This is a genomic window from Pedobacter deserti (genome assembly GCF_024436415.1).
Classification (GTDB): domain Bacteria; phylum Bacteroidota; class Bacteroidia; order Sphingobacteriales; family Sphingobacteriaceae; genus Pedobacter; species Pedobacter faecalis.
On the sequence record NZ_JAFMZQ010000002.1, the window covers coordinates 229,988 to 287,658 of the forward strand.

51 protein-coding genes (1 of these 51 cut by a window edge) are annotated in these 57,671 nt (G+C 46.5%); 33 read left to right on the forward strand and 18 right to left on the reverse strand.

Features of this window, described 5'->3' with window-relative positions; genetic code table 11:
- From J3P40_RS16080 to J3P40_RS16165, 18 genes are all read left to right on the forward strand, one after another.
- Positions 1-235, forward strand: the end of a protein-coding gene (locus J3P40_RS16080; RefSeq protein WP_256007282.1) for a glycosyltransferase family 2 protein. The gene continues 518 nt to the left of window position 1, outside the view; the window shows 235 of its 753 coding nt (coding positions 519-753); its start codon lies beyond the left edge, outside the window; the stop codon is at positions 233-235.
- A gap of 51 nt (positions 236-286) precedes the next feature.
- Positions 287-1,276, forward strand: coding sequence for a type I glyceraldehyde-3-phosphate dehydrogenase (gap, locus tag J3P40_RS16085; RefSeq protein WP_256007283.1), 990 nt, complete (start codon positions 287-289; stop codon positions 1,274-1,276).
- A gap of 74 nt (positions 1,277-1,350) precedes the next feature.
- Positions 1,351-2,538, forward strand: coding sequence for a phosphoglycerate kinase (locus J3P40_RS16090; protein ID WP_256007284.1), 1,188 nt, complete (start codon positions 1,351-1,353; stop codon positions 2,536-2,538).
- A gap of 208 nt (positions 2,539-2,746) precedes the next feature.
- On the forward strand, positions 2,747-3,220 hold the full coding sequence (gene mraZ, locus J3P40_RS16095) for a division/cell wall cluster transcriptional repressor MraZ (RefSeq protein WP_256007285.1): 474 nt from the start codon (positions 2,747-2,749) through the stop codon (positions 3,218-3,220).
- Positions 3,210-4,115 carry a 16S rRNA (cytosine(1402)-N(4))-methyltransferase RsmH gene (gene rsmH / locus J3P40_RS16100; RefSeq protein WP_256007286.1) on the forward strand — a complete coding sequence of 302 codons (906 nt, stop codon included), beginning with the start codon at positions 3,210-3,212 and terminating at the stop codon, positions 4,113-4,115. The genes mraZ and rsmH overlap by 11 nt, the downstream gene beginning before the upstream one ends.
- Complete coding sequence (locus J3P40_RS16105; RefSeq protein WP_256007287.1) at positions 4,112-4,519, forward strand: FtsL-like putative cell division protein; 408 nt, start codon at positions 4,112-4,114, stop codon at positions 4,517-4,519. Before rsmH ends, J3P40_RS16105 begins: the two co-directional genes overlap by 4 nt.
- On the forward strand, positions 4,509-6,611 hold the full coding sequence (locus J3P40_RS16110) for a PASTA domain-containing penicillin-binding protein (protein ID WP_256007288.1): 2,103 nt from the start codon (positions 4,509-4,511) through the stop codon (positions 6,609-6,611). The genes J3P40_RS16105 and J3P40_RS16110 overlap by 11 nt, the downstream gene beginning before the upstream one ends.
- A gap of 1 nt (position 6,612) precedes the next feature.
- Positions 6,613-8,070: a UDP-N-acetylmuramoyl-L-alanyl-D-glutamate--2,6-diaminopimelate ligase gene (locus tag J3P40_RS16115; RefSeq protein ID WP_256007289.1), complete on the forward strand. Its 1,458-nt coding sequence runs from the start codon at positions 6,613-6,615 to the stop codon at positions 8,068-8,070.
- The gene (mraY, locus tag J3P40_RS16120) at positions 8,070-9,317 is read left to right on the forward strand and encodes a phospho-N-acetylmuramoyl-pentapeptide-transferase (protein WP_256007290.1); all 1,248 of its coding nucleotides are present in this window, start codon (positions 8,070-8,072) and stop codon (positions 9,315-9,317) included. Before J3P40_RS16115 ends, mraY begins: the two co-directional genes overlap by 1 nt.
- Positions 9,317-10,666 (forward strand): UDP-N-acetylmuramoyl-L-alanine--D-glutamate ligase, encoded by a 1,350-nt coding sequence (murD, locus tag J3P40_RS16125; protein ID WP_256007291.1) that lies wholly within the window; start codon positions 9,317-9,319, stop codon positions 10,664-10,666. The genes mraY and murD overlap by 1 nt, the downstream gene beginning before the upstream one ends.
- A gap of 1 nt (position 10,667) precedes the next feature.
- Positions 10,668-11,834, forward strand: a complete 1,167-nt coding sequence (locus J3P40_RS16130; protein ID WP_256007292.1) for an FtsW/RodA/SpoVE family cell cycle protein — start codon at positions 10,668-10,670, stop codon at positions 11,832-11,834.
- Between the two features lie 5 nt (positions 11,835-11,839).
- Positions 11,840-12,958 (forward strand): undecaprenyldiphospho-muramoylpentapeptide beta-N-acetylglucosaminyltransferase, encoded by a 1,119-nt coding sequence (gene murG / locus J3P40_RS16135; RefSeq protein WP_256007293.1) that lies wholly within the window; start codon positions 11,840-11,842, stop codon positions 12,956-12,958.
- Entirely contained in the window at positions 12,949-14,301 is a 1,353-nt protein-coding gene (murC, locus tag J3P40_RS16140) for a UDP-N-acetylmuramate--L-alanine ligase (protein ID WP_256007294.1), read from the forward strand. The genes murG and murC overlap by 10 nt, the downstream gene beginning before the upstream one ends.
- Positions 14,294-15,160: a cell division protein FtsQ/DivIB gene (locus tag J3P40_RS16145; RefSeq protein ID WP_256007295.1), complete on the forward strand. Its 867-nt coding sequence runs from the start codon at positions 14,294-14,296 to the stop codon at positions 15,158-15,160. The genes murC and J3P40_RS16145 overlap by 8 nt, the downstream gene beginning before the upstream one ends.
- A 2-nt stretch (positions 15,161-15,162) precedes the next feature.
- Complete coding sequence (gene ftsA, locus J3P40_RS16150; protein WP_256007296.1) at positions 15,163-16,521, forward strand: cell division protein FtsA; 1,359 nt, start codon at positions 15,163-15,165, stop codon at positions 16,519-16,521.
- Positions 16,522-16,650: 129 nt separating this feature from the next.
- Complete coding sequence (gene ftsZ, locus J3P40_RS16155; protein ID WP_256007297.1) at positions 16,651-18,291, forward strand: cell division protein FtsZ; 1,641 nt, start codon at positions 16,651-16,653, stop codon at positions 18,289-18,291.
- A 120-nt stretch (positions 18,292-18,411) separates the two neighbouring features.
- The gene (locus J3P40_RS16160) at positions 18,412-19,653 is read left to right on the forward strand and encodes an aminotransferase class I/II-fold pyridoxal phosphate-dependent enzyme (protein WP_256007298.1); all 1,242 of its coding nucleotides are present in this window, start codon (positions 18,412-18,414) and stop codon (positions 19,651-19,653) included.
- Between the two features lie 173 nt (positions 19,654-19,826).
- Positions 19,827-20,003 carry a BF3379 family histone-like protein gene (locus J3P40_RS16165; RefSeq protein ID WP_256007299.1) on the forward strand — a complete coding sequence of 59 codons (177 nt, stop codon included), beginning with the start codon at positions 19,827-19,829 and terminating at the stop codon, positions 20,001-20,003.
- Positions 20,004-20,070: 67 nt separating this feature from the next.
- On the opposite strand, the gene dapA is transcribed toward J3P40_RS16165, so the two are convergent.
- From dapA to J3P40_RS16180, 3 genes are read right to left on the reverse strand one after another with little or no spacing between them, the layout of a single operon-like run.
- Positions 20,071-20,961 carry a 4-hydroxy-tetrahydrodipicolinate synthase gene (dapA, locus tag J3P40_RS16170; protein WP_256007300.1) on the reverse strand — a complete coding sequence of 297 codons (891 nt, stop codon included), beginning with the start codon at positions 20,959-20,961 and terminating at the stop codon, positions 20,071-20,073.
- Between the two features lie 3 nt (positions 20,962-20,964).
- Positions 20,965-22,995 carry an NAD-dependent DNA ligase LigA gene (ligA, locus tag J3P40_RS16175; RefSeq protein ID WP_256007301.1) on the reverse strand — a complete coding sequence of 677 codons (2,031 nt, stop codon included), beginning with the start codon at positions 22,993-22,995 and terminating at the stop codon, positions 20,965-20,967.
- Between the two features lie 19 nt (positions 22,996-23,014).
- On the reverse strand, positions 23,015-23,686 hold the full coding sequence (locus J3P40_RS16180; RefSeq protein ID WP_256007302.1) for a hypothetical protein: 672 nt from the start codon (positions 23,684-23,686) through the stop codon (positions 23,015-23,017).
- A 74-nt stretch (positions 23,687-23,760) separates the two neighbouring features.
- On the opposite strand from J3P40_RS16180, the gene tyrS reads away from it, so the two are divergent.
- Entirely contained in the window at positions 23,761-25,047 is a 1,287-nt protein-coding gene (tyrS, locus tag J3P40_RS16185; protein WP_256007303.1) for a tyrosine--tRNA ligase, read from the forward strand.
- Here the strand turns inward: tyrS and J3P40_RS16190 are convergent, their stop codons facing one another.
- The 3 genes from J3P40_RS16190 to J3P40_RS16200 are packed head-to-tail and all read right to left on the reverse strand — an operon-like array spanning position 25,048 to position 28,779.
- The gene (locus J3P40_RS16190; protein WP_256007304.1) at positions 25,048-26,022 is read right to left on the reverse strand and encodes a LuxE/PaaK family acyltransferase; all 975 of its coding nucleotides are present in this window, start codon (positions 26,020-26,022) and stop codon (positions 25,048-25,050) included. It abuts the gene before it with no gap.
- A gap of 45 nt (positions 26,023-26,067) precedes the next feature.
- On the reverse strand, positions 26,068-26,418 hold the full coding sequence (locus tag J3P40_RS16195; RefSeq protein WP_256007305.1) for a hypothetical protein: 351 nt from the start codon (positions 26,416-26,418) through the stop codon (positions 26,068-26,070).
- 3 nt (positions 26,419-26,421) lie between these two features.
- A complete protein-coding gene (locus J3P40_RS16200) occupies positions 26,422-28,779 on the reverse strand; it encodes a penicillin acylase family protein (protein WP_256007306.1) in 2,358 nt (785 codons plus the stop codon).
- 231 nt (positions 28,780-29,010) lie between these two features.
- Here J3P40_RS16200 and J3P40_RS16205 point away from each other — a divergent pair, with 231 nt between their 5' ends.
- From J3P40_RS16205 to J3P40_RS16230, 6 genes are all read left to right on the forward strand, one after another.
- On the forward strand, positions 29,011-31,926 hold the full coding sequence (locus tag J3P40_RS16205; protein ID WP_256007307.1) for a TonB-dependent receptor domain-containing protein: 2,916 nt from the start codon (positions 29,011-29,013) through the stop codon (positions 31,924-31,926).
- Positions 31,927-32,228: 302 nt separating this feature from the next.
- On the forward strand, positions 32,229-34,697 hold the full coding sequence (locus tag J3P40_RS16210) for a glycoside hydrolase family 31 protein (protein WP_256007308.1): 2,469 nt from the start codon (positions 32,229-32,231) through the stop codon (positions 34,695-34,697).
- Positions 34,697-36,622 carry a 1,4-alpha-glucan branching protein GlgB gene (glgB, locus tag J3P40_RS16215; RefSeq protein WP_256007309.1) on the forward strand — a complete coding sequence of 642 codons (1,926 nt, stop codon included), beginning with the start codon at positions 34,697-34,699 and terminating at the stop codon, positions 36,620-36,622. Before J3P40_RS16210 ends, glgB begins: the two co-directional genes overlap by 1 nt.
- A gap of 75 nt (positions 36,623-36,697) precedes the next feature.
- A complete protein-coding gene (locus J3P40_RS16220; protein WP_256007310.1) occupies positions 36,698-37,030 on the forward strand; it encodes a hypothetical protein in 333 nt (110 codons plus the stop codon).
- Between the two features lie 34 nt (positions 37,031-37,064).
- Entirely contained in the window at positions 37,065-37,691 is a 627-nt protein-coding gene (locus J3P40_RS16225) for a class I SAM-dependent methyltransferase (protein ID WP_256007311.1), read from the forward strand.
- Between the two features lie 9 nt (positions 37,692-37,700).
- A complete protein-coding gene (locus tag J3P40_RS16230) occupies positions 37,701-38,165 on the forward strand; it encodes a VOC family protein (protein ID WP_256007312.1) in 465 nt (154 codons plus the stop codon).
- On the opposite strand, the gene J3P40_RS16235 is transcribed toward J3P40_RS16230, so the two are convergent.
- The 7 genes from J3P40_RS16235 to J3P40_RS16265 all read right to left on the reverse strand — a co-directional run bounded on the left by J3P40_RS16235 (position 38,159) and on the right by J3P40_RS16265 (position 43,739).
- Positions 38,159-38,608 (reverse strand): GNAT family N-acetyltransferase, encoded by a 450-nt coding sequence (locus J3P40_RS16235; RefSeq protein WP_256007313.1) that lies wholly within the window; start codon positions 38,606-38,608, stop codon positions 38,159-38,161. The genes J3P40_RS16230 and J3P40_RS16235 overlap by 7 nt on opposite strands.
- Before the next feature lie 11 nt (positions 38,609-38,619).
- Positions 38,620-39,606, reverse strand: coding sequence for an SDR family NAD(P)-dependent oxidoreductase (locus J3P40_RS16240; protein WP_256007314.1), 987 nt, complete (start codon positions 39,604-39,606; stop codon positions 38,620-38,622).
- 166 nt (positions 39,607-39,772) lie between these two features.
- Positions 39,773-39,925, reverse strand: a complete 153-nt coding sequence (locus tag J3P40_RS16245) for a hypothetical protein (RefSeq protein WP_256007315.1) — start codon at positions 39,923-39,925, stop codon at positions 39,773-39,775.
- 114 nt (positions 39,926-40,039) lie between these two features.
- Complete coding sequence (gene gap, locus J3P40_RS16250; RefSeq protein WP_256007316.1) at positions 40,040-41,038, reverse strand: type I glyceraldehyde-3-phosphate dehydrogenase; 999 nt, start codon at positions 41,036-41,038, stop codon at positions 40,040-40,042.
- Positions 41,039-41,048: 10 nt separating this feature from the next.
- Positions 41,049-41,891: a hypothetical protein gene (locus J3P40_RS16255; RefSeq protein WP_256007317.1), complete on the reverse strand. Its 843-nt coding sequence runs from the start codon at positions 41,889-41,891 to the stop codon at positions 41,049-41,051.
- Positions 41,892-41,893: 2 nt separating this feature from the next.
- A complete protein-coding gene (gene pfkA, locus J3P40_RS16260; RefSeq protein WP_256007318.1) occupies positions 41,894-42,880 on the reverse strand; it encodes a 6-phosphofructokinase in 987 nt (328 codons plus the stop codon).
- Between the two features lie 118 nt (positions 42,881-42,998).
- Positions 42,999-43,739, reverse strand: a complete 741-nt coding sequence (locus J3P40_RS16265) for a DUF72 domain-containing protein (RefSeq protein ID WP_256007319.1) — start codon at positions 43,737-43,739, stop codon at positions 42,999-43,001.
- A gap of 168 nt (positions 43,740-43,907) precedes the next feature.
- Between J3P40_RS16265 and J3P40_RS16270 the strand changes: the two genes are divergently transcribed.
- Genes J3P40_RS16270 through J3P40_RS16295 form a run of 6 tightly spaced genes read left to right on the forward strand, consistent with a single transcriptional unit; the run spans position 43,908 to position 50,232 of the window.
- Positions 43,908-44,144 carry a hypothetical protein gene (locus tag J3P40_RS16270; protein ID WP_256007320.1) on the forward strand — a complete coding sequence of 79 codons (237 nt, stop codon included), beginning with the start codon at positions 43,908-43,910 and terminating at the stop codon, positions 44,142-44,144.
- The gene (locus J3P40_RS16275; protein ID WP_256007322.1) at positions 44,116-45,084 is read left to right on the forward strand and encodes a glycosyltransferase family 4 protein; all 969 of its coding nucleotides are present in this window, start codon (positions 44,116-44,118) and stop codon (positions 45,082-45,084) included. Before J3P40_RS16270 ends, J3P40_RS16275 begins: the two co-directional genes overlap by 29 nt.
- Positions 45,085-45,094: 10 nt before the next feature.
- Positions 45,095-47,038, forward strand: a complete 1,944-nt coding sequence (locus J3P40_RS16280; protein WP_256007323.1) for a glycosyltransferase — start codon at positions 45,095-45,097, stop codon at positions 47,036-47,038.
- Positions 47,028-47,639, forward strand: coding sequence for a D-glycero-alpha-D-manno-heptose-1,7-bisphosphate 7-phosphatase (locus tag J3P40_RS16285; protein WP_256007324.1), 612 nt, complete (start codon positions 47,028-47,030; stop codon positions 47,637-47,639). The genes J3P40_RS16280 and J3P40_RS16285 overlap by 11 nt, the downstream gene beginning before the upstream one ends.
- Entirely contained in the window at positions 47,636-49,126 is a 1,491-nt protein-coding gene (rfaE2, locus tag J3P40_RS16290) for a D-glycero-beta-D-manno-heptose 1-phosphate adenylyltransferase (protein WP_256007325.1), read from the forward strand. Before J3P40_RS16285 ends, rfaE2 begins: the two co-directional genes overlap by 4 nt.
- Positions 49,126-50,232 carry a glycosyltransferase family 9 protein gene (locus J3P40_RS16295; protein ID WP_256007326.1) on the forward strand — a complete coding sequence of 369 codons (1,107 nt, stop codon included), beginning with the start codon at positions 49,126-49,128 and terminating at the stop codon, positions 50,230-50,232. The genes rfaE2 and J3P40_RS16295 overlap by 1 nt, the downstream gene beginning before the upstream one ends.
- On the opposite strand, the gene J3P40_RS16300 is transcribed toward J3P40_RS16295, so the two are convergent.
- Genes J3P40_RS16300 through J3P40_RS16310 form a run of 3 tightly spaced genes read right to left on the reverse strand, consistent with a single transcriptional unit; the run spans position 50,181 to position 53,845 of the window.
- Positions 50,181-51,158, reverse strand: coding sequence for a glycosyltransferase family 9 protein (locus tag J3P40_RS16300; RefSeq protein ID WP_256007327.1), 978 nt, complete (start codon positions 51,156-51,158; stop codon positions 50,181-50,183). The two genes, J3P40_RS16295 and J3P40_RS16300, sit on opposite strands and share 52 nt — an antisense overlap.
- 7 nt (positions 51,159-51,165) lie before the next feature.
- Complete coding sequence (locus J3P40_RS16305) at positions 51,166-52,134, reverse strand: glycosyltransferase family 2 protein (RefSeq protein ID WP_256007328.1); 969 nt, start codon at positions 52,132-52,134, stop codon at positions 51,166-51,168.
- A complete protein-coding gene (locus J3P40_RS16310) occupies positions 52,067-53,845 on the reverse strand; it encodes a carbamoyltransferase family protein (protein WP_256007329.1) in 1,779 nt (592 codons plus the stop codon). The genes J3P40_RS16305 and J3P40_RS16310 overlap by 68 nt, the downstream gene beginning before the upstream one ends.
- Positions 53,846-54,068: 223 nt before the next feature.
- On the opposite strand from J3P40_RS16310, the gene J3P40_RS16315 reads away from it, so the two are divergent.
- Positions 54,069-54,278 (forward strand): hypothetical protein, encoded by a 210-nt coding sequence (locus tag J3P40_RS16315; protein ID WP_256007330.1) that lies wholly within the window; start codon positions 54,069-54,071, stop codon positions 54,276-54,278.
- 34 nt (positions 54,279-54,312) lie between these two features.
- On the opposite strand, the gene J3P40_RS16320 is transcribed toward J3P40_RS16315, so the two are convergent.
- Positions 54,313-55,773, reverse strand: coding sequence for an MFS transporter (locus J3P40_RS16320; protein WP_256007331.1), 1,461 nt, complete (start codon positions 55,771-55,773; stop codon positions 54,313-54,315).
- Positions 55,774-55,919: 146 nt separating this feature from the next.
- Here J3P40_RS16320 and J3P40_RS16325 point away from each other — a divergent pair, with 146 nt between their 5' ends.
- Entirely contained in the window at positions 55,920-56,609 is a 690-nt protein-coding gene (locus tag J3P40_RS16325; protein ID WP_256007332.1) for an NUDIX hydrolase, read from the forward strand.
- Between the two features lie 49 nt (positions 56,610-56,658).
- On the opposite strand, the gene J3P40_RS16330 is transcribed toward J3P40_RS16325, so the two are convergent.
- Positions 56,659-57,519: an N-acetylglucosamine kinase gene (locus tag J3P40_RS16330; protein WP_256007333.1), complete on the reverse strand. Its 861-nt coding sequence runs from the start codon at positions 57,517-57,519 to the stop codon at positions 56,659-56,661.
- Between the last annotated feature and the right edge of the window lie 152 nt (positions 57,520-57,671).

Below are 57,671 nucleotides of genomic sequence, written 5' to 3' on the forward strand. Positions count from 1 at the left end.
TGATTACGACTTTCTCCTTAGGCTGTTTTTGAACATTCAACCGGCCCCGGCGTATGTCGATAAGTTATTCGTTTGTATGCGGAACGGGGGCATAAGTAACGGTTCTATGAAAAAGGCGTATCATTCTTTGGTGAACGATTATAAAATCATCAGGCGAAATGGGTTGAAGATGCCCTTTGCAATTTGCCTGGTTAAAAGATTGAGAAAGCTGGATCAGTTTTTAATTATGGATTGAGCTCACAGGCAATAATTCAGATTATGTACCTTTGCGTTTTAAACGAGTTTGATGAACATAGCGATAAACGGATTTGGCCGGATAGGCCGTATTTTTCTCCGTGCGGCATTGGAGCGAGGTATTAATGTTGTAGCCATAAACGATGTAGGAGAGCTCGAAACGCTCGCGCACCTGTTTAAGTATGATAGTGTTCATCGCGGATTCAGGGGTTCCGTTGATATTGTAAAGGGCGGTTTGCTGATCGATGGAAAGAAGATTTCAATATTTCATGAAAGTAAACCTGACTTGTTACCCTGGCGGGAACTCGATATTGATATTGTTGTAGAGGCCACGGGCCGGTTTGCCTCAAGAGAAGGCGGACAGATGCATATTAATGCCGGTGCCAAACAGGTTGTGTTGTCAGCACCTTCGTCAGACAGGCAAGTACCTACAGTGGTTTTGGGAGTCAATGATCATCGTGTTGACCTAACTGCGCCAATACTTTCCAATGCTTCATGTACGACCAATAACGTAGCACCTATGGTGAAAATACTGGACGAGCTGTGGGGTATCTCAGATGGATATATAACAACTGTGCATTCTATGACCGGCGATCAGAATCTGCATGATGCGAGTCACAAAGACCTCAGGCGAGCCCGTGCAGCATCAGCTTCTATAATACCGACCACCACTGGCGCTGCGAAGGCTATTACCACGATATTTCCTCACCTGACCGATAAACTGGGCGGCGCAGGTATTCGTGTGCCTGTCCTTAACGGCTCATTAACCGACTTCACCTGTATTCTTAAGTCTACAGCTTCGGTTCCGGAAATAAATGAAGCTTTCAGGCTTGCCGCAGCTGGCGAGTTGAAAGGTATTCTTCAGTATACAGCCGACCCTATTGTTTCGGTAGATATATTAGACAATACGCATTCCTGTATATTCGATGCGGGCCTCACCTCAATAGTAGGGGATCTTGTTAAAGTTGTAGGTTGGTACGACAATGAATCGGGTTACTCTGCCCGGTTGGCCGACCTGATTCTTAAGATGATCAATAATTAATTAAAGAAACTGTACTCACATCCGGCCAGGCTCCTTATATTTGGTGATCTCATTAATAACTATTAACAACCTTTATGAAAACTATTGATCAATTTGATTTTAAGGATAAAAAAGCGCTTATCCGCGTCGACTTTAATGTGCCTCTGGATAGCGACTTCAATATAACCGACGACAAACGTATGCGGGCGGCGATCCCTACGATCAATAAAATAATCGATGACGGAGGAAGCGTTATTCTGATGTCTCACCTTGGTCGGCCAAAAGGCGGCCCGGAAGATAAATTTTCGCTTAAACATATCGTTGGTGATCTTTCCAGGATGCTTGGGAAGGAAGTCTCGTTTGCTTCAGACTGTATAGGCGACCAAGCTATTGAAGCTTCTAAAAATCTGACGCCTGGTGGAGTGCTTCTGCTTGAGAACCTTCGTTTTTACAAAGAAGAAGAGAAAGGCGACAGAGCCTTCGCTGAAAAATTGTCTTTACTTGGTGACGTTTACGTTAATGATGCTTTTGGTACGGCCCATCGTGCTCATGCCTCAACGGCAGTTATTGCGCAGTTCTTTGCAGACAAATACTTTGGCTACCTAATGGCAGAGGAGGTGAAAAACGCAGAGAAAGTCATTAATGGGGCAGATAAGCCATTCACTGCAATTATGGGTGGTGCTAAGGTTTCGGATAAAATCCTGCTTATTGAAAACCTTTTGGAAAAAGTGGACAATCTGATCATTGGCGGTGGTATGGCTTACACTTTTGCGAAAGCTCAGGGTGGAGAAATAGGTACTTCGTTGCTGGAGGAAGACCGTATGCAACTTTGTCTGGAATTACTCGAAAAGGCTAAGACAAAAGGTGTTAAATTATATTTGCCTGTAGATACGGTGATAGCGGATAAGTTTGATAATGATGCGGCCCGCGATGTAGTCGAGAGCGGGAAAATTCCTCAAGATTGGATGGGATTAGATATTGGTCCTAAGACTGCTGAATTATTTTCGGAAGTGATCCAAAGTTCAAAAACCCTCCTTTGGAACGGCCCGATGGGCGTCTTTGAAATGGCAAACTTTGAGCAAGGTACTCGTGCAGTAGCAGAGGCTGTGGTTTCGGCAACAAAAGCAGGAGCTTTTTCATTAATAGGAGGCGGAGACTCTGCTGCGGCGATTGCTAAATTTAACCTCGAAGAAGAAGTTAGTTATGTTTCGACCGGAGGGGGTGCTTTACTGGAATATATGGAGGGTAAAGAACTGCCTGGTGTCAAAGCAATAAATGAATAGTTTAGTGTACATAACACTGCTAAACGCTCCGGTCTAAAGACCGGAGCGTTTTTTTTAGCCACTTTTTCCCACGTTCTGTGCTTCGTAAAATGACATTTTTGATTGCATTTGGGGGCTTTTGATTTTGTGGAAAACTTTTTGTGGTAGAATGTGGTAGAATGTGGTAGAACTACCTATTTTTACACTACATAAAGGTGCACTATTCATTATGTTTCAATTGTTAGGGGAATTTGATTGCAAATTAGATGCGAAAGGACGCTTGATGGTGCCTTCGAGTCTGAGGAAACAATTGCCTGATGTGGAACAAGAGGGTCTCGTAATAAACAGGGGGTTTGAAAAGCACCTGGTTATCTATCCCAAAAAAGTATGGGAAGCTGTCGTTGCTGATCTGAGTAAACTTAATCCCTACGAACCCAAGACCCGGGAGTTTATTCGTTTGTTTACCAGAGGTGCTACAGAATTGACACTTGATGCTGCAGGGCGGGTAAATTTGCCTAAAACGCTTCTTGAATCTGTAGGTGTAGATGTCAGTACAGATTTGGTTCTTGCGTGTCAGATCGACAAAATCGAGGTATGGTCTAAGAAAGCATACGAGGCTTTGTTTGATAAAGATCCAGCTGATTTTGCTGCACTTGCCGCGGATGTAATGGGCGATAAGAACAGGAGGGACGATGGAGTATAGCTATCATACGCCTGTATTGTTAAAAGAAGCGGTGGAAGGCCTTGCGATCAAGCCAGATGGTGTATATGTCGACGTTACTTTTGGCGGTGGTGGGCATTCAAGGGAAATTTTGAAGGCTTTGGGGGATAAAGGCGTGCTGGTGGCTTTTGATCAGGATCCCGACGCTCAGCGAAATATCATTAAGGATTCGCGGTTTAAGTTTGTGGATCAGAATTTTGCTTTCTTAAAAAATAACTTACGTTTGCTCGGTATCGCTAAAGTAGATGGTATTTTGGCTGATCTCGGTGTATCATCGCATCAGTTTAACGAAGCTGACAGGGGATTTTCCACGAGATACGACGCCGAGCTGAATATGCGCATGGATAAACAGGGTGATCTCACTGCTGCTTCCATATTGAATACCTATGCGGAAGATCTGCTTCACAAGATATTTGGTGTCTATGGAGAGATAAAGAACGCGAGATCTCTAGCTAAGGCTGTGGTTACTGCCAGACTTGAGCGACCTATTACCACACTCTCTGATTTTAAAAGTCTCGCTTCAGGTCTGATTCCGCGCGGAAGGGAAAATAAATATCTCGCCCAGGTTTTTCAGGCCTTACGTATTGAAGTAAATCAGGAAATGCATGTGCTTGAGCAGTTTCTTTTGCAAAGTGCTGAGATTTTGAAGCCTGGCGGCCGTTTGGTAGTCATATCCTACCATTCGCTTGAAGACCGGCCAGTAAAGAATTTTCTCTCAAAAGGGAAATTCAAAGGAGAAGTTGATAAAGATTTTTATGGAAATCAGCAAAAGCCCTTTGAGGTGATTACGAGAAAGGCCGTTGTTGCAGGGGCCGATGAGCTCGCTAAAAACAGCCGTGCAAGAAGTGCTAAATTAAGGATAGGAGGTAGGCTATGAATAACGAGTTTGTGAAAAGCCCTCGGCTGAATGAGGAGGCTGACGATGCGCTGGATATTCGGGTGAAAACCGTTCCCGAATCAGATAGTTCTTTCGTAAAGAAACTCTTCGCTGATGGTGTTATCAGTAAAGAGGCTGCAACTAAATTGCTTCCTTTTCTGATCTTTCTTTCCGTGCTTGGAATGCTGTATATCGCAAACAGTCACATGGCGATTGGGAATATTCGTGATATCGACCGGTTAAATAAAGAAGTCAAAGAACTTAGCTGGGAATACAAGTCATTGAAGGCTGACTTGATGTTTAAGAGTAAGCTCACCGAAGTTGCAAAAAAGGTAGATACCCTCGGTATTAAAGTATTAACGGAGCCTCCGAAGAAAATAGTTATCCACAGGAATGAGCATTAGGGCCAATATATTATTACGGGTGTATCTTGCTTTCGGCTTGATTGTGCTGTTCGCAGTAGCGGTCTTAGTTAAGCTGTTTGATGTCCAGTACGTTGAGGGCGAGAGGTGGCGGGCTATGGCGGATAGTCTGTCTACAAAATATGTTAATGTCGAAGCTGCGAGAGGCAATATCTACTCTGTCGACGGAAGTCTGCTGGCTACCTCAATCCCTGAGTATGAACTTAGAATGGATACGTATGCTGGTGGTATAGCTGATAACGACATTTTTGAAGAAAAAGTCGATTCATTGGCGATTAAATTGTCATCGTTCTTCGGTGATAAAAGCGCCAAGGAATACTCTCGATATCTGAGATCGGCGAGACGCGATAGCGCTCGGTATCTTCTCATAAAACGAAAAGTAGGATATCAGGATCTTAAGACAGTGCGAACATTTCCTCTGTTCAATGTAGGTAAATATACCGGCGGACTTATTGCAGTTCAGCAAAACAAACGAATAAGACCCTTTAAATATCTTGCTGCACGTACCATTGGTTATAAAAATGAAAACGTAAGTAATGGCGTTGGTCTGGAGGGTGCGTATGGCGAGTACATCAATGGGGAATCGGGAAAGAGGTTAGTGCAGCGTTTGGCTGGAGGCGTGTGGATGCCTGTCAATGAAGAAGCGGAAGTTGCCCCGAAAGAGGGTGCTGATATTATATCTACAATTGATATTAATGTTCAGGACCTCGCACAGAGCGCGCTGGAAAGACAACTGAAAGTAAGTGACGCTGACCATGGAACTGTGATTGTGATGGAAGTTTCGTCTGGAGAAGTCCGCGCGGTAGCTAATTACACCAGGGTAGCAGAGGGCGTGTATTCGGAGCAGTTTAATTACGCGATCGGAGGTCGGCAGGATCCAGGTTCCACCTTCAAGTTGGCTTCTTACATGGCGCTGCTTGAAGATAGGAAAATTGATACCAACACCTTAGTTGAAACGGGAGATGGGTTTTACCGCATCCCCGGTCATACCATAAAAGATTCTCATGGTGGCATCGGTACGGTGACGGTAAAGAAGGCATTTGAAGAATCGGCAAATACGGCAATCGCTAAATTGGTCAACATACATTATAAGGATAACCCATCAGCATTTACAGATCATTTGTATCGTATACACATGAATGAAAAGCTAAGATTACAAATACCTGGCGAAGCGCAACCCGTTATAAAAAATCCTGAATTCAAAAGCTGGAATAAAAATATGACCCTGCCTCAGATGGCCTATGGTTATGAAATGCAGATCACACCCTTGCAGATGCTTGCTTTTTATAACGCCATAGCAAACAACGGGAAGTATATCGCACCAATTTTTGTACGGGAAATACGGCGTCTGGGGAATCCGATAGAACGATTTGAAGCGCGGGTGATCCATGATCAGGTTTGTTCGCCTGAGACGGTCAAGAAACTTCAGGCGATGCTTGAAGGTGTTGTAAAGGAGGGAACAGGAAAGTTGATGGGGTCGCCGTACTACCGGGTAGCAGGTAAAACGGGTACAGCCCAGGTTGCCGATGCCAATAAAGGATATAAGGCTAAACGGAGTTACCAAGCTTCCTTCTGTGGTTATTTTCCTGCAGATAAGCCTAAGTATTCGATTATGGTGGCAATCAACGGCCCAAAGAACGGATACTACGGCGCAACCGTAGCGGGTCCCGTGTTCAAGGAGATAGCTGACCGAATCTATGCAAGTGATATGGAGATGTATAACGACATTCCGCAGTATGTTGTTGGTAACGACAATGCGCCGAGGGCTAAGGCAGGGCCTGACAAGGTTGTCCGGAAAGTATACCATGCTTTTGGCATAACATCGCTTCATGCATCAGCTTCCAATTACAGGAGTGTGAGCGACGCAAATAGTGGTGCAGGTTATCAGGAACTCAACAATGCTAAGGATATTATGCCCGATGTGAACGGTATGGGACTGCGTGATGCGCTCTATGTATTGGGGAATGCCGGGTTGAAAACTAAGGTTCGCGGACATGGTCAGGTCATAAGCCAATCAATTCCCGCGGGCGTAAGAATTGGCAAAGGTCTCTTGGTAAAATTAGAATTACGATAGCATGCAACTACAGGACGTTTTATATGGGGTAGCAACACTAGCGGTGAAGGGCAGGGTTGATGTCGTCATAACTGAGCTAGCCTTTGATTCGCGCAAAGCGAAGTCTGGTGCAGCATTTATCGCTGTTAAAGGTACGCAAACCGACGGGCACGATCATATTACTTCTGCTGTGGATCATGGTGCATCTGTTGTTGTGTGTGAACATTTTCCGCCAGTTGTTTTGGCGGAAGTAACTTACATACAGGTCGCCGACAGTGCGGACGCATTAGGTGTCATGGCGGCCAACTTCTATAACCATCCTTCTGCCAAACTGCAACTGTTGGGTATTACAGGTACCAACGGGAAAACAACCATAGCAACCTTGCTTTTTAGGTTGTTCCAGCGGTTGGGTTATAAAGCAGGACTTATTTCCACAGTTCAAAATCAGATCGGGGCAGAAGTAGTTCCGTCCACGCATACCACGCCAGATCCATTGTCTCTAAATCGGCTTCTTCAACAGATGGTGAATGCAGGTTGTACCTATTGCTTCATGGAAGTGAGTTCGCATGCCGTAGTTCAAAAAAGGATTAAAGGGCTCGTTTTCGCCGGAGGTGTCTTTACCAATATCACCCACGACCATCTCGATTTTCACGGAACCTTCGACAACTATATCAGGGCAAAAAAAGGTTTCTTTGATGTCTTGCCCAAAAGCGCCTTTGCACTTACAAATATGGATGACAAGAACGGTATGGTTATGTTGCAAAACACACAGGCGGCTAAAAAGACCTATTCGCTCAAGCAGCTTGCTGACTTCAATGCCCGTGTCCTTGAAAACGGTTTCAAAGGGCTCCATCTTGAAGTTGCAGGTAGGGAAGTTTTTTTCAAGTTAATAGGATCCTTTAACGCCTATAATTTACTAGCCGTATACGGTGCAGCGGTTTCCCTAGGTCAGGATGCATTGTCAGTATTAACGACATTGAGCAGTCTGGACGGCGCCGAAGGCAGGTTTGATCATATTGTATCTGCAGAAAACGTCATGGCAATTGTCGACTATGCACATACTCCGGATGCGCTGCAAAACGTGCTTAACACTATACAAGACATACGCAAGGGTACCGAGCAGGTTATAACCGTGGTGGGCTGCGGAGGAGACAGGGACAAGCTCAAGCGTCCTGTTATGGCTCAGGTGGCTTGCGACTGGAGTGACAAGGTTATCCTAACATCCGATAATCCCCGTACTGAAGATCCGCTGGCTATATTAAACGACATGGAGCAAGGTGTGTCTCCTACCAATAAGCGTAAGGTCCTGACCATTTCAGATCGCCGGGAAGCAATAAGAACGGCTTGTCATATTGCCAAAGCCGGTGATATCATTTTATTGGCAGGTAAGGGTCACGAGAAATACCAGGAGATCAAGGGGGTAAAGCACCACTTTGACGATAAAGAGATATTAATGGAACAATTTAATCTGACGAATTAATGTTATATCATCTATTTGAGTATCTGAACCAGCATTATGACTTTCCAGGGTTGAGGTTGTTCCAATACATAACCTTCCGCACGTCTCTGGCTATTATTTTGTCGCTTATTATTACGACGGTATACGGAAGCAGGATAATCCGCTACCTTCAGAAAAAGCAGGTCGGAGAACCCGTTCGGAATTTAGGGCTGGAAGGCCAGATGCAGAAGCAAGGTACACCGACTATGGGAGGTATTATGATACATTTGGGTATCCTGGTTCCTACCTTGCTCCTTGCAAATCTAACCAATGTCTATGTGCTCCTGATGGTTGTCACAACCGTATGGATGGGGATAATCGGATTTGTGGACGACTATATAAAGGTTTTCAGAAAGAACAAAGAGGGACTAGCGGGCCGGTTTAAGATCGTAGGCCAGGTAGGTCTGGCCCTTATCATAGGATGGACGATGTATTTCCACCCAAATATCGTGGTAAGACAAACGGTAGACGAAAGCAGTGCTTCGAAGGCATCAGCCCCAATGGTGTTAAGACAGAAGGGCGAGAGCTTCTATTACACTCAAGACGTAAAATCGACCCTTACTAACGTACCTTTCTATAAGAATAACGAATTCGACTATGCAAAAGTGCTTAAATTCCTGGGCCCCGGATATGAAAAATACGCGGTGTTCATATTTCTGCTATTTGTAGTCGTTATCGTAACTGCGGTCTCCAATGGAGCCAACATTACCGATGGCATTGACGGGCTCGCCACCGGTACGTCCGCAATTATTGGCGTAACTCTGGGGCTACTGGCATATGTCTCAGGTAATACCGTTATCGCGGATTATCTGAACATTATGTATATCCCTAACTCCGGTGAGTTAATGATATTCGCCGGGGCTTTTGTCGGAGCATGCGTAGGCTTTCTGTGGTATAACTCCTACCCCGCACAGGTGTTCATGGGCGATACAGGTAGTTTGGCCATTGGGGGCATCATAGCAGCCTTTGCCATAATGATTAGAAAGGAACTTCTCATTCCAACCTTATGTGGGATCTTCCTGATAGAAAACCTTTCCGTAATTATTCAGGTGAGCTATTTTAAGTATACCCGTAAGCGCTTTGGCGAAGGCAGACGTATTTTTCTCATGTCACCCTTGCATCACCACTACCAGAAAAAGGGCTATCACGAAGCTAAAATCGTTACCAGATTTTGGATTATTGGAATATTGCTGGCCATCATTACCATAATCACCCTAAAATTAAGATAATGGAAAAGCAACTAGTCGTCATTTTGGGTGGGGGAGAAAGTGGAGTGGGTGCGGCAATGCTTGCGCAACAGAAGGGCTACGAGGTATTTCTGTCAGACTCTGGCCATATACAGGAAAGATATCAGGCAAAGCTTCGCCAACTGAATATTTCTTTCGAGGAACTTGGTCACACCTACGAAAAGATAATGTCAGCCGCCGAAGTTATAAAAAGTCCTGGCATCCCTAGCAGCACTGCGTTGATCAAATCTTTGCAGGAGGCAGGGATACCGATAATATCCGAGATCGAATTTGCCAAGCGCTTTACATCAGCAAAAACGGTATGTATTACCGGTTCTAATGGTAAAACAACCACTACAATGCTGATTTACCATATTTTAAGGCGGGCGGGCTTAAACGTCGGTCTGGCGGGCAATATCGGAAACAGTTTCGCTGAAATGGTCGCCACTAGTTCCTTTGACTGGTACGTGCTCGAGCTTTCCAGTTTCATGCTTGATGACATGTATCATTTTAAAGCCGATATAGCTGTTCTGCTAAATATTACTCCAGATCATCTTGACAGGTACGACTATAAGCTTGAAAACTATGCCAAATCTAAAATGCGCATCACACAAAATCAAGGATCAGAAGATGTATTTGTCTATTGTGCCGACGATGTGGAGACACTGCGCGTAATGGATACCATGCAGATCAACGCCCGTAAGTACGCTTTTTCGCTCAACCAGGAATTGCCGCTGGGTGGCTTCGTAAAACAGGAAAGCATCCAAATCAATATAAACCCGAACCAAAACAACAAATTTACCATGTCTATCAGTGAGTTGGCTCTGCAGGGCAAGCATAATCTTTATAATTCAATGGCTTCCGGAATCGTAGCTAAAGTATTGGACATCAGAAATTCTACCATCCGCGAGAGTATGGGCGATTTTAAAAATATCGCGCACAGGCTCGAGCATGTAGCGCGCATCTCTGGGGTCGATTATATAAATGATTCTAAGGCTACCAATGTCAATTCCACATGGTATGCTCTGGAAAGCGTAAGCTCAGACGTGATATTGATCATGGGAGGGGTAGATAAAGGCAACGATTACAGCATGCTTAAAGATATGGTTCAGCAGAAGGTGAAAGCTATCGTTTGCTTGGGTAAAGACAACAAGCGGATCCACGAAGCATTTGAAGACGATGTAGACGTTATTGTAAACACTTTCTCGGCACATGAAGCCGTTCAGGTTGCCTACCATCTGGCAAAAAAAGGTGATACAGTGCTATTGTCCCCTGCTTGCGCCAGCTTTGATCTTTTCAAGAACTATGAAGATCGGGGCGACCAGTTTAAAGCGGCTGTTAAAGAGTTATAGTATGATTGCGGTAAACACACTTCTGGATAAAACAAAAGGCGACCGGTGGATCTGGTTGATCATCATCATGCTATCCATCATATCGGTTATGATTGTATACAGTTCCACCAGTACGCTCGCTTACAAGCGCGGGGTAGGTGTGGAAAAGCTACTGCTCACCAAACACGTCATCTTTGTGATTATTGGTATTGCGATGATCTACATCGCACACCTGCTCGACTACAGGTATTACGCCGGGATATCCAAGATACTGATGATTGTTACCATTCCTCTTTTGGTATATACGCTGATATTCGGTGCAAACTATAACGAAGCTTCCCGTTGGGTAAAAATCCCTGTAATCGGCCTTACATTTCAGACGTCCGATCTAGCAAAACTCGCTTTGATTACATTCTTAGCCAGAATGTTAACAAAAAAGCAGGAAAATATTAAAGATGTAAAACGTGCATTTGTACCTATCATGGGATCGGTATGTGTGGTATTCGTGCTCATAGCCTGGGCAAACTTATCAACCGCCCTCATGCTTTTTGGAGTGAGTATACTGCTGCTTATCATCGGCAGGATCAGTATAAAGCAAATCATGATCGTGTGTGCCGGCGGATTCGTATTGCTTTTATTTGTTGCCTTTTTAGGTCCGCGTAAGGAGGTTTATAAATCCCGTATCAATACGTATTTGCATCCTGAACTTCAAAACTCAGATAAGACTTTCCAGTCCGACCATTCCAAAATAGCCCTGGCATCTGGCGGATTACTTGGAAAGGGTCCGGGTAATAGTATAGAAAAAAACTTTTTGCCGCATCCGTATTCGGATTTCGTATTTGCAATGATTATAGAGGAGTATGGCACCGCAGGTGGTGTGTTGGTGATGTCGCTGTATCTCGTTCTGCTCTATCGCTGCATCAAGATCGTAACTAAGGCCCCGAAAGCTTTTGGCGCACTTTTGGCAGCCGGGCTTGGCTTTAGCCTAACAATTCAGGCCTTTGCGAACATGGCAGTGGCCGTAGGATTAGGTCCCGTAACGGGCGTCCCTTTACCGCTGGTTAGTATGGGTGGAACGTCCTTGCTGTTCACCAGTATCGCCTTTGGAATAATTTTGAGCGTAAGCAAAGACGTTGAAGAGTATAATAGTAAAAAAGTGATTGTCGGAGAAATACCAGCAATGGCATAAAAATAATGAGCAGTACAAGAATAATTATTTCGGGAGGAGGAACAGGCGGACACATTTTTCCAGCTATATCGATCGCAAATGCGCTTCGACGTATGGAGCCGGCGTGCGAAATATTATTCGTGGGTGCCACAGGTCGCATGGAGATGGAGAAAGTACCTTCGGCTGGTTATAACATCGTCGGACTCGATATCAGAGGAATCCAGCGAGGCTCTGTCATCGGAAACCTGGGTCTTCCAATGGTGCTGGTCCGGAGCGTCAGGAAAGCACTCCAGATTATTAAAGAATTTAAACCGGACGTTGTGGTGGGGGTAGGCGGTTACGCTTCGGGTCCTGTTCTTTTTGCTGCCTCTTTGAGATGCATTCCTTATCTCATTCAGGAGCAAAACTCTTACGCAGGAATCACCAATAAATGGCTAGGTCGGAAAGCATCAAAAATATGTGTAGCCTTTGACCAGATGGATCAGTTTTTCCCGGGCCGCGACATCATCAAAACCGGAAATCCTGTCAGGAAAGACGTTGTCGAGATCAAGGGCAAAAAACCTTTAGGCGCCGAATGGTTTGGTCTTAGCACTACCAAAAAGACTATTTTGGTTATTGGTGGAAGCCTCGGCGCCGGGACTTTAAACAGAAGTGTAGAGAAGCATTTGTCTCAACTCATCGAAAACGACATTCAGGTGATATGGCAGACAGGCAAGGCCTACTATGGCACAATAATATCCCGTTTAGGCGAAAACTATCATCCGAACGTTCGCGTTCTGGAGTTTCTTACGCATATGGATATGGCCTATGCACTGGCAGATCTCATTATCTCCCGCGCTGGTGCTGGTACAATTGCTGAACTTTGCCTGATAGGCAAGCCGGTTATCTTAGTGCCTTCACCCAACGTAGCGGAAGATCACCAGACAAAGAATGCACTCGCATTAGTAAAAAATAACGCGGCATTGCTTGTTACCGACAATGCTGCTGAAGAAATGTTGATCGAAGAGGCGATCACATTACTTAAAGACAACGACAGGATGAAATCGTATTCTGATCAGATCGCATTCCTGGCTCTGCCCGTTGCAGATGATCTAATCGCAACGGAGGTGATGAAACTGGCCCGAAAGGAGGAGACATGGAATTAGGGGATGTTAAAATTGTATATTTGGTTGGTATCGGAGGTATAGGCATGAGTGCGCTCGCACGATATTTCTCTCGCAGAGGAGTAATTGTTGCCGGATATGATAAGACGCCGACTGCGCTAACGAAGGCTTTGGAGCACGAAGGAATTCATGTATCTCATAGTGACGATCCTGAATCACTGCCTGAACAGTTTGTTGTCAGTAAGGCAGGTGCCCTGGTAATCTATACGCCCGCCGTACCCAAAGACCTGTCGATCCTTAATTTTTTTCAGGATAGACACTACAATCTTAAAAAGAGGTCTGAAGTTCTTGGGATGATCAGCAAAGGTCAGTTTTGCATTGCTGTTGCTGGTACCCATGGAAAAACGACCACATCATCAATCATTGCGCATCTTCTTACCCACAGCGGTGTAGGTTGCACAGCTTTTCTTGGAGGAATCAGTTCAAATTATAACACAAATTTCCTTATCGGGCATAATGAGCTGGTTGTTGTGGAAGCGGACGAATATGACAGGTCATTTTTAACGCTTCACCCAAACATTGCAGTCATCACATCAATGGATGCGGATCACTTAGATATCTATGGCGATCAAACACAATTGCATGAGTCGTTCAGGATGTTTGCCGGACAACTCAAAAAGAACGGCAAATTATTCGTAAAGATTGGCTTGCCGGTTTCCGGAACAACATATAGTGCAACATCAGAATCAGCCATCAAAGCGACCAACATACGGGTTGAGGGTGGCAGTTTTGTGTTCGACTATATAGACGGCGATATAACTATTTCAAATATAAAAATGATGTTGCCCGGTGTACATAATATTGAAAATGCCGTGGCAGCCATAGCGGTTGCAAGAGCCTTAGAGGTATCACCTGAGAAAATTAAAACGTCAATCGAGACGTTCAAGGGGGTCAAACGCCGATTCGAATATGTAGTCAAAACGTCTCACCACATATATATAGATGATTATGCTCATCATCCCGAAGAATTGAAAGCCTGTTTTGGCGCCGTTAGGCAATTATATCCCGATAAGAAGCTAACGGTGATTTTTCAACCCCATCTTTTCAGTCGTACCCGTGATTTTGCAGAGGAGTTTGCGACTGTGCTCGGCACGGTCGACGAACTAATATTATTGGAAATCTATCCCGCAAGGGAAATGCCCATAAGCGGTGTCGATGCGAATTTTCTTCTTGAAAAGGTGGAAATGCAAGCAAAATCACTGGTCGGCAAGAATGATGTCCTGGAGCTTATCGCCCGTGAAAGCCCCGAGTTACTGGTTACCGTGGGCGCTGGAGACATTGATACTTTAGTTGAACCATTGAAAAATATTCTATCATATGCTTAAGCGGATCAACTGGACCAGGGTATTTAATATTTTTGCATGGACGGGCAGTCTCGCGGGAATAGTCGTGCTCATGAGCTTTATTGACGTAAAAAAGAAAGACATCATCTGTCAAAATATCAATATTAGAATCCCCGGGGCCGACAATTTTATTGAGCGTGAGGAGATTGACGCCATATTAGCAAGGAGCCAGGGAGTATTGGTAGGGCGCAAACTGAAAGAAATAAATCTTCAGGACCTTGAGCAGAGTATAAAGGACAACCCCTATATCGCATTTGCAAAAGTATATGCCGATATGAACGGTGTTATCAACATAGCGCTCGAGCAGCGCGAACCGGTCCTGCGTGTGGTTAACTCTGGAGATCAGGAATTTTATATCGAAAGAACCGGACTAAAGATTCCTGTATCCCCTAATTTTACAGCTAATGTCTTAGCTGTTAACGGAAAAATCCTGGAGCATTTTTCCGGAAAGGTAGACACACTGATCACGAAGAAAGCTAAAGATCTGTTTAAGGTTGCCTTATATGTTAAGCAGGATTCGTTATGGGACGCGCAAATTGAGCAGATGTTCGTAAACGATAAAGAAGATATTTTGCTAATACCCAGGGTCGGCAATCAAAAGATTGTACTAGGCAGTGCCGATTCACTGGATGTGAAGATGAATAATTTGCTTGAATTCTATAAACAGGTTATGCCTAAGCTTGGATGGAATACTTACAGAACAATCAATATTAAGTACACAAACCAGGTCGTCTGCGAGTTGAACAAAATAGATTCGACGCAGCTTACTAACTCTGTAGATACAATAAAAAAACAAATACCTAAGGAAACAATAAATAATCAACTCAACAAATCGATATAATCATGGGCAAAGAAAAATTAACCACTCAGTCTCCAATTGTAGTAGGATTGGATATCGGTACTACCAAAATCTGCGTGATCGTGGGGCGCAGAACGCAGCACGGCAAAATTGAAGTGTTGGGTATAGGTAAAGCAGAATCTGCCGGTGTTACCCGCGGCGTAGTGTCTAACATACAAAAGACAGTGCAGGGTATATCACAAGCGGTTGAACTTGCAAGTGCACAGTCCAATGTTGAGATACGCGTTGTGAACGTTGGCATTGCAGGTCAGCACATCAAAAGTCTCCAGCATAGAGGTATTCTAACAAGAAGGGAACTTAATAATGAGATAGCTAAAAAAGATATCGATAAACTTATTGATGACATGTTTAAGTTAGTGATGCCTCCTGGAGAGGAGATCATCCATGTGCTTCCTCAGGAGTTCACTATAGACAATGAGCCCGGTATCAAAGACCCTATCGGTATGGCCGGAGTCCGGTTAGAAGCTAACTTTCATATTATATCTGGCCAGGTAACAGCGGTTAAGAACATCATGCGCTGCGTTACCAACGCCGGCTTGCAAACCCAGGAGTTAATCCTGGAGCCACTAGCGTCTTCAGAGTCGGTGTTGAGCGACGAAGAGAAAGAAGCGGGTGTAGCGCTGGTCGATATCGGCGGCGGTACTACGGATATTGCCATATTCCATGAAGGCATTATTAGACACACAGCGGTAATACCTTTCGGCGGAAACAGCGTAACAGAAGATATCAGGGAAGGTTGCTCCGTCATGCGTAACCAGGCTGAACTGCTTAAAACACGGTTTGGTTCGGCTCTGGCTGAAGAAAACAAAGAAAACGAGATCATCTGTGTGCCGGGGCTGAGAGGAAGAGAACCAAAGGAAATATCCGTGAAGAACCTAGCCTATGTAATTCAGGCCAGGATGGAAGAAATCATAGAGCACGTATACTATGAAATAAAGTCGTCAGGTTATGAGAAGAAACTTATCGGCGGTGTTGTTATCACTGGCGGAGGTGCCTTATTGAAGCATCTCTCGCAGCTTGTAGAATATGTTACCGGGCTTGACTGCAGAGTCGGCTATCCAAACGAACATTTGTCGAAGTATGAAGATATGCCGAAAACGATTTATGACGACCTGAAAAGTCCAATGTATGCGACCAGCGTTGGCCTGCTGATCAAGGGTATCCAGAAGGCAGAAGAGCTGATAGAGGAAATGAACCAGCCGGGCGTATTCGTTGAAAGACCCAAGGATAAAGAGAAAGCAAAGCGTTCCGGAGGAGGTCTTTTCGATAAGTTACTAGCCAAAACCAAAGATTTCATCAAAGACGATATGAACGTTAGCGACGAAGATTACATCAAGCCGTAATATTTTTCAACAAAGCAGAAATTTTCCACATTCCCAACAGATGTGGAAAACGCCTGTTAAAAAAGTGTTAATATTACATATTGAGATGAGAAGGCAACATGAATTTTTAAACAACTGATTCTTAGAGATATGCAGTTCGAAATGTTAAAAGATAAGTCATCAATAATCAAAGTAATTGGTGTAGGTGGCGGTGGTGGTAATGCGGTAAACCATATGTATCGCCAGGGAATTACGGGTGTCGACTTTATAATTTGCAATACTGATGCTCAAGCTTTGGAGTCCAGTCCTATTCCAAATAAGGTTCAATTGGGGGCTAGCTTAACGGAGGGTATGGGCGCAGGCTCTATACCTGAGGTTGGGAAAAATTCAGCTATTGAAAATATCGACGATATTAAGCAGATGCTGGGCAATACAACAAAGATGTTGTTTATAACTGCTGGTATGGGCGGTGGAACCGGAACAGGCGCCAGCCCAATAATAGCTAAAGCAGCTAAGGAGCTGGATATTTTAACTGTTGCCATTATAACTACTCCATTTGCATTCGAAGGCAAGAGACGGAAAATGCAGGCGAATGACGGACTGGAGGAACTTAAAAAATATGTGGACTCTTACCTCGTTATATCTAACGATCGCTTACGTGAGATCTTCGGCAACTTAACACTTGGATCCGCATTTGCACAAGCTGATGATATTTTGACAACTGCAGCTAAGGGCATTGCAGAGATCATTACTGTACCTGGTTATATTAACGTTGACTTCAAGGATGTTAGAACCGTCATGAAAGAAAGCGGTGTCGCCATTATGGGCAGTTTTGCATGCGAAGGAGAGAACCGTGCATTGAGCGCAGTAGAGGGTGCGCTCGCATCACCGCTGCTAAAGGACAATGAAATAGAAGGTGCCAGGTACATCCTTCTTAACATTAGTTCCGGGCTGCGCGAGGTAACCATGGACGAAGTGACTATTATTACCGATTATATTCAAGACAAAGCCGGACTTTCAGCCGATTTGATCTGGGGTAACTGTATCGACGAAAGCCTTGAAGATAAGTTGTCTGTAACCATTATTGCCACCGGGTTTCAGACCAAGGAAGAACGCGAAGAGGATAAGAAGAACGTTAAAAAGATATCTCTACTTACACCGGAGGAGGCTCCTCTTATAAGACCAGTGGAAGCAGTTAATACGTTTATACAACCGAAGCCGGAATCGTCCTATAAGGAGCCGGTGCTGAAGGTTAAAGACGAGCAGATCCGGCAGTCAGATCTTTTCGGCGATCTGTTCAATGCAAATAAGCAAGCCGTTCAGGAGCCTGAAAATAATGTAGTCAGGCATACGCTAATAGACGAGGAAATTATCAGCAATACTCAGGAAGGTCAGGATTCAGCCTATGAATTCGAGGTTAAAGTATCAGAAACTAATTTCGTTTTTGAATCGCCGGTGGCAAACTTCAACGAGCCCGAAACACAGGCGCCCCAGCAGGAAGCGCAATCTGCCGGACCTGATGATGATAAAAGTGATGAGTCCATTGAAGACCAGTTGAGGAAGTCTAAGGAGCGTATTCTAAAACTTAAAGATCTTAGCATGAAGTTACGCACAAGTAATGGTTTGCAAGAACTGGAGAATGAACCTGCCTATAAGCGGAAGCAAATGCAACTGCAGCAAGTCCAGCACTCATCAGAATCACAGATATCGCGATTCACTTTAAGCAACGAAGATGACGGTTCTACAGGTATCAGACCAAACAATTCTTTTTTGCACGATAACGTAGACTAATCAAAATTACATAGCAAGAGTGCCTCAACGGGCACTCTTGCTGCTTCTGACGTCCTCCTTGGATTGATTATCTATGATATAAACCGTAAATTTGCGCGTACTTACTAAAAACATATAACATTGGACATATTTGAAAAGATAGCGAAACATATGGGGCCGATTGGCCAGCATCAAAAGTGGTCACATGGATATTTTTCCTTTCCCAAACTTGAAGGGGAAATTGCACCACATATGAATTTTCGCGGTAAAGAACATCTGGTATGGAGTCTGAATAACTATTTAGGATTGGCAAATCATCCAGAGGTAAGAGAAGCCGATCAGCGTGGAGCAGCAGAATTTGGAATGGCATATCCGATGGGAGCAAGGATGATGTCAGGTAATTCAAAATATCATGAGCAACTTGAGCAGGAACTTGCGGCCTTTGTAGGTAAGCCCGATGCTTTCCTGTTAAATTATGGTTATCAGGGTATGGTGTCAATTATCGATAGCCTGGTCGACCGTAACGATGTCATTGTATACGACGCAGAGTCTCACGCCTGTATTATCGACGGACTACGTTTGCATATGGGTAAGCGTTTTGTGTACAAACATAACGATATCGAAAGTGCACGTAAACAGCTGGAGCGCGCTACAAAGCTAGCTGAACAAACTGGAGGAGGAATTCTGGTGATTACCGAAGGCGTTTTCGGAATGTCAGGAGCACAGGGGAAGCTGAAGGAACTGGTTGAATTGAAAAAGCAATTTCAGTTTCGTCTGCTGATTGATGATGCGCATGGCTTTGGAACAATGGGGCCGACCGGAGCGGGCACTCATGAGGCCCAGGACTGTATTGAAGGCGTAGATGTTTATTTTGGCACCTTTGCTAAATCTATGGCCGGTATAGGTGCATTCGTAGCTTCTACCGAAGATATAACCAACTATCTTCGTTATAATATGAGGTCGCAGACCTTCGCAAAAGCATTGCCTATGCCAATGGTTATTGGACTTCTCAAACGGCTCGAACTGCTCAAGAACAATCCGGCCTTGCGCGAAAAACTGTGGACCGTAGCGCTCGCCCTGCAAAACGGGCTCCGTGAGCGAGGTTTTGATCTTGGGGTAACAAATACTATGGTAACTCCGGTTTTCCTGAAAGGCGAACTGCTGGAAGCAACAGCGCTTACCATGGATCTACGCGAAAACTACGGTATTTTCTGTTCAATAGTTGTGTACCCTGTTATTCCTAAGGGGCTTATAGAACTAAGGTTAATCCCTACAGCGGCTCACAGCCTTGAAGATGTTCAACGCACACTTGAGGCGTTTAGCGAAGTGTCTGAAAAGCTTGTGAAAGGACATTACAAAACGAGCCAGCCTTCTGTAGCCTAACTTTTAAATGTGCTGAAAAGCGACCGGTATGTTCATAACCTTCCAAATTGTGGAAAAAAACAAGATTGCTTACATTCAAATCGGGGGGCAAAAATTTTTTTATTGATTCAAACCGCTTACATTAGTAATACCGTAATAATCAAAACCTTAAAGAACCTAAAAGTAAGTTAACGATGAAAAAATTTAATGAGGTAAAGGAGCTCATTGCTTCTTTAGAGGCAGATGTAGATAAGTTCTACAACAAGTCAAACAGCGCTGCCGGAACAAGAGTGCGCAAGGGTATGCAAGATCTTAAGAACCTTGCTCAAACCATCCGTCTTGAGATTCAGGAAGCAAAAAATAAAGGTTAATACGCTTTATTGATTCAAAAAACAAGCCTGCATGATGACTCTTGCAGGCTTGTTTTTTGATGTGATTCTAAACCACTACTTTAAGTCTGTCGGCAAGTTCCCCGACAATCGATGCCCTGAGGCCCTCAGATACACTGACGAGTGGTAACCGCACATGGTCGGCGCATACGCCGTAGTGCTTCAATGCTGCTTTAACGCCTGCAGGATTCCCTTCTGCAAATATCATCCTCGTAAAATCAATCAGATCCAGATGAATCGGTAAAGCTTCCGAATAATTTCCTTCCAGACACAAACGGATCATTCGGGAGAAAGATTCAGGTAAAGCATTACCCACAACCGATATAACACCCACAGCGCCAAGAGATATCATAGGCAACGCGATCGGGTCATCGCCCGAAATAAGCATAAAATGCTCAGGTTTATCTCTCATAATCTGATTGAACTGGTCAAAATTCCCCGAGGCCTCTTTCACCGCCACCACGTTAGAGAAATCTGTGGCAAGTCTGCATGTGGTCTCAGCGGTCATATTGCTCGCTGTCCGTCCCGGCACATTATACAATATGATCGGAAGTTCAGTAGCCTCGCTAACAGCCTTGTAGTGCTGGTAAATACCTTCCTGTGTAGGCTTGTTGTAATAAGGGCTGGCCGAAAGGATACCGTCATATCCAATGGCATTAAAACTACGTATGCTATGTACCACTTCTGCGGTGTCGTTTCCGCCAATGCCTGCAACCAGCGGCACTCTTCCACCGTTTATTTCCGCTGTAAATTCCCAGATCTTTTTCTTTTCTTCCTTATTGAGTGTTGATGCTTCACCTGTTGTGCCAAGAGACACCAGGTATTCCACTTTCCCGTCGATCAGATAATTGATCAGGTTTTTCAAACCATCATAATCTACCGACCTATCTGCGTTAAATGGCGTAACTAACGCTACACCAGTACCATGAAATTTTTTCATTTCTTAATTATTATTCAACATCTCCATTAAATCTACCACTGCAATCAGCGGTACATTAAGCTTCTTAGCCTTTTCCAGTTTAGAAGGTCCCATGTTATCACCAGCAACCAAATAGTCTAATTTAGATGAAATGCCGCTAAGCATCTTACCCCCGTTGGCTTCTATTATATTTTTTAGTTCATCGCGACTGTAGCCGTCAAAAACTCCCGAAATTACAAATGTTTTTCCGTTTAATTTGTCACTTTGCCGGTCAATTTTGCTTTCGGTCGCAGTAAACTGCAAACCATAACTTTTCAGCAGTTCCACCTGAGCTACATGCTCCGGTTTGCTAAAATATTCTATGATACTTTCTGCTATGCGCTGTCCAATTTCGTCCACAGCGGTAAGCTCCTCAGCGGACGCACCGATCAGGTTTTCGATATTCCTTAATCCGGCAGCCAGTTTTCGCGCCACCGTTTCTCCTACATAGCGGATGCCCAGCCCGAACAATACCTTCTCAAAAGGCATTTGCTTCGATGCCTCAATCCCGTGGAGCATATTCTCAATAGAACGTTCCCCAAAGCGATCAAGCATCTTCAGTTCGTCAGCTTTCTGATGAAGCGAATACAAATCGCTGATGTGACGTACCAATCCCTTTTGATAAAAAGTTTCAATAGTTTCATCGCCTAAGCCATCAATATTCATAGCCTTCCGACTTATAAAATGCTGAATCTTACCAACAATCTGCGGCGGACAACCCTCGTCGTTAGGACAATAGTATGCCACTTCACCTTCCTTTCTGATCAACGCTGTACCGCAACGCGGGCATACCGAAGGATAAACGATCCCCATACTATCCGGCTTTCGCTTATCAAGATTTACGTTTGTAATCTTCGGAATAATCTCGCCGCCTTTTTCAACCACTACAGTGTCCCCCTCATGCAAATCCAGCCGGTCTATCTCATTTGCATTATGCAAAGTCGCCCGTTTCACGGTCGTACCCGCAAGAACCACAGGTTTTAAATTAGCTACCGGTGTAACCGCGCCTGTACGCCCCACCTGGTAAGTAACCTTTTCCAGGACTGTCTCGACCTCCTGAGCCTTATATTTAAACGAAATGGCCCATCGGGGCGATTTTGCCGTAAATCCAAGTTCCTCCTGCTGCCCGTAGCTATTCACCTTAATTACGATCCCGTCTATGTCGTACGACAAGTTGAAGCGTTCTGTTTCCCAGTACCTCACAAATGTCAGCACATCATCAATGCCCGAAGCCAGTTTCGTATGTTCAGAAACATGAAAGCCCCATTTTTTCAAGGTTTGCAGACTTTCCAAATGCGTTTTGAAAAGCGTCTTATCTGTGTGCAACGCATAAAGGAAGCAATCGAGTGGCCTCCGGGCTACCTCGCCCGAGTTCTGCATCTTAACCGTACCGGCAGCAAAGTTTCGCGGATTCGCATACCGCACTTCCCCCAGTTCCTCGCGTTCTTTGTTCAGGCGTTCAAACGCCGCGCGATGCATAAAAATCTCACCTCTTATCTCAAACAAATCCGGTACATCAGTTACCTTATCTCCCGGATGCAGATGATGCGGAATGGTATGGATTGTCCTTACGTTAGTCGTTACATCATCACCTTTCGATCCATCACCTCGCGTAACGGCCCTAACAAGCCTTCTGTTCTCGTAAGTGAGGCTGATAGATAAGCCATCGAACTTTAATTCACAAACATACTCAAAATCACTACCCAGAGCCTTCCTAACCCGCTCATCAAAATCACGAAGTTCCTGCTCGCTGTAGGTGTTTCCCAGCGAGAGCATCGGCCACTTATGTGGTATGGTGAGGAAAGTTTTGGTAATCTCACCACCCACCCGAAGTGTAGGAGAATTGGGATCCGCAAATTCCGGATGTTCCTTTTCCAATCGCGCCAGTTCAGCGAGCTTCAGGTCAAAATCATAATCAGCAATCGTAGGCATTGCCAGTACATAATAATTGTAATTATGCTGATTCAGTTCCCTTACAAGGGCGTCCATTGTATTTTTAACCTCAGATGCTGACATATGTGCGAAGATACAATATTTAGCGCATCTGCTTTTCCATGATCTTAAAGATTGAGAAATAATCCTTGCAAATGAAGGCCCTGAACTCCTCCAGTTTTTGTGTCAGCATCTCCTGCTGCCTATCAGTGAAAGGATTTGGCCATAGACGCATACATATCCGGTTCAGTGCATAGGTAATATTTTCAAGTTTCCTGTAGCTGAGTAAATACCTGCTTGAAATAAACGAGTCGAAAAAGGAGAAAAAGGGGGCGGTACTATCCAAACCACTTCTTAAGAGAAAAATATCCAATGCTTCCCTGTCGGCCGACTCCAAATGTTCGTAGAAACGTTCCGGTGTAACCATCCCTTCACTTACCAGCAGATGGTCTAGCATAAGCTCCAGGCCGATGTGAGCTAGAAAGAATGGTTTTACCACACTGCCTTTACAGGCCGCTGCAGTAAGCAGTTTTAGTTCATTGGTATAGAATGTAAAAAACTCAGAAGAATGGAAAATGCGGTCAGCCTCCAAATGCCGTTCCCAGCCCTTTAGAATGGCCATCTGCCTTTCATCATCCAGGAATGCTTCCGGAAATTTGTCTGGATAGAGGTTTTTCTTTTGCGCATTCTTAATCAGATCGGGCAAGACCACGCCCAGCACCATGTTATCGTCAGGGTTGTCCCGTTCAAAATAGTAATGCGAAAGAAAATTCATAGATAATGGGAAGTTGATCAGCTAAAAATAGCCATTTTTACAGCTTTTCCTATATTTGCGCAAAAGTAAATCACATGACCAATTTTGTTGAAGAACTCCGTTGGAGAGGAATGCTGCAGGATATTATGCCCGGAACAGAGGAAAAGCTGAATGAAGGTATGACTTCGGGTTATATCGGCTTTGATCCTACTGCAGATGCGCTGCACGTTGGTCACCTTACGCAGATCATGACCCTCATTCATTTTCAGCGGGCCGGTCATAAGCCCTACGCACTTGTAGGGGGGGCTACAGGTATGGTGGGCGACCCGTCCGGAAAATCAGCCGAACGGAACCTTCAAACTGAGCAGATGGTTGAACATAACCTTAACTCGATAACAAAGCAGTTATCCCGTTTTCTTGACTTTAATGATTCCCCAAACAGCGCTGTAATCATCAACAATGCTGATTGGTTCAAGGATATGAACCTCTTTACATTCATCAGGGATATCGGGAAGCACATTACCGTCAATTATATGATGGCGAAAGACAGTGTTAAACGCCGGTTGGAAGGTGATTCAGGTCTGTCATTTACAGAATTCTGCTACCAGCTTATACAGGGCTACGACTTTTACTACCTGTGGAAAAACCATAACTGCCTGGTACAAATGGGCGGCTCAGACCAGTGGGGAAATATCGTTACCGGAACAGAACTGATCCGTCGCAAGGATGCCGGGACAGCTTACGCGCTTACCACCCAGCTCATCAAGAAAACCGATGGAACCAAATTCGGCAAAACTGAAAGCGGCGCGGTTTGGCTTGATGCAAACAAGACCTCACCCTACAAATTCTACCAGTTCTGGCTAAACGCTTCCGATGAAGATACCAAGACATGGATCAGGATATTTACCCTCAAAACAAAAGAAGAGATAGAAACCCTTGAATCCAAGCATAATGAAGCTCCGCATCTGCGCATTCTGCAAAAGGCGCTGGCCTCAGATATAACCATCCGGACCCATTCCGAAGATGCCCTGGAAACAGCGATCAAGACCTCAGAGTTTTTATTTGGCAACGGCTCGCTGGAATTCTTCAGGACACTGGACGCACAGCAGGTGATGGAAATTTTCGAGGGTATCTCCCAATTCCCTATATCAAAAAGGGAACTGGAGCAAGGACTTGACGCAGCGACATTACTCGCCGAAAAGTCCAAAGTTTTTTCATCTAAAGGTGAAGCTAAAAAGTTAATTCAGGGTGGAGGCGTCTCCGTTAATAAAGAGAAACTTACTGACCCCTCGGCCTTACTGAACACAGGTCATCTGTTGAACGAAAAATTCATCATTGTTCAGAAAGGGAAGAAGAACTACTATTTGCTGATCGCAGAATAATCAACCAACCAGCAGATTACAGCCCCTGATATCGGCATTGTCAAAGCGGCCCAGCACCTCGAACGAGCCATCTACATACACGCGGCCGAGATCCTGAGTGGCAATGAACGAACAGGAATTGACATTAGCCAGGTCAATAATGTTGATTCCGCCGGTTCTTCCGGCCTCCAACAAAGTAAGCGGATCGTTGGTGTCCCGGGCAAGAACCTTCATCCAGGGCGGGCAATGGAAAATTCCCGCCCCGGGGGAATATGCCTGCGAAAGCAGTTCTGTCATCCCATATTCGCTATGCACCCCCGCAATACCAAAGCCATTGCACAAGGCCATGTGAAGCTCCTCGCGTACCATTTCTTTCCTTTTACCTTTCATACCTCCGGTCTCCATGACAATCAGTTCGGGGAAATCAGGTTTGAATCGCTCAATGAAGTCGAGTAGTGCATAAGTTACCCCGATCAGCACAGTCTTCTGTCCAGCTTGTCGCTGCCTTATCAAAACCTCATATAGCTCATCATGGTTATGCAAAAAATATCCACTGTCTGTATGCCTGCTTTTGGCAAGTAAGGCGTCAACCATATATATCAGCGAAGAACCCTCGCGCTCCAGATAGGAGGGCAGCAGGGCAAGCAAACACACCTCCTCAACGTCACCATAAAACAAATTAAACGCGCGCAGAAAACTCTCCTCATACACCGAAATATCAGTCACCAAATGCCTGCTCTGTATCATGCCAGTAGTGCCTGAACTGCTGAATACCACCTGTACCGGATCTGTCGAACTGACCACCTCCTGAGTCTTGAAAAAACCAATGGGAAGAAAAGGGATTTCATGTAAGCGCCGCACGTCAAGCGGGCTAATGCCCAGTGCCGACAAATACTTTTTGTATACCTCACAATGCACGGCCTGAAAGGCAAAAATTTTCAGAGCAATCGCCTCGAAACCATCTTCATCTTTTATCGAAAAAATCTCCTTCGTCATGTTTTTCACAACGGCAAAAATACATAACAGAAAGCGAATAAAAATCTACTGACTGTGTTTATTCGCCAGAATCGCCTTCCTGAAACTATAGCCGCAAAAGCCGCTTACCGCGGCAACCAATCCGCCAAGTACCGCAGTAACTAACAGTACCAGCCACCATAGCTTCAAACCCAGCATCACGGCAATCCTCGAAGCCAGCACATGATGGTTCGGCAAGCTCTTAAACAAGGCCATACCTGTCCAGAGCAACAAGACCGCAAAGAAAGGCGACCAAAAGCTGATCCGACCCGTTTTTCCGAGCAGTCCGCATACGGCGAAAGAGATCACGATAACCACCCACCAGGGTAGCACAAGCTGCAGCAAAAACGCAGCGACGATTATAATAATGAATACCATGTTTTACTTGCTAGTCACGCTAATTTTTGATATCACCTTATTTGGGCTGTCATTCGGCGATTCCATAAACAGAAGTTCAAATAACTCCCCCTTAGTCCATTTGTTTATCATGTTGTCATAAAAGCGGCTGCCCGGGTTGCCCGATTGTCCGCCCGGGTATACCCCGTAGCCCTTCGGTGTCTTACCAAGTTCTACAACCATGCGCCATGAAGGTCCGTTGCCCTCGTTCATCGCGTTGATCGTCATCTTTCCTCCACCTGTTACCAAGGGCTCCGATCCAAGACCCGGTATCCTTGCCAGATGCTGAACCCTGGTATTCTTCACCCGGCCCCAGGCCCAGTGCTCACCAATAGGCCCATATTTGCGCTCAAGTGTATCGCAGGCGTACTTAAACGACGCACTTACCAGATCAGATAGTGTCTCACGGGCAGGTGTACGAACGTCGTCAACCCAGCGCGAATCAGGTTCTTCGAGGATCAGCTTAACCGTCCGGTCTCTCGACGGATATCGCATCGGCATATCCTTAACAGTAAACTCATCGTCCCAGATGGCAAATTGCAGCCGTTTTGTCCAGAAATCGAATACACTGGCCGCAATTTCAGCGCTATCATAACACTTATTCCAAACCGAAAGCAAATGGAGCGCTTCCTGCTGTGTCGCATTAAGCTTGCTGCTGTCGACCAGCTTTAGCATGGCGGGGAGCACGAGCTCAGCATGGACACTGTAATTGTCCGTTTGCATCAGCCTGATGCTATCTGCAGTGGCGCGCTTCATAGTGCTCAGCCGGTCATTAATACGTTTGGCTCGTTCAAAAGGACTGAACTCCCAGTTAATATAGTAAGGGTAGCCAGGGTCTGTTGGCGACTGATTCGCTGAGCTCACAAATCCTCGTGCCGGGTTTTTCACCGTGGGGTTATGCTCCGCAGGGATCCATCCCTGCCAGTCATTGTCTTTTCTTGAACCATCCAAAATAAACTTTCCCTGATTTTTCCATTTAAGCGGAAACTTACCATTCGACGTGATCGAAATATCGTTGTCTACAGAAGCAAACACGAAATTCTGCGCCGGCGCAGTGAAATACTCCAGCGCTTTCCGGTAGTCTGAATAATTATTTCCCCGGTTCAGCAAATAAAACGTCTTCAGTTCGTTAGAACGCTCATGGGCAATCCACCGCAAGGCACTGCCCGAGGGGATGTTTTCAGATCTGTTGAAACCGTTCGGTTTCCTCAGGTAAACTACAGGGCCATGATGGGTATAGTACACCGTATCTGTTACAGTTTTGCCTCCGCGCACCCGAATCTTTTCCCTGACCATTTTTGTGCTTTTCCACTTATGATCATACCAATAACTCGTATAAGTCTCGTCCTTAAACCTTACCGAATAAAAATCCAGCACATCCGCCGCCACGTTGGTAACCCCCCAGGCAATACGCTTGTTAAAACCAACTATTATACCCGGCGCGCCCGGCAATGAAACGCCATAGGCATTTAAACCCGGAGCATGCAGTTGAATCTGGTACCAAATGGAGGGGAGCGACAAATCCAGATGCGGATCATTGGCCAGAATCGGATAGCCAGAAGCCGTCTTAGCGCCTGAAAGCGCCCAGTTATTGCTTCCGATCCCCTCCTCTTTTTGTTTGGTTCGCACATTATACACTGAACTTATACCAGTATCCGGCGGCGTGGAAGGCACGGCCAGCGGCTCGAAATCCCATGTAGTTCCCACGGGGATAATCGGGTCTTCACGAAACGGGTAGTCAGGGAACAAATCCGCAACCGCAGATGATCCGAAGGTATTTCGGATATTCGTCATATAAAGTTCATCGGAACCCATGGCAAGCACGGCCGACATCTGTTTGAGGAGCAACGCACACTTTAAGGGTGTCCATTTTTCCGGTTTAAAATCCAGCAGCTTATACTCCAATGGGAGCTGCGCCGCATTGAGCGAACCAATATAGTCGTTTATACCCTCTGTGTAAGCCAGGATCATCTCTTTCGACTTGGGGTCGGCCATCATTCCGGCCAGCGAATTCTCTGCCCCGTATACCATGCCCATACGGCGCTGATAGCGGTCAAGCTCGACCGCTTTTGCACCCACTACTTCCGACAAGCGTCCCGCGGCAAATCTGGTTTGAAAGTCCATCTGCCACAGGCGGTGCATAGCTGTTACGTAGCCCTGTGCATAATATACATCATGATCATTCTGCGCAAATACATGTGGAATCATACGGTCATCAAAAGCAATGTCAATAGGCGAATGCGCATGCTTGAGTACCAACTTGCGGCTTTTATCCACGCTATATCTTTCCGCGTTCTGCCAGAAACCTGTAAACGGATTAAGAAACTTCAGCAGGGGGGGCATATCCCCAAACTTAGAATTACATAAAAAACCTAAAAAAACAGGAATAACAACACTAATGAATGCTTTGACCTTGTTTATCATCTGCTCAGGCAATTACGCTTTTACTAAAAGTGTAAAAGCGGGTTAGATCTGCAATTTAATAATTTATTTAATTTTCGGTACACTTAACTAAGTTTGGATTATTGCGGAAATGTGCTAGATTTAAATTAAAATTCACCCAAATATAGATTTATGACAAACACTCTTACAAAAGCTGTTTTTACAATGGTATTGCTTTGTGTTTCGGCGCTCGTGGCGTTAGCACAGAATGTAACGATTGGTGGTGCTGTGATCGACAAGGCCACCAGGGAACCCATGCCCGGCGTTGGCATAACGGTCAAAGGCACAACGTCTGCCACAGCCACAAACTCCGAAGGAAAATTCGCGCTCAGTACCAGTCAGAAACTTCCTTTTACTCTTGTAATCAGCTATGTGGGTTACAATACCATCGAACAGGAAGTAACTGCAGCAAGCACCAGCCTCAATTTCGAACTCGAGAGTGGCGTCATACTCGGCCAGGAAGTCGTGGTGTCTGCATCACGTACGCCCGAGCGTATCCTTGAATCGCCGGTATCCATTGAACGGATGGGTGTTGCAGTATTGAGGGAGCTCCCTGCACCGTCATTTTACGACGCACTGGCAAACCTAAAGGGTGTTGAAACAAGCGCACAGAGCCTTACCTTCAGATCTATAAATACCAGGGGCTTTAACTCCAACGGAAACATCCGCTTCAATCAGTATGTCGACGGAATGGACAACCAGGCACCAGGACTAAACTTCTCAGTAGGCAACATTATCGGACTGAACGACCTTGACGTGGATAACGTGGAACTCCTTCCAGGTGCCGCTTCCGCCCTGTATGGCGCCGGCGGTATCAACGGAACCATGCTCATGACCTCCAAGAACCCGTTCACCTATCAGGGACCAAGCTTTCAGTTCAAAACAGGTATCAACCATGTCAACGACGATGAGACTGGTACACAACAATATAACCAGTTCGATCTGCGTATGGCAAAAGCGTGGAACAATAAACTGGCGGTAAAGGGCACCTTCTCGTTCCTGCAGGCCAAAGACTGGCAGGCATCCAACTATAGCAATTTCGACCGTACCAGCCGCACGCAGAAGGCGGGCGACCGGAACTCGGATCCTGCGTATGACGGTATTAACGTGTATGGCGACGAAACTTCACAAAATATGCGCGCCATCGTAGGTCAGAGCATTGAGCCAGCTGTTCGGCAGGGCATTCTGGGCGCGTCAGGTGGTTTGTTCGACCCGAGAGCTGCACTTAACAACGTGCCTGCCGGTTCAAGCTATGCTACCTATTTAACTGCGATCAATTCGTTCCCAATTCCTGCACCGCTCCGTAGTGCGGTGGCCAATCAATACCTGCCCTTCTATTTTGGACTCGCCAACCCCGCTGTACTGCCTAATCAGGAGGTGACAAGAACGGGGTACAACGAAAACACGCTGGTCGATTACAATACCGAGTCGATGAAAGCATCTGGTGCACTGCACTATAAATTTACGCCCAGTATTGAAGGTATCGCTCAAATCAACTGGGGAACCGGAACCTCTGTTTATACCGGTACCGACCGTTATTCTTTGCGTAACTTCAGCATCGGTCAGTATAAGCTGGAATTAAAAGGGGAGGACTTCTTCGTGCGCGGATATACTACCCAGGAACGCTCCGGCGATTCATATATCTCCTCCATCGTTGGCGCTTTCATTAACGAAACCTACAAACGTTCGGAAGACTGGTTTCCGCAATACATCGGAACGTATATAGGTGCCAAGCTAAACCCGGCCGGACTTACAGATGCTCAGGCACATGCTGCCGCGCGTGCTGCTGCCGACCAAGGCCGGCTGATACCGGGAACACCGGCATTTGAGGAGGCTCGCACGCGTATCGCCAACACTACGATTGTAAGTACAGACCGTGCTGCCGGGGTTTACGGTGCAAAATTTGACGACAGAACCAACCTTTACCATTACGAGGGACTGTACAACTTTTCCAACCTGTTAAACAATGTCGTCGAATTGCAGATCGGGGGCTCTTACCGCATCTTCCAGCTCCGTTCAAACGGAACCATCTTTGACGACCGCACCAACAAAATAGATATCGACGAATATGGCGTATTCGGACAGTTGTCGAAGAAATTCTTCGAAGACAAATTCAAGCTTTCTTTGTCGGGCAGGTACGATAAGAATCAGAACTTCGAAGGCCGCTTAACACCAAGGATCTCCGGAGTTTATACCGTGGCGCCAAACAACAACATCCGCGTGTCTTATCAAACCGGCTACCGCAACCCTACCACCCAAAACCAATACATTGATCTTACCGTTGGTGGCGGTCAGCTCCAGCTTATCGGAGGCTTGCCGAGCCTTCTCTCTAAGTACGATTTGTACAATAACAGGCCGTATACCGACGCAAGTTACCGTGCTTTCGTCGCTTCCGCCATCGCTGGTACGCCCAACGAGAGCTTGTTACAGGCCTATCAGTTTGATCCAAGAGGCGTTGTTCCGGAAAGCGTTAAAGCCTACGAGATCGGCTATAAAGGATTGTTAGGCGGACGCTTGCTCATCGATGCGTATGCATACTATAACACCTACAAGAACTTCATTACTGCAGTAGAGGTTTACCAGCGTCGCGGACAAGCCTTCCAAAAGTTTGGAGTACCTGTGAACGCCGACGGCGAGGTGGATACTTACGGAGCTGCATTGGGTATCGATTACCTGATCGCCAAATATAACCTGTCTGGAAACGTGTCGTACAACGAGATCGGCGATCTTCCCGCAGGCTTCCTGAACGACTTCAACACACCTACCATCCGGTATAACGTTGGTTTGGGTAACCGGGAGATTGTTAAAAATGTGGGCTTTAATGTAAACTACCGCTGGCAGGATTCGTTCTACTGGACCTCATCATTTGCTTCCGGAACAGTGCCTGCATTTGGCACAGCCGATGCACAGGTTAACTTCAAAGTGCCGTCTGTAAACTCCATGATCAAAATAGGCGGTACCAATATCCTGAACAAGTACTATTTTACCTCTTACGGTAACCCGTCTGTAGGCGCACTGTACTATGTAGGTTTTACATACAACCCATAGGTTGTTCTAAACAGGCTAATCCAGATCCCCGGCAAACACCGGGGATTTTCTTTTGAAAGACCTTTATCTCTTCGGCTTTCCTTCGTCTTTCAGTCGTGTTCGCTCCGGCATCGCTTCGTCGCAATCCGAAGGAAAAGCGACATAAAAGCGCAGAGCGTACGTCAGCGCGCAGGTATTACACAGTACTTTCTAAGCTTGCTCGTCGTTCTTTCAATATCTCTTGGGTTTTAATTGAAATTTTTACACTTTTAGATGGTACAATACATCAGGTATTGAAGGGATAGGATAATAAAACGATTTTCATGGAAGAGCAAACAGAAGTTGGCAAGGAAATATTTAATCAGAAGATAAGTGATAGTACAGGTGATGAGGTGGTTCAGCATCTCAACAATCCGGTGGCTGGGGCCGAAGCCATCGTAAAAAAGTATCTGGACTCAGTTAAAAAGGTCTGGCAGGATGGTAACAGATACATTTTTGGTGATGGCAGCGCCAAGGTAGAGATCAGAATAGTGAGCGATGAGATCATTCGTATACGGCTCGCTCCGCATGGCGTGTTCCTCGATGATTTCTCATACGCCGTGCCGGTGGTCGACCAGAAAGTAACTACATTCCGACTGGAGGAATTCCCTGAGCACTTTGATATATCTACGAATACGGTCGTTTGCCGTGTGCGCAAAGACGATTTTTTGATCTCATTTCTGGATAAGCAAACGCAGGTAGTAATGAGTCAGGATGTATCTCCTATGCACTGGGAGGAGAATGCAGACTTTGGTGGCTATTATGTATACGCCACAAAAAAATGTCTCACGGAGGAGAACTTTTTCGGATTGGGCGACAAATCGGGCAATATGAACCTGCGTGGCAGGCATTTTCAAAACTGGAATACAGACGCATATTCCTTTGGCTGGGATCAGGACCCGCTGTATCGCACCATTCCGTTTTATATTGGCGTGCATGATAAGTCGGCCTACGGAATTTTCTTCGATAATACCTTTCGGTCGTATTTCGACTTCGGCAGGGAAGATGCCGAGAAGACAAGCTTCTGGGCCGACGGCGGGGAGCTGCAATATTACTATATGCATGGGCCGCATTTTATGGATGTGGTGAAGCGCTACCAGAGCTTAACGGGCACCCATCCGATGCCTCCAAAATGGGCTTTGGGATACCATCAATGCCGCTGGAGCTATTATCCGGAGAGCAAGGTTAAGGAGATCGCCGAGGGATTCAGGTCCAGGAGTATCCCTTGTGACGCGATATACCTGGACATCGACTATATGGATGGTTACCGCTGTTTCACCTGGAATAAAAGTCATTTCCCGGACCCGAAACGGATGATCAAGGAACTGGCCACCGATGGTTTCAAAACGGTGGTGATGATAGATCCGGGAATTAAAGTAGACGATAATTACTGGGTGTTTAAAGAAGGAAAGGAAAACAATTACTTCTGTCGCCGTAGTGACGACTATTTTATGGAGGGGCATGTATGGCCGGGCCGTTGTCAGTTTCCGGATTTCACGAACCCAACCGTTCGCGAATGGTGGGGCGGTTTGTACAAGGAGCTTGTGGAGATTGGCGTTGCGGGTGTATGGAACGATATGAACGAACCGGCGGTGTTCGGTTCAGGTACCTTCCCCAATGATGTGCGCCACAATTATGATGGTTACCGTGGTTCGCACCGCAAGGCACATAATGTTTACGGAATGCAAATGGTGCGCTCAACATACGATGGCTTAAAGAAACTGATGCGCAACAAGAGACCGTTTACCATTACCCGCGCGGGCTACTCCGGCATGCAGCGTTATGGCTGTGTATGGACCGGCGATAATGTGGCTACCTGGGAACACCTCAAGATTGGGAACATACAGTGTCAGCGGATGTCGATCTCAGGCGTGCCTTTCTGCGGAACCGATATCGGGGGCTTTAGTGGTGAGCCTGATCCGGAATTGTTTACCCGATGGATTCAGCTTGGAACTTTTTCTCCTTTTATGCGCGCACATTCGGCCGGAGATACCGCCGAAAGGGAGCCCTGGAGTTTCGGTGAACCATATACGAGCATAAACCGTACGTACATTGAGCTCCGCTACCGCCTGTTGCCTTACCTGTATTCGGTGTTCTGGGAGCATCACCGTTATGGTTTTCCTATTCTTCGTCCGCTGGTTATGCTGGAGCAGGAGAACGAGAGTATGAGCTTCCGTCAGGACGAGTTTACTTTTGGCGACAAGATACTTGTGTGCCCGGTTCTGGAACAGGGCGCTGCATCACGAAGGGTGTACCTGCCTAAAGGTAACTGGTATAACTTCTGGACGCACGAGGTGCTGCAGGGCGAAAGCGAGCACCTGATCGAAACACCGCTAGATCATATGCCGTTGTTTGTCCGTTCAGGTTCCGTTATTCCGGAATACCCTGTAATGCAATACGTGGGCGAGAAGGAAGTGACGGAGGTGTTACTGAATATTTATTATGCAGACTATGAGGTAAACTCTTTCCTGTACGAGGATCATGGCGATACATTTGCATACGAGCAGGATATATACTCGGAAAAGAAGTTTGCCGTAAAAGGCAGCAGCAGTGGCTTGATTATTGAACAAAGCAGGGAAGGCCTATATACCCCGAATTATGAGTGGTACAGCTATAATGTAGTCGGGTTACCATTTAGCGTCGCGCGGATTACTGTAGACGATAAGGAAGTAACCGATTACAGCATGGATGAACGCAATTGCCTGCATTTTAAGTCAAACAAGAACTTTACGACAATAAAAATCTACAGCTAATGAAAGTAATGACCCACAGCTTGTTCAGCGATTTCGACATTTCCTTGTTCGTAACAGGTAAGCATTTTAGATTGTATGAAAAGTTTGGGTCGCATATCATTACGGTAAACGGCGAAGCAGGTACTTACTTTTCGGTCTGGGCGCCCAATGCGCAGTCGGTAAGTGTTATTGGCGACTTTAATCAATGGGACCGGGCGTCTCATCAGCTGTACAGGCGACTGGATTCGTCGGGCATCTGGGAGGGCTTTATCCCGGGGGTTCATAAGGGCCAGATCTATAAGTATGCCATCAAAGGTTATGATGGGGTAGAACGGGAAAAAGGCGACCCTTTTGCAAGACGATGGGAGCGCCCTCCGCGTACGGCCTCTATGGTATGGGATACGGCTTATGCATGGAAAGATAAAACCTGGATGAACCGTCGCGCACGGGTAGATGCTCTGAAACAGCCTATGACGGTGTATGAACTGCATCTCGGCTCCTGGCGGCGGGACCCGTCTGACCCAAAAAGGATCCTGACCTATAAGGAGATAGCAGAGGCACTGGTGCCCTATGTACTCGACATGGGTTTTACACATGTCGAGCTGATGCCGGTGATGGAATACCCTTATTATCCATCCTGGGGATACCAGATCACCGGTTACTTTGCTGCAAGTTCCAGACATGGAACTGCCCAGGAATTGATGTATCTGATAGAACAACTACACAAGCACAACATCGGGGTTATTTTAGATTGGGTACCATCACACTTTCCGGGAGATGCGCATGGCTTATATGAATTTGACGGAACGCACTTGTATGAGCATGCGGATATGCGTAAGGGCTTTCATCCTGACTGGAAATCGTATATTTTTAATTACGACCGGAATGAGGTACGGTCCTTCTTGATCAGCAATGCCATGTACTGGCTGGATCAGTTCCATGTAGACGGACTGCGGGTCGATGCGGTGGCGTCAATGTTATATTTCGACTTTTCAAGAACGGCGGCCGAGGCGGCAACCAATGAGTACGGCGGTAGCGAGAACCTGGGAGCTATACAGTTCTTAAAAGACTTGAATGAGTCAGTTTACGGTAGTTTTCCTGGTGTGCAAACCATAGCGGAGGAAAGCAGCACTTATCCGGGCGTTACTAATCCTGTGTATGCCGGGGGACTGGGATTCGGGATGAAATGGATGATGGGCTGGATGAACGATACCCTGAGGTATTTTAAGCTGGATCCGATTGCCCGGAAGCACCACCACCATCAGCTCACTTTCAGTGCTACATATGCCTTCAGCGAAAATTTTATGCTGCCCTTTTCTCACGACGAGGTGGTGCACGGCAAGTCATCAATGATTTATAAAATGCCTGGCGACGAGTGGCAAAAACACGCGAATTTGCGTGCTTTATACGCATATATGTTTACCCACCCGGGTACTAAACTTTTGTTTATGGGCAACGAGTTTGCTCAAACCCATGAATGGGATTTTAAGAATTCGCTCGACTGGCATTTACTCCAGTACCCAAGTCACCTCGGTATGCAAAGGGCTGTGCGCGCGATGAACAACCTTTACCGGTCTGAACCTGCTCTATACGAGCATAGTTTCTCTTATGAAGGCTTTGAATGGATTAATGCCGACGATGCTGATCATTCCATTTATATTTATGTTAGGAAGGGCTTAAAAGGTAAAGACACGCTGATCGTGATCTTAAACCTGACACCTGTATACAGGGAAAACTACCGCGTAGGTTTGCCAGTTAAGGCTAAATGGCAGGAGATATTCAACACAGATGCGGAAGAATTCTACGGCAGCGGCAAACGAAATACAGGTGTGCTGTCGCCTGAGGCTGAAGAATGCCACGGCAGACCGTCTTCTATGGTGCTAAATGTGCCGCCTTTGGCTGCGGTCGTTTTAAAGCAGGTACCTGTCAGGGGAAAAAAGAGCTAGTACGAAGTAATCTCCTCTCCGAAAACCTTTCGTGTAACAGTTTTGTTGTAGTGATATACATTTAGAACAACAGCAATGGAAACGCAAGATAACCACAGCAATAAAGTTCCTGATCAGATCAATGATGATGCGCATCTGGAGAATCCAAGTGTAGATCCTGGATTTGAGAACAGCGGTAATGGCAATACGCTTAAGGGTAGAGAGGATAAGCGTGTGAACGACATTGATGTTAACCTCAGTATCTCGGAGATGCGCGAGGGTAAAACCAAACACGACGAAGAAGAGGGGCCTGAAGCGGCAGGATTGAGAGATATTGCCGATAGCGAATCAGATGATGATCAGTCGGACGATGCCATGAATCGCGGAAATGATCGCGACCACGGCGCATATAATCCTAAAAATATTTAGGTATTCGCTATCTTTGCAGCCTCAATTTGGAAACATGAATACCAAACAGGCATATAACATCTGGGCTGCACAGTACGATACGAACGACAATAAAACGCGCGACCTTGAAGGCCTGGCTTTGAAGATTTGTCTCGCCAGTGTTCCGTTCAATAAAGTATTGGAAATCGGCTGCGGTACTGGTAAGAATACAGAATGGCTTATGGAAAGGGCCGCGCTGATTACGGCGGTCGACTTCTCCGAGCAGATGCTGGCGCGGGCTAAAGACAAGATCAGTTCAAACCGTGTGGAATTTAAACAGGCAGATATTACTTCGAAATGGAACTTCAGGGACGGGCTGTACGACCTGGTAACCTTTAGTCTTGTGCTTGAGCATATAGATAACCTGGATTATATTTTTAATCAGGCCGCTAAATCATTAAACTCCGGTGGATATGTTTATGTAGGCGAACTGCATCCGTTTAAGCAATACGAAGGGACTCGTGCCCGGTTCGAAACGGAAGAAGGACGCCAGGAGGTGGATGCATTTAATCATAACGTGTCCGACTTTATTCAAGCCGGTAAGAAGCACGGCCTGGCATTAGTAGATCTGGAGGAATATTTTGATAACAACAACCGCACGGTTATACCAAGGATTTTGACGATCTTGTTGAGGAAAGTTTAGACCTTGCTTATGAAAGTACTATTTTGCTCAGCAGTTTTCTTATTGTCTTCCGTATTTATCCATCATTCTATGGCGCAATCCACCCAAAAGAAAGTAGCAGTAAAGCTAAACCACATTGCTGTCTATGTGGCCGATCTGCAAAAAGCTACCGATTTCTATAAAAATGTATTCGATCTGGAGATTATCCCCGAGCCTTTTAAAGACAACAGGCACACCTGGTTTACATTGGGGCCTGCCGGACAGTTGCATTTGATTCAGGGTGCTAAACCTGATCAGGTGCATGATAAAAATGAGCATTTGTGTTTCAGCGTTGCTTCAATGGACAGTTTTGTGAAGGGCCTTGATAAGATGGGGATACGCTATGAAAACTGGGCGGGCGAGGTTAGTACCATTACAAAGCGGCCCGACGGTATACAACAGATCTATTTTAAGGATCCCGACGGGCATTGGCTTGAAGCGAACGACGATCACTGATCACCAGCCTGCTTATAAGCGTCGGCTACAACGATCGCCATTAGCCTTTCCGGGTGCTCTACGGCTTTAAATCCAAACTGCGCATAGAGCCCATGAGCGTCTTGTGTGCCGAGCATATAGCGTCTAAGGCCTTGCAGGTCCGGATGAAAAAGCATCAGCGACATAAGTTTCTTAGACAGGCCTAAACCCCGATATTCCGGCAAGACATAAACATCGGCGAGATAGCCAAAAGTAGCGCGGTCGGTAATCCATCGGGCAAATCCGATTTGCCGTGCTTCTTTGTAAATGCCGAAACATAAGGAATTTTCGATGGACCGCCGTACGACTTCCAAAGGTATGTCTTGTGCCCAATACGATTCTTTGGAAAGGTAGTGGTGCACAGCTTGTGGGTCGATCCGGTTCTTGTCATCAGAAAATATGAAACCGTCTTCTGCTATTTCCATTTCTGGCAAAACTAATTGTTTTTTCTGGCTTTTTTTTCCGCTTTCATCCTTTTACGTACGCCATCATCCACGCCGGTGCCGGCAGGCATCGGTTTAAATACTGATCCGGAGGTGTCGGGCGCTGGTGGTGCGGTTTTAATCTGATACCGGTGTATAATATTCCCAGAGATCCTTTCTGTGGTATGTGGCAATATGCGGTGGGAAAACTTGGCGCCTTTTGCCTTCCAGCCCACAGCGAGTTCCTTTCGGGGGCGCAGCGACATCCGGATTACGGCGTTGACAACTTTCTCCGGTGGATCCATTGCGGCCATTCTGGGCGTTCCGCCGCTGTAATTGGCAGCGTGACGCCAGAACGGAGTGTCTGCCGCCCAGGGTTGCACGGTGACTATTTTGATTTTTTTATAGCCGTTAAGTCGAAGTTCCTGATTGATGGCCTGGCTAAGATTAAGAATGCCCCCTTTTGTGGCGGCATAGCTGGCATGATAAGCAAGGGGATTGTGACTTTCTATAGAACCCATGTTGATGATGGTACCATATCCCTGCGACCGGAAGAGCTGAACGGCTGCGTGCGAGGCGTAGATAAAGCCTTTGAGGTTAATGTCGACAAGCCTGGCCTGATCTGCAATGGGAATATCCCAGAACCGTCCTATAGCCCCAACGCCGGCCATGTTGATCCATACATCAATTTTTCCGTACTTGTCCACCGCCGCCTTGGTTAGCCGCTCTATATCCTCGGGTTTACTGATATCCATAGGCACCACCAGGGCTGTACCACCAGCGTTGCGTATGTTTGTCGCGACTTCCTCCAGATCGTTTTCCCGCCTGGCGGCAATGACAACATTGGCCTTGTACCGGCCAAGCTCTTCAGCTACGCCGCGGCCAAAACCGCTGGAGGCGCCAATGATCACATAGGTTTTGCCGTTTATTTTCTGCTGTCCCGGTTTGCCGAGTTTTGATGTGGCGCAACCTAACGATACTATTGTTATGGCGACTGCCATAAGGTATTTGATTAAATAGGGGTTCGAGTTCATAGCTTTTGGTAATTGACGTCACGGGATGTCCGTGTCTACGCTAACAAAAGCCGGTTAAAACAAGTTCGTTAGAATTTTCAGTTCAGTATTTATCTCCAGTTCCCCCCGTATAAATTCTTAGCCGTTGCACTGCCTATGCGTGGTATATTTGTCTATTCTCGTGTAGCGTTTTAAAACTCGCTTTGGTATCTTTTTGATCGCGTTCAAGGGCAACAACGACGCCAAAAATTAAGGTTCCGATAAATAAGAATATTAATAGCCAGTCGAATGATTCCAGTTTTTTCATAGTTTGTTGATAACACTCAGCCTGGGAAAAAGTTTCCTTAGAAAAAACTAAAAGGGATGTTCCATCCGGACACATCCCTTTTTCTAACCAAATATAAACCTGTATGAACGGGTTTTACTTTAAGTTTCCGTAGTATTCTACGAATTTGGCCAATGCTGTTGAATAGCCCCATTCGTTATCATACCATGAAACCACTTTAACGAAGTTGTCGTTCAGTGAGATTCCCGCTTTCGCGTCGAAAATAGATGCGTGATCATCTCCGATGAAATCTGTTGATACCACTTCGTCTTCAGTATATCCTAGTACGCCTTTCAGTTCGCCTTCTGAGGCTTCTTTCATGGCTTGTTTTACTTCTTCGTAAGTTGCTGGTTTCTCTAAACGTACAGTAAGGTCAACAACAGAAACGTCTGCCACAGGAACGCGGAATGACATGCCGGTTAGTTTACCTTTCAGTTCAGGAAGAACCAGACCTACTGCTTTTGCAGCACCGGTCGACGATGGAATGATGTTTGAAAATCCGCCGCGTCCACCTCTCCAATCTTTAGCAGATGGGCCGTCTACAGTTTTTTGTGTAGCTGTTACTGCGTGGATGGTGCTCATTAATCCTTCTACGATACCGAATTTATCATTCAATACTTTAGCAATAGGTGCTAAACAGTTGGTTGTACATGATGCGTTTGACACGATTGTCTGATCTGCAGTAAGTTTGTGGTGATTAACGCCCATTACATAAGTAGGGGTATCATCTTTGGCAGGGGCAGAGAAAACTACTCTTTTTGCTCCGGCTGCAAGGTGTTTTTCAGCATCTGCTTTAGTAAGGAACAGACCTGTTGATTCTATAACGGTCTCAACACCTACTTCATCCCACTTCAGGTTTGCAGGGTCACGCTCTGCAGTAATGCGGATTGTTTTTCCGTTTACTACAAGGTTTCCGTCTTTTACTTCAATTGTTCCATCGAATTTACCGTGGGTAGAATCATAACGCAACATGTAAGCCATGTAATCTGGTTCTACAAGGTCGTTGATAGCAACGATGTCCAATCCTCTTTTCAATGCAGCCCTGAAAACCAGTCTGCCGATACGGCCAAAGCCGTTTATTCCAATTTTGCTCATTTTTATTGAATTAATTTGAATAGTAGTTTAGTAAATTATAAATCGGTTCTTTAGTTATTGATGTAATGCTTAGCCCATGCTGTTTTGCTATGGCACGCAGCTGATCCTGAAATGTTCCTGCTACCAGACCCACGAAATGAATATCATGACCGGGGTGCTGTTTTACGGTAGGCAGCATATAGATATGGTAATATCTTTCAAACGCTTGGTTTACCATATCAAGTATATATTTATGGTCCCTGTTTTCTATAAAAAAGTCAAAAAAGGAACTCAAAAATTGCTGAGCCATTGGTTTTTTATAGACCCGCTCCAATATCTGGGGCCGGTCCAGATTATATTTGACTTCGAACTTTTTGTGAAGGTCCTCAGGAAGCTTATTCTGCATAAAGTGCTTGAGCAGTACTTTGCCCAGGTAATTTGCCGAACCTTCATCACCAAGAATGAAACCTAGTCCGTAATTGTTCTTCTCCGGGTTTTTCCCGTCAAAATATGCACAGTTGGCCCCGCTACCCAAAATACCTACAATACCTGTATGGTTGTAGCACGCTGAAATAGCTGCACCGTAAATATCATCCTTAACTAGGATCTTACTGTAGCGGAAAAATTGTCCAAGAGTTTCTGCAAGTTCATTCTTCCGCTCGGGAGAAGAGGCACCTGCCGCAAACACATAAATTTTCTTAATGCTTTCGGCATGATTGATCAGTGTAGTTTTTTTGTTCAGCGCGTTTAAAATAGCTTTTGGATCATTTAAGCAGGGGTTAATGCCAGGCATGGTACATTCTGCCACTGCCTTGCCGTCCCTGGCTATTTTCCAGAAAGCTGTTTTTGAACCGCTGTAAACTACTGCGATCATACTTATATAGACAATACTTTAGTCATTTCCAATAAATCACTTTCCAGCTTAAAGCTGTGCTTGTTGAGCGCTTCCTCAATACTGGTGGCCTGGATATCGTTTCCGCGAAGACCAACCATGTGCATGGTGTTGCCTCGAAGCAATTCATTTACTGCAGCAAATCCTAATCTGCTGCCAAGTATCCTGTCGAAACTGCTCGGGCTACCGCCACGCTGAAGGTGCCCGAGTATGGTTACCTTGGTATCATAATGGTTGAAACGCTCCTTAACTTTCTTCGCTATGTCGTACGCGCCGCCCGATTTATGCCCTTCGGATACGATAACGATGCTTGAAGACTTCTTGGTCGAAGCACCTGATTCCAGTTGTGCGATAAGCTCGTCAAGACTCGTGTGGCGTTCCGGAAGCAGCACTGCTTCGGCACCGCTTGATATAGCGCTCCTTAATGCGATGCAGCCAGAGTCGCGGCCCATTACTTCAATAAAGAACAGCCGGTCGTGCGAATCGGCAGTATCCCTGATCTTATCAATAGCTTCAATTACCGTGTTGATAGCGGTATCGTATCCCAGGGTAAAGTCAGATCCATAAAGGTCGTTATCAATGGTGCCCGGTACGCCCATAACCCGAACGCCGTGCTTCTTTGCGAAACGCAGCGCACCGGTAAAGGTGCCGTCGCCCCCAATAACAACGAGGCCGTCTATGTCTCTTTCTTTAAGGTTTTTAAATGCTATGTCAAGTCCCTCGTCGGTCTTGAAATCAAGACAGCGGGCAGTCTTTAAAATTGTACCTCCAAGGTGAATGATGTTGCTCACAGATCTGGCATTCATAGGGTTGATGTTGTTGTCTATCAGACCCTGATAGCCTTGCATTACACCGAACATATTAACGCCATTGTAAATTCCTGTCCGCACTACAGCCCTGATACAGGCGTTCATTCCGGGCGCATCGCCCCCTGAGGTGAGTACAGCTATATTTTTAATATTTGGTTTCATGATTGTATGTACGAATATAGCGTGTATTATTTACACTAAGTAATTTATTTTGCATTTTCACATGCAATTTGGCAGCAAGTATATTTATTTGCGTCAACATAAAAAAATTAAAGACCGATTACTTTCCGCCCTGCACAGGCTGTTGTAAAGCAGACTGCAAATATTTAGCGTTCGTAACTGCATAGCCCTGTACATCATTGTTGAAATAAATGAAAGCTTGTTCGATATATGCCCTCATTTTCAGGTTGTTTGCAAAACTGTCCAGCTCCTGCTTTGAATACTCCGAGGCATAAAGCTGCTGCCCGCCATGCATGCGGTAATACAGCAGGTCGGTGTTGCTTACCATGTTATCCGGGAAATCCGGATGGCTCATTCCACAGAAGCTGATACGGTGTTCAGCAAGCTGGTCCCACACCTCTTGTTTCCACCAGCTTTCGTGTCTGAACTCAACTACATTGCGGATGTGTTTGTCTAACCCTCCCGTGATCCGGCTGAGCCGCTCTTCTGAAAATGTGAAGTTTGGAGGAAACTGCCAGAGCGTGCATCCCAGTTTCTCTTTCAGCCCGTTCTCAACAACGAGGTAGAAGTCGCTTATCATTTGCGACGCACCAGTCATTTTCTTATAATGTGTGATGGATCTGGGGGCTTTAACGGCGAACAAAAAATTGTCCGGGCTCTGCTCATACCAGCTTTTTAGTACAGGTAATCGCGGAAAGCGGTAAAACGTAACATTCAGTTCCAGGGTTTTGAAATGCTCACAGTAAAATTCAAACCATTTCTTCTGCGGCAGGTCTTCCGGATAGAAATCCCCGACCCAGTGCTTATAGTGGAATCCCGAACAACCGATTGATGTAATCATATCTTGTTTCCTTTTACAGAGTTCAGCAAAAAACGTGCGGCTGTGAATTTATGACGGCAAACCTAGTACTTCTACTTCTTTCAGCGGGGAAAAATACCCGATAACGTTAGAGGGAACACAGTTTCAGACTTGCGTTGTTAATCATCTACAATAAATCAACCTATCGTTATGGAAAATCAAAATGAACAGCTGAAGAATGACGCCGAGCGTGATAAGCATATCAACACAGGTGTAGTTCCCGAAGATCAGATCAAAGGCAGCGATGCCGACACCAATCCGGAATTGGACATCTCGAACTCACCGGATACAAAAAGTGATGAGCGCGACGCATCTGGCGTCGGTTCTCAGGAAAATGATGTTGAGGACATGGATATAGATGAGAGCACGGGTGGATCGGCAATGTAAACTCAGAATTTTTACCTGGCATATTCACGGAAGTTATCTTTTTTACCTCTCGCAGGGTGATTATGAGATCTACATTCCGGTAAAGGAGCAGCGGACCGAAGGCTATTACGGACGGGGGTCGACCTTTCCTTTTGGGGATAACGTCCACGAAGTACCAGCCAATGAAGTAAGGAACATGAGTTTCGACCTCATCCTGTACCAGACGGACGAGAATTATCTGGTCGACCAGTACGAGATATTATCAGATACACAACGCGCGCTCCCCCGGATATACCTGGAACATGATCCGCCCTGGGATCATCCTACAAATGCCCGGCATCCCGTTACTGATCCGAAGGTCTTGCTGGTACATGTCACCCATTTTAACGCACTGATGTGGGATAACTATGGGTTAAAGACCCGCGTTATAGAACATGGCGTACTGGTACCCGAACTGCCTGCACAGGAAAAAACAGAACGGGGTATTGTGGTGATCAACAACCTGCCCACTCGCGGCCGCTTGCTCGGGCTTGATATTTTTGAGCAGGTACGGGAACGCATACCGCTCGATCTGGTGGGCATGGGGGCAGAAAAATATGGGATCGGTGAAGTGCTGCATCCGGATCTGCCGGCTTTTACTTCTAAATACCGGTTCTTCTTTAACCCGATCAGATATACGAGCCTGGGCCTTGCGGTATGCGAAAGCATGATGCTCGGCCTGCCTGTGGTTGGGCTTGCCACTACAGAGATGGCCGTAACGATCAAAAATGGTTATTCGGGATATGTCCATACTGATATAGATTTCCTGATCAGCAAGATGGAATATTTGCTTAGTCACCCCGCCGAAGCCGAAGAAATGGGCCGTAATGCCAGGCAGGAGGCACTCCGTCGATTCAATATTAAGCGCTTCGCAGAGGAATGGACATCACTATTTAACGAGGTAGTTAACGCTCACAATTAAAATCTGACCTATGAAAAAGAGAATTGCTTTCATCAGCGAACATGCTTCGCCACTTGCTGCGCTTGGCGGTACTGACAGCGGCGGCCAGAATGTATATGTAGGTGAACTGGCTGCGCAGCTCGCAGCAAAAGGCTACAAAATAGATATTTATACCCGGCGGGAAGATCAGGAGGTTGCCCACAAGGTTCCGTATTGTCCGAATGTCCGGGTGATTCATGTAGATGCAGGCCCGGCTGAACGCATTCCGAAGGAAGATATACTTCCGTATATGAGTGAGTTTGCCCGGAATGTGCGCAAATTTATGGATACTGAAGACCTGAGTTACGAACTGGTCCATGCGAATTTCTTTATGTCCGGGATGGTCGCTATGAGACTAAAGGAATGGATGGACATCCCTTTTGCGATTACATTTCACGCGCTTGGTCATGTGCGCAGGCAGCATCAAAAGGAACGCGACCGTTTTCCCGCCGAACGTCTCCAGATAGAGGAAGAACTTGTACGGGAAGCAGACGTAATTATTGCGGAATGTCCGCAGGATAAGGACGATCTCATCAGTTATTACCGTGCAGATGCCCGCAAGATCAGCATCATACCCTGCGGCTTCAATCCGGAGGAGTTTTTCCCGATCGACAAGAAACTCTCGAGAACGGCACTTGGCCTGGCAGATGATGATAAGGTTTTGCTTCAGCTTGGGCGGATGGTGCCCAGGAAGGGCGTCGACAATGTCATTGAAGCACTTGCCCTGCTTCCGGAGCATCTATCGGACGTTAAACTTCTGGTCGTAGGCGGCGAAAGCAGCGGTAAGGATCAGGGAAGTGATGCGGAGATAGTAAGGCTCAAAGCCCTTGCCACCAAACTTGGGGTTGCCGCACGTGTAGTTTTTACCGGACGGAAGGACAGGGAGCAGCTTAAGATTTATTATGATGCTGCCGACATTTTTATTACAACGCCCTGGTATGAACCATTCGGCATTACACCCCTTGAGGCTATGGCCTGTGGTACGCCTGTAATAGGCGCCGCCGTAGGCGGAATAAAATATAGCGTAGCAGATGGGGAAACAGGTTATTTGGTGCCGCCTAAATCACCTTCCGAGCTTGCGAAAAAGATTACCGGACTCTTACAGGACCGGCAGTTGCTGGAACGCTTCTCTAAAAATGCCCTGAAGCATGTTCACGCCAATTTTACCTGGGAGAAGGTGGCAGAACAGGTGCGCCAGTTGTATGTTGCGATTTCTGAGGAACAGGAGCGAAAATTGTCGGCTACGCATAAACTGATCGACGAGGCCTTTGAAGATGCCGCGCGGACCTTTCGCAAGTCGGCCTCAGCACTGAACGACCAGGTGGCGAAAGCAGCCAAATGTATGTCGGCCGCTCTGAAGCGGGGAAACAAAATCCTGGTGTGTGGCAACGGCGGAAGTGCTGCCGAAAGTCAGCATTTTTCAGCCGAGTTGCTGGGACGGTTTGAGATACCCGAACGCCGCGGACTTCCGGCGATAGCGCTGACCGCCGATACCGCTATGCTGACGGCCTGGTCGAACGATTTTGGCTTTAGCGACGTTTTTGCGCGCCAGGTGCAGGCGTACGGACAGGCTGGCGATGTGCTGCTTTGCTTAAGTACCAGCGGGGCTTCGCCTAATATTATTAAAGCGTTGCAGACAGCTAAGGACATGGACATTTGCTGTATTACCATGTTGGGTAAAGACGGCGGTGAGGCGGCAATGTACGGCGATATTAATCTCATTGTGCCCTCCCAAAGCTCTCAGCGTATTCAGGAAGTGCATTTGCATCTGGTTCATGTACTGTGCGGGCTTATTGAACAGCGGCTGTTCATCCCTGAGCAATCGCGTACCGACTTTAGCCGGGGCCAGGCTTACGCACCGTTGAATTTCGATGGCCAGGAACAGTTTTCTTATGCCGGTATTCACGGCAGGTACACTCAGAGATATGGCAGCTAGAAAGGCAATATTTCTGGATAAGGACGGTACGTTGATCTGTGACGTTCCCTATAACGTAAATCCGGAACGGATCGTTTTATCAGATCATCTGACGAATGGACTGAAACGTTTTGTTGACGCAGGATATAGTCTCTTTGTCGTCTCAAATCAGTCCGGAGTAGCTAAGGGATATTTTGGCATAGATCAGCTCGCGCCGGTCGAACAGATGATTCGTGCGCTGCTTGCCGCCAAGGGTATTGAGCTGATGCAGTTTTACTTTTGTCCGCATTATCCCGACGGACAAATCGGGCCATATAGCCGGGTATGCGACTGCCGCAAACCTAGGCCCGGAATGCTGAAAGCTGCCGCGCGCGACTGGAATATAGATTTGTCGGCCTCATGGATGATCGGCGATATTTTAGACGACGTGGAGGCTGGTAACACAGCCGGGTGCCGGACAGTGCTGATCAACAACGGCAATGAAACACTGTGGGAACTTAATGAAAGTCGTGTTCCAGATTATATAGCAGCTTCAATAGATGAGGCGGCTGAATATATCCTTGAGGGCGCGGCAAGTTTGGCCGATAACACAATTGCGCTTAATAAAGCAGACAGAATATGAAAACAGACTATTTGTTGTTATTTAAGAAGTTCAAAAAATATAAGATACTGGTTGTTGGCGATTTTATCCTCGACGTTTACCTGGAGGGAAACTGTACCAGGCTGGCACCGGAGGCTTCTGTGCCAGTTGTTGATATCGTCAGCAAAAAACATTGTCTGGGAGGTGCCGCAAATGCAGCGGCCAACCTGAGTGCACTTGGTGCAAAGGTGTTCCTTTGTACGGTTACAGGAAACGATGCCGGACTGGATCAATCGGCCCGGCTCCTGGAGTCGGCAGGGATTTCCCGCGACTATATGGTAGCCGATCCTAAGCGAAGCACCCTGGTAAAGACCAGGGTTACATCGCCTTCTCACACGCTGGTGCGTTTTGACGAAGGGACAGACAGTCCATTGGAAACAGATGCAGAAACAGCTTTTATCGAACGTTTGCATCAGGCGTATTTTCAGTGCGACGCAGTGCTTATCGCCGACTATAACAAGGGTACGCTGACGCCAACAGTGATATCTGAGATTAAAAAGCTCAAGCTGATGGCGGACAAATTTATCGCCGTAGACGCCAAGCGCGCTGAAGCTTTTGCTGAAATTGCGCCTGCACTGGTGAAGCCCAACTATGACGAAGCCATCAGGCTGCTCGCTTTGCCTTACAGCAGTGAATCGCGCGCCGATCAGTTAAAGCCCTTTGGCGAGCATTTCCAGAAACGGACAAATGCCTCGCTGGTAGCGCTAACAATGGATAAAGATGGTGCGCTCTTCTTTGAAGATGGAAAGTTTGTACACCGCGGTTACGCGCGGAAAGTCATTAACCCGAACGTGAGCGGGGCAGGAGATACCTACATCAGTGCACTCATGCTTTCGCTTATTGCCGGCGCGGCTTTGCCGGTTGCAGCCGATCTTGCTTCTGCCGCTGCAAGTATTGCCATTGCACGCGCCGATACAGCTATCTGCCAGGCAAACGAGCTGCTCGATGCGGTTACAACAAATCAAAAGTATGTGAGCCTGCTTAGTCAGTTCCGTCAGAAATGCAGGGCTTTTAAAAGTGAGGGCAAACGGATCGTGTTTACCAATGGCTGTTTTGATATCCTGCATAGCGGCCACGTAAGTTATCTTAAACAGGCCCGTGAAATGGGCGATCTGCTGGTAGTGGGGTTGAATAATGATGAAAGCATCAGACGGCTGAAGGGAAGCGACCGGCCTATTAATAGTCTGGATAACCGCATTGAGGTGCTTGCCGCCCTGGAGTTTGTCGACTACATCATCCCGTTTGGTAACCTGCGCGATGATACGCCAGTCAGCCTCATCCGACTAGTAAAACCGGACGTATTTGTAAAGGGGGGCGACTATCAGGGAAAGGCTTTACCAGAAGAAGCACTATTGCGGAAGATAGGCTGCAAAATAGAGTTCCTTCCCTTTGTAAGTAATCAGTCGACCACCCAGATCATAAACCGGGTAAGGAAAGACGGCCACCTGAAGATTGCTGTAATTAACTGATGAGCTGGGCAAACTGCAGAAATATACTATGTATACGGGCCGATAATATGGGCGATGTGCTGATGAGCGCGCCAGCCATCAGGTCCCTGAAGCAGAGTTTTCACTGCCGAATTACGTTGCTCAGTTCCTCGCGCGGCTCCGAGGCAGGCGTGCTCATACCGGAGATCGACGAAGTCATTGAAGCCGATCTGCCCTGGGTTAAACTGAATGCCCCCGCGGATTCTGTAGCGACGCTGGCTGCCGAGCTGAACGCCCGGGGGTTCGACGGATGTGTGATTTTTACGGTATATAGTCAGAGCCCGCTCCCCGCAGCAATGCTTGCCTATATGGCTCAGATACCCAAAAGGGCGGCGTACTGTCGCGAAAACCCCTACGGATTGCTAAGCGACTGGATACCGGATGAAGAACCATATAGCCGGATCCTTCACCAGGTAGAGCGCGACCTGCTGCTGTCGGAAACACTTGGCGCCCGGACGGAGCATAAAGAGATCAGTATTTATATACCGTCGGAGGCCGAAAAGTCTCTTGAGCTGAAGACAAAGGCTATAGGGCTAAACCTGAACCAGCCCTTTTTAATTGTTCACCCTGGCGTATCTGAGGAAAAGCGTCGGTTTCCTGCCAAGGGCTGGACAGAGCTTTTAAAACTGTTAAGTGCGGATCTGGCTTTGCCGCTGGTGCTGACCGGTGGGGCCGCTGAAAGGGCTGTTCTGAATAAGATCAGGAAGGAGTCAGGCGTTAAGGCATTCATCTTTGAGGAGGACTTGTCGCTTGCTGAGTTTGCAAACCTGATTGCGCATGCAGCGCTGGTCGTGTCTGTAAATACAGGTACGGTACATCTGGCAGCAGCTGTAAAGACCCCGGTGGTGGTGCTCTATGCACAAACTAATCCACAACACACGCCCTGGATGGTTCCCTCTGTAGTCTTGCAATACAGCGTTGCGGCACATCTGCAAAGTCGCAACCAGGTGATTCAACATGTAAACAAGGAATTATACCGTGAATATTTGCCTGTTCCCGAGGCAGGTGCCATAGCGGAGGCGGTGAAAGGCTTATTCTACGACACTGGGGGGAAGACTTTACAGACTTCGTTGAGCACAAGGGCATAATCGGGTGTAACGGTCCAGTCAATTGTTTTATGAAGCTCCTTATTTAAGGGTGCCCAGCGGTTAGGTTCTCCGTCCATACTAATGATCACACTTTGCTTTTTCAAAGCTGCAGCGATATGTGAAACACCTGTGCAATTTGCAATCAATCCCGAACTCCGGCTGATCAATGCAGCAACTCCGCCAAGTGAAGTCTCCCCTGAGGTAATGGTCGCCGGGTTTGCCATCAATCCGGAAATCTCCTCGGCAATACTGCGTTCATTGGCCGTGCCAGTGATAACGATCTGGTATCCCAGCTCAGCGCACCGGTCGGCCACGCTGGCGAAGTGCTGCGGAGGCCATTGTCGCCAGTTGCCCCTCGAGCCGGGATGGACACATATGTAAGGCCGTGCAAGTTTCCAGGGTTCAATAGCTGCAAAGTCAGCTTCATGGAGCGGAAATTCAAGCTCATCGCCATAAAGCGGAATACCCAGATGTGTCATCAATGCCAGATGACGGTGGACTTCATGAATGCTGTCCGGATACAACAGGAAATTCGCGGAAGTGCCGGGCTCCTGTTCACAAAAGCCTGCTAATTGTTTCGCGCCAAATGTGGCCAGCAGGTTATTTACTATACTTCCGCTACCCTGCATCTGAAGCAGCAGATCGAAATGACGTGCACGGGTTGCGAGAAGAAAATGCTTAAAATTCACATCATCAAATGGCTGCTCTGGTAAACCCGGATAACCGGGGAAATCCATAAACTCGTCAATATATGCCGGAAATCTAGCGATGATATCTGCGGTCCAGGGCAAACCGATAAACGTAATCTTAGCTTGCGGGAAGGCATGCCGCAATGCCCGGATCGCAGGAATCGAACACAATATGTCGCCAAGCTGCAGGGCACGGAATATGCCGATTGACTGCACATGCGGTTCCTCTGGTGTCATTTTTTAGCTAAATAAATAAAACACGGTACTTAAAGGCCCCGTACAGACGCCAGTAAACTGACAGAGTGGGGATGATAATTGAAGTAGAAAGCATCTCGAGGATATGAAGCGGTGTTTTCTGTGTGTTTTTAAGCCGTTTTATCGCAAAATCAGCCACCAGAAGAAAAATTGAACAGGTGGCCAGCACAGCAATGGTATGCTGCCGTGTGGCCAGGGCCGTGATCAGCACCAGCCATAACAGGTTAATCACATAGTAGTTCCACAAAGAGCTATGGATCCGGCTGCGGTAAAGGTCGGGGAACTTTTGATACAGCAGCGCATCGTACTGGCTTTTCTTTTGTTCCCGGACGCTCACGCCCCAGCTGGCCGGGCGAACGGGATGTACTACCATTGCTCTGGGTACATGGATTATTGGTACCTCAAGTTTTAGCAATTTGAAATGAAGGTCTGAGTCCTCACGCCAGGCCAGTTTAAACTGCTCATCGAATCCGCCGCATTTTAAAAGTGCATCCTTGGTACACGCGCAGTTGGCGGTAATAAATTCCGCCTCCTGCAAACCGGCTGTCGTGAGCGCAAAGTCTGTGGGACTTGGAGGCAGAGGTACGGAGGTGAATCCGGTGTAGGCTATCATACGCTCTCCCCGGTAGGTGTCAAGAAAAGACCGGAGCCATTTTTTTTGCGGCAGACAGTCGTCGTCCGTGAAGGCGACGAGCGGTGCGCGCGCGCTCAGCCAGCCCAGGTTTCTGGCAGCTGCAGGTCCTTTCTTTTCGGGGGTCGACAAATAGGTGAGATTTAATCTTCTTTTTTTCAACCAGGGTTGCAGGCATTGGAAGGTTTCTTCATCCGGACCGTCGCTAACCACAATTACCTCAAAAAGATACTTGTCGAGGCTTTGTTCCAGAAGTGCCCTAAGGCAGTTCACCAACAGGTTCGGCCTCTTGTAGGTTGGAATAACTACGGATATTTGTGTTTGCATCTGTTTTTCTGATTAAATATGATCCAATAACTAAAGCATCAAAAGGAGAGGTCCAGAAACAGGCTATTGCATCTCGCGGACTGCATACAATGGGCTTACCCAGTGTGTTGAAAGAGGTGTTGACCAAAACAGGCACCCCGGTTTTCTCTTTGAATGCTTTGAGCAACCTGTAGTACTGCGGATGCTGCGACTCGTTTACGGTTTGTATACGTGCCGTGCCGTCGATGTGCTTCACCGCAGGAATACGGTCGGCCTTATCGGCAGCTACATTATAAACGAAGAGCATGAAAGGTGACTGCTGCGCATTATCAAACCATTCTGCCGCATCTTCTTCCAGCACGACCGGCGCAACCGGTCTGAAGTCTTCGCGGTCTTTTACTTCATTGAGCATGGCCTGCATAGCGGGGTCGATAGGCGAGGCAAGGATAGACCTGCTGCCGAGGGCACGCGGACCAAATTCCATGCGACCCTGAAACCAGCCTATTATTTTATTGTCGGCCAGTATCGAAGCGGCTTCTTCTGCAACATTGTCCATCTTCTGGTAAGGTACCTTCGCCCAGTCGAGGAATTTTTCAATCTCCTGGTCTGTGTAGTCTGGCCCCCAGTAAGCGTGATCCATAACGAAATCTTTCGTTTTGCTGCCGCGTTCCCGCTGGTCGATATGCATTGCAGCACCAAGCGCGCTTCCTGAGTCGCCAGCCGCTGGCTGCACCCAGATGTTCCGGAACCGGCCCTTGTCTCTTATCCTGGCGTTCAATACACAGTTAAGTGCTACGCCTCCGGCTAAACAAAGGTTCTCTTGTTTAGTCTCGTGATATAGCCAGTCGGCCAGTTCCAGCACGGTTTCTTCAAGCGCAAGCTGAAGAGAGCGTGCTATGTTGAAATGATGCGATGTAAACTCCGTATTCCTGAGTCGCGCCGGGCCAAACCTTTGCTCAAAATTTTGGTTTCCAATGGTATATTTTCCATTGCCGGTTATGCGGATCATGTCACGGAAATCACCGAGAAACTCTGGTTTCCCGTAGGAGGCAAGCGCCATAACCTTATATTCGTCTGATGAGTGGAGGAATCCGAGGTAGGTAGTCACCTCTTCGTATAATAAACCGAGCGAGTGCGGCATATCTACCTGCCCGATTCGCGTCATCATGTTGCTTTCGCCAATGCTGTAGGTTGTTGTGGCGAGTTCACCACGGCCGTCGACCGTCATGATTGCCGCGTCTGTATACGGGGAAGGAAAATAGGCACTTGCCGCATGGGCGGTATGGTGGTCTACAAAATGCCAAGTCCAGTCGCCCACCTGGCTTCCGATGAAATGCTTCTGCAGGTGATGCGGATAGCCGTCCACCAGTTGTCGCGGTGCATTCACAATCGACGATAGGAACAGGTTTTCCCAGGTGTCGTTGCCGGCATTCTCTCCGTTAAAATGAAAGGGAATTGGTATATGGGTATCGGTGGCACGCCGTTCTGGGATGAGCAGGTAGGGGTCGAATGAATAAGCAATATGGTCTATGTCTTTAAGATGTATGCCTGCGGTTTGCAGACAGTAGGCGATGGCATGGAAGGGTATTTCATAGGTAGAAAAGGGAATTGGCCGTTTGCCGTGTTTGATGCCGGTAAAGCGCTCGTCTTCGGCCGCCGCAATGAGTACGCCGTCTTTGAGGAGGCAGGCCGAGGAGTCGTGGAAAACTGAGTTGATACCTAAAGTATACATAGTAAGAGTTGGATGATTAGTGCCTAAGTAACAGGAGTAAGCAAGCTTTGATTTTTAAAACGGAAAATCAAGTATTTGTCAGCCCCCAGCGTAGTAATACGCTCGGCAGTTAAAAGCGACAGCGATCCCTTGCTGAGTGTAAATGCTTGTTTTTCAGTGTTTCAAAACCTTTTGGGCCGTGCTATGTTTAAGAGGGGAATATTTATCCTAAAAATAAACAGTTATGAAAAAAGTAATTTTACTGATGTTCGCAGTAGTTTCCATTGGATTTGCTGCGTGCAGCTCCGACAAGAGCGGGGACCAGGCCGGAGATTCAACAATGTCGGATACGACGATGATGGATGATCCGACAATGAGTGCAGATACCAGTATGGTAGACACCATGGGTATGGCAGATACAACAACAATGGATACCAATACTACGGTCCGCTAACACACCGGAGATAGCAAGGTCATTTTTGGTTTTGCTATCTCTTTTTCTTACTGATTATCGCTCGCAGCTGCTCATGCATGCTGATGATATTCCCGATGATAAAATATTCCTTAAGATTTGTTTTTATGCTTGTCCGCATGATCCGTCTCACGACATGCTTGGATACCTCACCCGTTTCCCGAACCTTAACCAGGAGTTCGAGTGCGGCCAGCGCAAGCAGGGCGCCGATAAGGAAAAGAAAATTCCATTCCTGAAGAACAAATAATTTCAACGTTTTTTCAAAGTACGGACTTGTCCAGCTTGCAGAGATGCGCAAACTTCTCTCCGCAAAGAAGTCGGCCAGCATGCCCCCGGCGAGCGGCCCTATGGAAGAACATATTGCTGTAATGATATTTTTTACAGAAAGATACACAACCGCCTCCTGCTTTGGTGCGAGTTTAAGCCCGATGTTGGTGAGCGCCAGGTTTACACCTGCGGTCGATATGCCTGTGAAAATATGGATAAGTATCAGGAGCGCAATATTGCCCGCAACGCTGGTGTAAATGCCCACAAAACACCAGGCAATGATACATAGAATATATAGAGGCGCGCTCACAGCTATGATACTTTTGTTGCTGTACCGATCTGAAAAGACACCCCACATGCGCAGCGTAAGAATGCTGAAAAGCTGGCTGATTACGCTCAGCGCAATGATATAGGATATCGGCAGTTGCATGGTTTTCATCATAAACACGGTAAAAAACGGGGTGGCTATATTTAATGCAAAAACCCAGGCAGAGTTGAATATCAGTAGCTTTCGGAAGTTATAATTCTTTAGCGGCAGCTTAAACAAGGACAGTATGTTGTCGTCTGAAAGATACGACTGAGGTTCGGGAGCTTTGGACAGTATGAAGCCGCCCGCCATCCCCGCGATCCCGGCGAATACGAAGAACCAGGCGTATACGGATAGCTCTGCTCCGGGGTAGTTGCTCTTGATATAATCCAGCATTAGCGAAAGGGCCAGGCTCATGACCACATTGAGCGTTTGCGTGTAGCGGGTTCTCTTCGAGAAATAGCTGCCAAGCGCCTGCTCCGGTACAAGGTCTTTCATCCAGGAGTTCCAGCTTGGTCCGGCCACAGAACCGAAGAAATAGTGAAAGAACAGAAAGAAGATCAGCAGGTTAACAGAACCTGCAGAAAACCATAAGATCGATAAGCCGATGACGATAAGCGGAAGGCGCGCCAGGTAAGCGCTATATACAGCGATGGCCCTCCGGTTGTTATATCGCTTCACGAGCAAGACAGAAAGGAGCTGGGCAACATTGGTAAACAAGGGCATTGCAGCAAGTAACCCGATCTGAAAGTTGCTGGCGCCCAGAAGCAGGGCCATGGCAACCAGAAAGGCACCGCCGGTAAACGACGTCATGGCCTCTGCAGCAAGGCCGTCCCATATCACTAGTTTCAGGCCTTTGGCGACTTCCTGTTGTGTCAGGTTCTTTTTCGGGGTAAACCTCATCGACTGAATAACAAATACCGGAGAGCAGGGTTTAGCTTTTTTGGCAGACTGTCGTTCAAAGACCGTCAGGCCGTTGCAGAAATAAAAAACAGGATGAAATACTGATAAATTTTTCTAGTTTAGCCCAAACTAAAAATTAAAACGTTTTGAAAGAAGTCTTACCAAAGTTTGATTCCACTTTCTCTATTGACTGTGTGGTGTTCGGGTTTGATGAAGGAGAGCTGAAAATCCTTTTGATAGAAAGAAATGAAGAACCGTTTAAGGATTGGTGGGCTTTGCCTGGTAATATTGTTGGCGAGGATGAAAGTCTGGACCAATCGGCTGCACGCATATTAAGAGAGCTGACTGGTCTTACCAATATTTACATGGAGCAATATTATACCTTCGGTGATGTAAACAGGCACCCGCAGGGTAGGGTTGTGAGTATTGCCTATTATGCGTTGCTCAGACTGGGCGGAGAGAAGACTGTAAAGCCGCAAAGTAATTACGCGAAGCAGGCTTACTGGATCAACGTAAAGGATCTCCCTAAACTGGCGTTCGATCACCAGCAGATCTTTGAGAAGGGACTTGAGAAAATCAAACGGCGTATCAAGCATCAGCCTATCGCTTTTGAACTGCTGCCCGAAAAGTTTACGCTTACCCAGCTTCAGAATGTGTACGAGGTAATTCTGAACAAAAAACTGGATAAGCGTAATTTCAGGAAGAAAATGCTCAGTTTTGGTGTGTTAAAGGATCTGGAAGAAAAGCAGCAGGGGGTGTCGTTCAGAGCGGCAACCTTGTATAAGTTTGACAAGCGTAAATATGCCAAGTTGTTCGGGAAAGAGATTTCCTTCTAAAAAGAAACCCTAAGGCTCATCCTTAGGGTTTCTTTTTATGTCAATTTGACTATGACTTTGGTGCGATGTTAAGGTGGTAATCTACCAGATCATCTATAGGTGAGCGGATGATCTTACCAACGCCCATTTCGTAGCGGTCGGCCACAACACTTAGGATATCCCGGAAGCTATATCCAACAGATCCTACGCAGTTAAGCTGATATTCCTTGTAGTTAGGATAGTGCTTCACCAGGTTCTCGAAGAATGCAGTAAATGCATAATCAACAGTAGCTGTGGTATAATCCTCATAACTGTCTTTGAAGTCGTACAGGAATTTACTGAAGCTTGCACAGAAACGGTTCGGCAACGGCTTGTTATAAATATGATCAAAAATGTCTTCGTTAGTCAGCGCAAAGTTGTCGTAAAAGCTTTCTCTTAAGCCTTTAGGCATATAACCTTTCATATAATCGGCCAAAATACGCTTGCCTATAAAACATCCGCTTCCTTCATCGCCTAAAAAGTAACCCAGGGAGTCGATGTTCAGGGTGATGTCTTTTCCATCATACAAACAAGTGTTTGTACCTGTACCAAGGATGGCTGCAAAACCTGACTGATCAGCCAGAAGCGCACGGCACGAAGCTAAAAGGTCATGTCCGATATTGATTTTAGCGTTTACGAAGATTTGCTTCATTGCATCAGCAACGATTTGCTTGTTGGCGTCTGTAGAACAGCCTGCGCCATAATAATTTACTTCGGTAAGTTTATCGGTCTCCAGAAAGTCCGGAAGGGACTTTTTTAAAGATTCAACAATATACGCTGTACTGGAAAAATAGGGGTTATATCCCTCGGTATTGAAAAGGATTTTTCTTCCTGCCTCGTTAATTAAACACCAATTTGTCTTGGTCGATCCTCCGTCTGCAATAACTATCATTTTAATTCGTCTTTTTCGGGATAAAAGTAAATAATCCTAAATCTCTGGTATGTTTTTTTTTCATAATTTAATTTATTGGTTTTGGTTGTCGTTGTATATTGTTGCTCTAATGCTTAAAAAAACGCTCTTTTATCCGCGTTCGGCCCGATTGT

What these genes read in the sequence shown, in the direction of transcription:
- pfkA (WP_256007318.1), bottom strand. Translation starts at nt 42,880, where the DNA reads ATGAAACCAAATATTAAAAATATAGCTGTACTCACCTCAGGGGGCGAT.
- J3P40_RS16230 (WP_256007312.1), top strand. Translation starts at nt 37,701, where the DNA reads ATGAAAGTACTATTTTGCTCAGCAGTTTTCTTATTGTCTTCCGTATTT.
- J3P40_RS16145 (WP_256007295.1), top strand. Translation starts at nt 14,294, where the DNA reads ATGCTTAAGCGGATCAACTGGACCAGGGTATTTAATATTTTTGCATGG.
- J3P40_RS16190 (WP_256007304.1), bottom strand. Translation starts at nt 26,022, where the DNA reads ATGACGAAGGAGATTTTTTCGATAAAAGATGAAGATGGTTTCGAGGCG.
- murG (WP_256007293.1), top strand. Translation starts at nt 11,840, where the DNA reads ATGAGCAGTACAAGAATAATTATTTCGGGAGGAGGAACAGGCGGACAC.
- gap (WP_256007316.1), bottom strand. Translation starts at nt 41,038, where the DNA reads ATGAGCAAAATTGGAATAAACGGCTTTGGCCGTATCGGCAGACTGGTT.
- J3P40_RS16220 (WP_256007310.1), top strand. Translation starts at nt 36,698, where the DNA reads ATGGAAACGCAAGATAACCACAGCAATAAAGTTCCTGATCAGATCAAT.
- J3P40_RS16195 (WP_256007305.1), bottom strand. Translation starts at nt 26,418, where the DNA reads ATGGTATTCATTATTATAATCGTCGCTGCGTTTTTGCTGCAGCTTGTG.
- J3P40_RS16205 (WP_256007307.1), top strand. Translation starts at nt 29,011, where the DNA reads ATGACAAACACTCTTACAAAAGCTGTTTTTACAATGGTATTGCTTTGT.
- J3P40_RS16105 (WP_256007287.1), top strand. Translation starts at nt 4,112, where the DNA reads ATGAATAACGAGTTTGTGAAAAGCCCTCGGCTGAATGAGGAGGCTGAC.
- J3P40_RS16295 (WP_256007326.1), top strand. Translation starts at nt 49,126, where the DNA reads ATGAGCTGGGCAAACTGCAGAAATATACTATGTATACGGGCCGATAAT.
- rfaE2 (WP_256007325.1), top strand. Translation starts at nt 47,636, where the DNA reads ATGAAAACAGACTATTTGTTGTTATTTAAGAAGTTCAAAAAATATAAG.
- J3P40_RS16280 (WP_256007323.1), top strand. Translation starts at nt 45,095, where the DNA reads ATGAAAAAGAGAATTGCTTTCATCAGCGAACATGCTTCGCCACTTGCT.
- J3P40_RS16330 (WP_256007333.1), bottom strand. Translation starts at nt 57,519, where the DNA reads ATGATAGTTATTGCAGACGGAGGATCGACCAAGACAAATTGGTGTTTA.
- J3P40_RS16270 (WP_256007320.1), top strand. Translation starts at nt 43,908, where the DNA reads ATGGAAAATCAAAATGAACAGCTGAAGAATGACGCCGAGCGTGATAAG.
- murC (WP_256007294.1), top strand. Translation starts at nt 12,949, where the DNA reads ATGGAATTAGGGGATGTTAAAATTGTATATTTGGTTGGTATCGGAGGT.
- J3P40_RS16245 (WP_256007315.1), bottom strand. Translation starts at nt 39,925, where the DNA reads ATGAAAAAACTGGAATCATTCGACTGGCTATTAATATTCTTATTTATC.
- J3P40_RS16300 (WP_256007327.1), bottom strand. Translation starts at nt 51,158, where the DNA reads ATGACACCAGAGGAACCGCATGTGCAGTCAATCGGCATATTCCGTGCC.
- J3P40_RS16265 (WP_256007319.1), bottom strand. Translation starts at nt 43,739, where the DNA reads ATGATTACATCAATCGGTTGTTCGGGATTCCACTATAAGCACTGGGTC.
- J3P40_RS16225 (WP_256007311.1), top strand. Translation starts at nt 37,065, where the DNA reads ATGAATACCAAACAGGCATATAACATCTGGGCTGCACAGTACGATACG.
- J3P40_RS16285 (WP_256007324.1), top strand. Translation starts at nt 47,028, where the DNA reads ATGGCAGCTAGAAAGGCAATATTTCTGGATAAGGACGGTACGTTGATC.
- J3P40_RS16240 (WP_256007314.1), bottom strand. Translation starts at nt 39,606, where the DNA reads ATGGCAGTCGCCATAACAATAGTATCGTTAGGTTGCGCCACATCAAAA.
- ftsZ (WP_256007297.1), top strand. Translation starts at nt 16,651, where the DNA reads ATGCAGTTCGAAATGTTAAAAGATAAGTCATCAATAATCAAAGTAATT.
- J3P40_RS16115 (WP_256007289.1), top strand. Translation starts at nt 6,613, where the DNA reads ATGCAACTACAGGACGTTTTATATGGGGTAGCAACACTAGCGGTGAAG.
- mraZ (WP_256007285.1), top strand. Translation starts at nt 2,747, where the DNA reads ATGTTTCAATTGTTAGGGGAATTTGATTGCAAATTAGATGCGAAAGGA.
- dapA (WP_256007300.1), bottom strand. Translation starts at nt 20,961, where the DNA reads ATGAAAAAATTTCATGGTACTGGTGTAGCGTTAGTTACGCCATTTAAC.
- J3P40_RS16275 (WP_256007322.1), top strand. Translation starts at nt 44,116, where the DNA reads ATGAGAGCACGGGTGGATCGGCAATGTAAACTCAGAATTTTTACCTGG.
- J3P40_RS16315 (WP_256007330.1), top strand. Translation starts at nt 54,069, where the DNA reads ATGAAAAAAGTAATTTTACTGATGTTCGCAGTAGTTTCCATTGGATTT.
- J3P40_RS16320 (WP_256007331.1), bottom strand. Translation starts at nt 55,773, where the DNA reads ATGAGGTTTACCCCGAAAAAGAACCTGACACAACAGGAAGTCGCCAAA.
- gap (WP_256007283.1), top strand. Translation starts at nt 287, where the DNA reads ATGAACATAGCGATAAACGGATTTGGCCGGATAGGCCGTATTTTTCTC.
- rsmH (WP_256007286.1), top strand. Translation starts at nt 3,210, where the DNA reads ATGGAGTATAGCTATCATACGCCTGTATTGTTAAAAGAAGCGGTGGAA.
- J3P40_RS16255 (WP_256007317.1), bottom strand. Translation starts at nt 41,891, where the DNA reads ATGATCGCAGTAGTTTACAGCGGTTCAAAAACAGCTTTCTGGAAAATA.
- ligA (WP_256007301.1), bottom strand. Translation starts at nt 22,995, where the DNA reads ATGTCAGCATCTGAGGTTAAAAATACAATGGACGCCCTTGTAAGGGAA.
- J3P40_RS16130 (WP_256007292.1), top strand. Translation starts at nt 10,668, where the DNA reads ATGATTGCGGTAAACACACTTCTGGATAAAACAAAAGGCGACCGGTGG.
- tyrS (WP_256007303.1), top strand. Translation starts at nt 23,761, where the DNA reads ATGACCAATTTTGTTGAAGAACTCCGTTGGAGAGGAATGCTGCAGGAT.
- J3P40_RS16305 (WP_256007328.1), bottom strand. Translation starts at nt 52,134, where the DNA reads ATGCAAACACAAATATCCGTAGTTATTCCAACCTACAAGAGGCCGAAC.
- J3P40_RS16090 (WP_256007284.1), top strand. Translation starts at nt 1,351, where the DNA reads ATGAAAACTATTGATCAATTTGATTTTAAGGATAAAAAAGCGCTTATC.
- mraY (WP_256007290.1), top strand. Translation starts at nt 8,070, where the DNA reads ATGTTATATCATCTATTTGAGTATCTGAACCAGCATTATGACTTTCCA.
- J3P40_RS16235 (WP_256007313.1), bottom strand. Translation starts at nt 38,608, where the DNA reads ATGGAAATAGCAGAAGACGGTTTCATATTTTCTGATGACAAGAACCGG.
- J3P40_RS16210 (WP_256007308.1), top strand. Translation starts at nt 32,229, where the DNA reads ATGGAAGAGCAAACAGAAGTTGGCAAGGAAATATTTAATCAGAAGATA.
- J3P40_RS16180 (WP_256007302.1), bottom strand. Translation starts at nt 23,686, where the DNA reads ATGAATTTTCTTTCGCATTACTATTTTGAACGGGACAACCCTGACGAT.
- J3P40_RS16310 (WP_256007329.1), bottom strand. Translation starts at nt 53,845, where the DNA reads ATGTATACTTTAGGTATCAACTCAGTTTTCCACGACTCCTCGGCCTGC.
- glgB (WP_256007309.1), top strand. Translation starts at nt 34,697, where the DNA reads ATGAAAGTAATGACCCACAGCTTGTTCAGCGATTTCGACATTTCCTTG.
- J3P40_RS16200 (WP_256007306.1), bottom strand. Translation starts at nt 28,779, where the DNA reads ATGCCCCCCCTGCTGAAGTTTCTTAATCCGTTTACAGGTTTCTGGCAG.
- J3P40_RS16110 (WP_256007288.1), top strand. Translation starts at nt 4,509, where the DNA reads ATGAGCATTAGGGCCAATATATTATTACGGGTGTATCTTGCTTTCGGC.
- murD (WP_256007291.1), top strand. Translation starts at nt 9,317, where the DNA reads ATGGAAAAGCAACTAGTCGTCATTTTGGGTGGGGGAGAAAGTGGAGTG.
- ftsA (WP_256007296.1), top strand. Translation starts at nt 15,163, where the DNA reads ATGGGCAAAGAAAAATTAACCACTCAGTCTCCAATTGTAGTAGGATTG.
- J3P40_RS16165 (WP_256007299.1), top strand. Translation starts at nt 19,827, where the DNA reads ATGAAAAAATTTAATGAGGTAAAGGAGCTCATTGCTTCTTTAGAGGCA.